Below are 55090 nucleotides of genomic sequence, written 5' to 3'. Positions count from 1 at the left end.
CCAGTACCTCGACGCCCGGCTCGACGCCGACCCGGACGCGGCGATCGTGGTGCTCGGCGACTTCAACGACGGCCCCGGCCGGGACCTGTTCGAGCAGCAGTACCTCGCGCACAACGTCACGGACCTGCTGGTCGGCTCGGTGTACCGGCCGGAGGCCCTGTTCGGGCACGCACTGGCCGACGTCCCCGTGGACCTGAGGGACAGCGCGGTGTTCGACGACTTCGTCACCGCGGAGCCGCAGAACGGATCCTGCTCGACCACGGCGTCGTGTCGCCGGGGATGAGGTCCGGCGGGGCGGGCGTGCGCGTGGCCGCCGGGTCGGGCCGGATCGAGCACGACGCGTGGGCGGGCCGGCGCACCGGTGACGGGGAGCGACGCGACGAGCGCGCCACCGACCACCGGCCCGCCACCGTGGTGGTCGAGACCTGATCCGGGAACTGGGTGTGATCAGATGTGTACCCCTTTCGGGTCAGGACCGATAGCGTGCGCCGACGTGCACCTGCAAACCCTCGGGCCGTCGCCGGCCTCCCCCGACGAGGCCGCGGCACAACAGGAGCGGCTGCGCCCGCTCGTGGACCCCACCGGGCCGGGCCCCACGGACCCGCGCACCGTGGCCGGGATCGACGTGGCCGACTGCGAAGGCACCGACGAGGTGGTGGCCGCCGTCGTCGTGCTGGACGCGCGCACCCTGCGCCCGGTCGAGACCCGCACGGCCTGCGCCCGCGCCGGCCACCCCTACGAGCCCGGCTTCCTCGCCCTGCGCGAACTCCCCGCGGTGACGGCCGCGCTCGAGGCGCTGGAGCACGTCCCGGACCTCATCGTGTGCGACGGCGCCGGCGTCGCACACCCGCGCCGGTTCGGCATGGCCTGCCACGTCGGGCTGCTCACCGACGTGCCGACCATCGGCGTCGCGAAGTCGCCGCCGGGGCCGTACGAGATGCCGAAGCCCGCCCGCGGGTCCTGGACACCGCAGGTCGACGGCGACGACGTCGTGGGGAGGGCGTTGCGCACGCAGCACGGGGTGCGGCCGGTCTTCGTGTCCGTCGGCCACCGCATCGGGCTCGACGCCGCGTGCGACCACGTGCTGCGGCTGGCCCGCCACCGCCTCCCCGAGACCACGCGGCGGGCCGACCGTCTGGCGCGTGACGCGGCCCTGCGGGTGTAGCTCGTCACGGCCTGATCTTTGCCACGGTCTCCGGTGTGGCCACGGCGGGGCTGGGACCACCGGTGGCGCCGCGCATCGTGCGGGGCCGCACCTCACGCCTCAAGGGCGCCTTCGGCGTCGCCGCGCGAGCGCTTCGCGCCCCGGGGTCTGCCCTCTTGGCGCGCGGCACCACCTCCGGCCGGTTCCGCGGCCATGATCAGGGGTTTGGCGCGTTCTCGGGCGAAATCGACACGGGAATGCGCCAACTCTCTGATCATGGGCAAAATTTGCGGCCCGGGGTCGTCGATCAAGGGGAGATGGTCGCTAGATGATCTCTGGGAGCGACCATTTGCCCTTGATCGCCGTGAAACCTCCGGATCCGCCCCTCCGAGGGAGACCGCCACCAGGAGGCCGCTGTGACGCCAAAGGCTGTCCGGGTGGCCTCGCGCACCAGTTGTGGTGCCGGCACATCAATTGCAGTCGGTGTGTGAGCGCTACGTCGTGCGCAGGAACTCCAGCACCGGTTCGGTCTGTGCGGGCAGGAGGTGGCCGACGGCGGGCAGGACGCGGATGTCGGCGGTCGGCACCAGCCGGGAGAGGCGGTCGGCGGAGCGCGGGGAGTGGATGAAGGCGTCCTGCCCACCGAGGATCGCGAGGACCGGCAGGTCGAGCCGGCGCAGTGCGGCGTCCTCGATCACGGGGACGGGTTCGCGCCGGTAGCGGAAGTGCCGCGACACGAGCCGGACGAACTCGGCCGAGCCGGTCTGCCGGCGCACCTCCGGTCCGAGGAACACCTCCAGGGACTTCCGCTCGCCCCACTCACCGAACGGCTTGAGCGCCGCGGCGGCGAGCAGGCCGGCGACCTTGGGGCGGGCGAGGCCGGCAGGGGTCAGCAGCACCAGCCGCTCCACGCGCTCCGGGTGCCGGGTGGCGTGGTCGAGCGTGAGCCACCCGCCGAGGGAGACCCCGACGACGGACGCGCGGGCGAAGCCGAGGCCGTCGAGCACGTCGTCGAACCAGAGCGGGTAGGCGCCGGAGGTGAGCGGGGGTCGCGCGGGCGCGCTGAGCCCCGGCTCGCCGATGAGGTCGACGGCGTGGACCCGGAAGTGCGCGGACCACGCGGCCACGTCCGGCGCCCACATCAGCGCGTTGGACCCCGAGCCGTGCAGGAGCACCAACGCCGGGGCGTCCGGCGGGCCGGAGACCAACACGAACGTCTCGCCCTCCCGGGTGGGCACGCGCCGGTGCTCCGCGGGCACCGGCCAGCCGGCGAGCAGTTCGCGGTAGCGCTCCTGGATCGCCCGCTGTCCGTCGGACGAGGTGTAGACGGCGCTCACGAGCGGTCTCCCACCAGCGCGGCGACGAGCCGGAGCAGCTCGGCGGTGCTCTCCGGCCCGCCGAGCACGATGATCTTCATTCGCGACCTCTCCTGGTCGTAGGCGGTCTCGACCCGCATCCGGCCGTCGTCCTGGGCGGCACCGCCGACGCTGCTCGTGACGAGCGTGCTCACGCGGTCGGCCAGGGCGCGGTCGACGTCGTCGATCTGGATCACGCTCGACACCTCGACCGCGGGCCCGTCGCGCGGTGGTGTGACGGTACGGCCGGTGAACGCCTCCAGGGCGTCGGCGCCGATCCGGTACTGCCGCCCGATCCGGACGGCGTCGAGCCGGCCGTCGCGCACGTAGCCCCGCACGGTCTTCACGTGCAGCCCCAGCAGCGCCGCGACCTCCTCGACCGAGTACAGCTGAGTCATCTCGACTTCCCTCGAGTTCGTCTAATTAGGGAAGAATAGAGCACTCTGGGGTACCTGTCGTGTCCGGCCGTCGTCCGTTCGTCTCGGAGGTGTGGATCCCTCGAACGGAAGGACGGAGATGGACGCGATGCAGCACTACCGGCAGGCTCTGGACGGGGTCGACGCGGTGCTCGCCGACGTGCGGCCCGAACGCTGGGACGGCCCCTCGGCGTGTCCGGAGTGGACGGTGCGCGACGTCGCCGGGCACCTGATCTGGGGGCAGTGGCAGCTGCAGGCCTGGGCCACCGGCGCCCCCGACCCGGACGGGCGCGGCGCACCGGGAGCGCCCCGCCCGGGAGAGCTGGCCGGCCCGGACCCGGTCGCGGTGTGGCGGTCGGCGCGCGCGGAGTCGGTGGCCACGCTGACGCCCGCGGCGCTGGACCGGACCGTGGCGCTCCCGGGTCTGGGTGAGGTCCCGGTCGCGGGGGTCGTCACCCTGCTGATCACCGACCTCGTGGCGCACACGTGGGACGTCGGGCACGCGCTCGGGGTGGACGTCCGCCTCGACCCGGGGCTCGTCGCGCTCGCGCACGACTGGGCGCGGGCACACGTGGTGCGGCGCCCGGGGTTCTTCGGGCCGGAGCTCACGCCGCCCCCGGGCAGCGACGAGCAGACCAGGATGCTGGCGTTCCTCGGGCGCGCGGCGTGGCGGCCCGCGCCGGTCACGTCCAGCTGATGCGTTCGGAGAGCACGGCGCGCTGAGCGGGGTTCGCGGTGAGGTCGAGCGCGCGGCGGTCGGCCTCCCGCGCCTCCTCGGGGCTCCCGAGCGCCCTGAGCAGCTCGGCGCGGGTGGCGTGCAGGAGCGGGTACCGGTCCAGCACCGCGTCGGCCGCGAGGTCGTCGAGCTCGCGCATCGCGGCCTGTGGGCCCGCGAGGTACCGGAGCGCGATCGCCCGGTTCAGGCGTGTCACGGGGGACGGGGCGACGGCGAGCAGCATGTCGTAGAGGACGACGATCTGCGCCCAGTCGGTGTCCTCCCACCGCGGGGACTCCGCGTGGCAGGCGACGATCGCGGCCTGCAGTTGGTAGGGCCCGGGCCGGTGGTGCGTGGCGGCACGGGCGAGCAGCCGGCCGGCCTCGGCGATGGCGTCGTGGTCCCACCGGCTGCGGTCCTGGTGAGGCAGCAGCACGATGTGCCCGTCGGCGTCGAACCGGGCGGCGGCGCGGGCCTGGTGGAGCCGGATGAGCGCGAGCAGCCCGAGCGCCTCCGGTTCGCGGGGCAGCGTCCAGGCGAGCGACGACGCCAGCCACTCGGCGTCCCCGGCCAGCCGCCGCGACCACACCCCGTCGCCGGTGGAGGACAGGTAGCCCTCGTTGTGGAGCAGGTAGACCACGGTGAGCACCTCGGCCAGCCGCTCCGGCAGCTCCGCGTCGGACGGGATGCGGTAGGGGATACCGGCGTCGGTGATCTTGCGTTTGGCGCGGGTGATCCGCTGCGCCACCGTGGTCTCGGGCACGAGGAACGCCGCGGCGATCTGCGCGGTGGTCAGGCCGCAGATCGTGCGCAGGGTGAGCGCGACCTGCGCCTGCCGGGGCAGCGCCGGGTGGCAGCAGGTGAACAGCAGCCGCAGCCGGTCGTCCGGTTCGGCAGGCGACGGCCACTGCAGCTGGGTGAGCTTCTCCCGGTAGCGGGTCTGGCGGCGCAGCACGTCGAGGCCGCGGTTGCGGGCCACGGTGAACAGCCACGCGTCCGGCCGGTCCGGGATGCCCTCGACCGGCCAGCGCCGCAGCGCGGTCTCGATCGCGTCCTGCACGAGGTCCTCCGCGGCGGAGAAGTCGCCGAGCAGGTGCACCAGGGACGCCGTGAGCCGGCCCGCGTGCTCGCGCACCACGCGGGCCAGCTCGTCGTGCGAGCGGTCCACGGGCTCAGGGGCTGACCGGCCGGAGCTCGACGATCGGGCAGGCGGGCCAGGACCGGGCCATCGCGAGCGCCTCGTCCAGATCGGCCACCTCGACCTCCACGAACCCGACGACGATCTCCTTGCCCTCGACGAACGGCCCGTCGGTGACCTCGTGCCCGCCGTCGACCCGGCGCACCGTGGTGGCCGTGTGCGGGCCCTGCAGGTGGGCGTGGTGGATGATCCGGGCCGCGTTGTCGGCGAACCAGCGGCCCACCTCGTCGTAGGCGGCTTGGCGCTGCGCGTCGTCCATCGCGGCCAGGTCCTCGGCGTACTGCGGGGTCTCGGCGAACATCAGCACGTACTTCACGGGTCGTCCCTCCTCGGTGGCGGTGTTCCACCTCCATGACGTCCGGGAGTGCGCTCGTTTCGACAGCCCAGGGCCGTGGCCCGGCGGGCGAGTCCGTCCAGCACCGCGACGCGCGCGGCGGGTACCCGCACGTCCAGCACGGCGCCGTCGGGGGTGCGGGTGATCCGGAAGTCGAAGAACGAGCAGCACGACGACTCGCGCGCCACCAGGTCCTCGATCTCGGCGTCCCGGCGGAACGCCAGTCGCAGCCACCCAGGTTCGGGGCGGGACACCCCGGTCAGCGCGGTGGCGAACAGGGTGTCGAACTCCGCCTCGCGCAGCGGCCGCTCCGCGGTGGGCAGCGTGCACGCGTCGGCGGGTGCCCATGCCGGTTCGCTCATGGCCCCGGCTCCGGTTTCCGCGCGACCACGCGTTCCACGATCCCCCACCGGAAGCGCTCCTGCTGCTCCACGGCGAACCCCTGGTCGCGCACGTGCAGGACCGGCCGTCGGCGGAAGTGCTCCCCGCCGGTGGGGATCGACACGAGCTCCAGCAGCCGCTGCGCCAGCCGTACCGGTGCGGACGTGCTGACGACGTGGTCGGCCAGCCGCAGCTGCCCGCCGGGTCGCAGCACGCGCCACATCTCGGCGACGGCGTGGCGGTCGTCGGGGATCGCGCAGAGCGAGAACGTGCACACCACCGTGTCGAACGACGCGTCGGGGAGGTCGAGCCGGTGTGCGTCACCGACCCGCAGGGAGATCGGGCGGGAGCTCATCGCAGCCCGGCGCCGGGCCTGGGCGAGCATGGCGGGGCTGAGGTCGACGCCGGTGAGGGACACGTTCACGGGGTAGTGGCCGAGGTTGAGTCCGGTGCCGACGCCGACCTCGAGCACCTCGCCGGTCGCGCCGCGGCACACCCACTGCCGGGTGTCGCCGAAGAACTTCCGCTCGAGGAACTCCATCTGCCGGTCGTAGGAAGCAGCGTGGCGGTCCCAGTACCGCCGGAGCCGCTCGCTGTCCGGGCCCTTCACGCCTCGGCTCCCGGGCCGCAGCGGTCGCACCCGTCGTCCTCGTCGCCGGGGCGGACGGGTGGGCAGCAGGTCTCGCCGCGCAGGGCGGCGCGGCCCTCCCGCACCGCGACGACTGCCACGGCGAGCGCGACCACCGGGTCGGCCCACCACCAGCCGAGCACGGCGTTCAGCACCAGGCCGAGCAGCACGGCGGCCGAGAGGTAGGAGCACAGGAGGGTCTGCTTCGAGCCGGCCACCGCGCTGGCCGAGCCCAGCTCCCGCCCGGCGCGCCGCTGCGCCCAGGACAGGAACGGCATCACCACGACGCTGAGCGCGAGCAGCGCGATCCCGACGTCGGAGCGGTCCGCCTCGTGTCCGCCGACCAGGGTGCGCAGCGCCTCGACCGTGACGTAGGCGGCGAGGGCGAAGAACGACCAGGCGATGACGCGCAGCGCGACGCGTTCCCGCCGCTCGGGGTCGGGGGCGGCGAACTGCCAGGCGACCGCGGCGGCCGAGCTGACCTCGATCACCGAGTCCAGCCCGAACCCGATCAGCGCGATCGACGACGCCACCGTGCCCGCGGTGATCGCCACGACCGCCTCGACGACGTTGTAGGCGATCGTGGCCGCGACGAGCAGCCGGATGCGGGCGCACAGCACCGCGCGCCGGTCGAGGTGGAGGGCAGGGCTGCTCATGATGCCGCCTGCGCCACCGCGGGATCCCCGTAGACGGGGCACAGCGCCACCGCGGAGCCGGTGGCGGCCAGCAGCAGCTCGGCGCTGCGCAGCAGGTCCACCAGCTCCGGGTGCGAGAGCGAGTAGAACGACTGGCGGCCCTCCACCCGGTAGTCGACGAGCCCGCAGCCGCGCAGGCACGCGACGTGCTTGGACACCGTGGACTGGGCGAGTCCGAGCGCGCGGGTCAGGTCCACCACCCGCGCCTCTCCCTGCGCCAGTCTGCGCACGATGGCCAGGCGGGCCGGGTCGCCGAGCGAACGGAAGAGGGCGGCCGCGGGCGTGAGATCCGGGGCGCAATCGATCGTCACGCGGCGATGTTATCGCCGGAGCGCGGTGAACGGAACCCTGCAGCCGCGGCCGCGTTCAGCGTGGTCACAGCGAGGCGTGCGGAGACTCGGTACGACTGCCCGTACATCCCGAAGGTCGTCCTCATGTCCCTCGTCCATCCCGAACCGGTCCGTTACCTCGTCACCGGTGCCCGGGGCTTCATCGGCCGTCACGTCCTGCGCCGGCTCGTGGCCCGCGGTGCCGACGTCCACGCGACGACCCGCGCCCAGCCGCGGGAGCAGGACGGTGTGCAGTGGTCCTGCGTCGACCTGGCCGACGCCCGGGCCACGCACCTGCTCGTGCAGCGGGTGCGCCCGGACGTCGTGATCCACCTGGCGAGCCGGGCCGAGGGTGCGCGCAACCTGTCGCTCGTGGTGCCGATGCTGAACGACAACGTCGTCAGCGCGGTGAACGTGATGACCGCCGCCGCCGACGTCCCGGACTGCCGCGTGGTGCTCGCCGGGTCGCTCGAGGAGCACGCCGACCTCGAGCCGGGTTCCGGTGCGCGCTCGCCCTACTCGGCGTCGAAGATCGCGGCGACGACGTACGCCACGCTGTTCCGCGACATCGCGAACCTCCCGGTCACCGTGCTGCGCCTCGGGATGGTCTACGGGCCCGACGACCCGCATGCAACACGGCTCGTGCCGCACGTCGTCGACAGCCTGCTGCGCGGGGTCGCGCCCGCCCTCTCCAGCGGCACGCGGCGCGTCGACTGGGTCTACGTGGACGACGTCGTCGACGCCCTGCTCGCCGCGGCCGTCGAACCGGCCGCGCTGGGGCGTGTCATCGACATCGGCACCGGTGACCCGGTGTCGATCCGCGACGTGGTCTCCCTGATCGCCGACATCACGGGTGCGCGCGTCGCTCCCCGGTTCGGGGTGCTGGCCGACCGCCCGGGCGACCGCGATCTCGTGGCCGATCCCGGTCCGGCGCGCGAGTACCTGGGCTGGCGGGCGCGCACGCCACTGCGCGTGGGCCTGGAACGCACCGTCGACCGGCACGCCCGGAGGTTCTTCGGCGCGGCTGTGAGCGCGTGAACTTCAGGTGCCGACGAGGAGCGAGAGCAGCTGATCGACGCCCAGTGCGAGCTGCTCGCGGCTCTTCCCGGTGCCGTAGCAGAGGTGGATGGCGACCCGGCCGTGCATGGAGCTGAAGACCATCGTGCCGGCGTCGCGGTTGGAGAGGCGCACGTCGAGACCGGCCTCGCGGCAGCGCTCGAAGCCCGCGACGAACAGGTTGACGACCTGGCCGAGCGGGGTGGTCAGCGGGTCCGGCGGCGGGTTCCCGCGGTTCGGCGGCCGGAACAGGATCCGGTAGTGGCCGGGGTTGGCGAGCGCGAAGTCGCAGTAGGCCACGAGTTGGGCGCGTAGCCGCTCGACGGGGTCGGCGTGGTCGGCGCCCGCGCGTTCGAGGAGCGCGAGCAGCCGTTCGCACTCGTACTCGTGCAGGTGGTCGGCGAGGGTGTTCAGGTCCCGGAAGTGCTGGTAGATGCTGCCCGGGGCCACGCCGGTGGCCCGGGCCACCCCACGGATGCTCAGGCCCGCCTCGCCGCCGAGTTCGGACAGCAGGCCGCTGGCCGCCTCCAGGATCTCGGTGCGCAGTCGTTCGCCCTCGCCCCAGGGGTTGCGGGTGCGCCTCACGGGCTCGGCAGCGGGCCTCATGCGCGCGATTGTCCCCGGGGGGTGTGCATTCGCCCACCCGTGGTCCCGCGTGTCACCAGTTGATGTACGTTCGTTCACCAAGTCGGTGAACGAACGTACATCAACTGGGGGGCGACACCGAGGTGACGACTGCGGAGCGGACACGGCCCGGCGCTCGGCACGAGGCGGACCGTCCCGGTGGCTGGCTCGTGCCGCTGATGGTGGTGACCCTCGGCTCGTTCCTGTCGGCCCTGGACACCAGCAGCGTGAACGTCGCCCTGCCCTCGATCGAGCGCGCGTTGAGCGCGAGCGCGGACGACGGGCGCTGGGTGTCCACCGGCTACTCGCTGGCCATGGGGGTGGCGATCCCGCTGAGCAAGTGGCTCGGCGACCGGATCGGCATCAGCCGGCTCTACGTCATCTGCCTGGCCGTCTTCACGGCCGGGTCGACGCTCTGCGGGCTGGCCTGGGACATCGGCAGCATGATCGCGTTCCGCGTCCTGCAGGGGGTGCCCGGCGGTCTGCTGGGCGTGCTCGGCATGACGCTGCTGTTCGCGACGGTGCCGCGGGAGAAGATCGGCATGGCGATGGGCCTCTACGGCCTCGGCATCATCGTCGCGCCGGGTGTCGGTCCCGCGATGGGCGGGTGGTTCGTGGAGAACTCCACCTGGCAGATGATCTTCTTTATCAAGATCCCGATCGGGATCGCTGCCGTGGTGGCGGCGTGGCGGATCCTGCCCCGCACCGGCGCGACGGGCAGGCCCCGCTTCGACCTGTGGGGGTTCGTCACCGTCGCCGCCGGGCTGTCGACCCTGCTCATCGCCACCGCCCAGGGCAACGACTGGGGGTGGACCAGCTATCCGACGGTGATCCTGCTGTTCGCCAGCGCGCTGGCCTTCGCCCTGTTCGTGGTGGTCGAGAACTCGGTGGAGACGCCGCTGCTGGACCTCGGGGTGTTCCGGTCGCGCCCGTACACGATCGGCCTGCTGATCGTGGTGCTGGTGACGGTGGCGATGTTCGGCTCGCTGTTCTACATCCCGCAGCTCCTGCTGGGGGTGATGCAGCTCGACGCGCTCGAGGCCGGGCTCGTGATGATGCCCTCCGCGCTGGTGATGGCGGCCATGGCGCCGGTGGCCGGCCGCCTCTACGACCGCTTCGGGGCCCGCCTGCCCGTGTTCACCGGGCTGTCGATCACCGCCCTCGCCTGCGCGCTGATGGCCCAGGTCACCACGGACGTCTCGGAGATCGACATCATCGGGTGGAGCGTGCTGTTCAACCTCGGCATCGGGGTGTCGATGATGCCGGCGATGAGCGTCGGCATGAACGCCCTGCCGCCGCACCGGATCCCCAGCGGCAGCGCGCTCAACCAGGTGGCGATCCGGTCGGTCTCCGCCCTCGCGGTGGCGGGCCTGGGTGCCGTGCTCACCGTGCTGCAGGCCCAGCTGATGGTCGGCGAGAGCGATCTCATGCCCGTCGGACCGAGGATGCCCCCGATGCTCGCCCACGCCGCCGAGGAGGGCGGCGTGGCCATGCAGGCGCTCTACGGGGCGATGCGGCTGGACGTGGCCGCCACCGCCTTCGCCGACATGTTCCTCGTGCTCGGCGGCTGCGCCGCGATCGGTGCCCTGCTGGGCCTGCTCCTGCCGGGGCCGAAGCCGCGCTGAAGGGCCGGACCGGTGCACCCGGTCCGGCCCCGACCGTTCAGCGGAACCGGCGCAACCGCAGGCTGTTGGCCACCACGAACACCGAGCTGAACGCCATCGCGGCCCCGGCGATCATCGGGTTGAGCAGCCCCGCGGCAGCCAGCGGGAGAGCGGCCACGTTGTAGCCGAACGCCCAGAACAGGTTGCCCTTGATCGTGCCGAGCGTCCGGCGCGAGAGCCGGATCGCGTCGGCGGCGGCGCGCAGGTCGCCGCGCACCAGCGTGATGTCGCTCGCCTCGATCGCGACGTCGGTGCCGGTGCCCATGGCCAGCCCCAGGTCGGCCTGGGCGAGGGCGGCCGCATCGTTGACGCCGTCGCCGACCATCGCGACGACCTTGCCCTCGTCCTGCAGCCGCTTGACCACGTCGACCTTGTCGGCCGGCAGGACCTCCGCGACCACCTCCTGGATCCCCACCTCGGCGGCCACCGCGCGGGCGGCGGCCTCGTTGTCGCCGGTGAGCAGCACCGGGGTGAGCCCCAGCGCCTTCAGCTGGGCGACGGCCTCGGCGGAGGTCGGCTTCACGGTGTCGGCGACGGCCAGCACCGCCCGCGCCGCACCGTCCCACGCCACGGCGATCGCCGTGCGCCCGTCGGCCTGCGCCGCCGCCAGGTGGGCGGCGAGGTCGTCATCGAGCGGCTGGCTCCACTGCTCCAGCAGCGCCGGCCGCCCCACGAGCACGGCGTGGCCGTCGACGATCCCCTGCACCCCGAGACCCTCGACGTTGGTGAAGCTCTCGACGGCGGGGAGGCCCCCGACGCGCTCCCGGGCGCCCCGGGCGATCGCCGCGGCGATCGGGTGCTCGGAGGCGTCCTCCAGGGCGCCCGCGATCCGCAGGACCTCGTCCTCGTCGACCCCTTCCGCGGTGTGCACGGCGACGAGCTCCATCCGGCCGGTGGTGACCGTGCCGGTCTTGTCCAGCACGACCGTGTCGACCCGGCGGGTGGACTCCAGCACCTCGGGGCCCTTGATCAGGATGCCCAGCTGGGCACCCCGGCCGGTGCCGACCAGCAGCGCGGTGGGCGTGGCCAGCCCCAGCGCGCACGGGCAGGCGATGATCAGCACGGCGACCGCGGCCGTGAACGCCGCCGCGGTGCCCGTGCCGGTACCCAGCCAGAACCCGAGCGTGGCCGCGGCGAGCGCGATCACGATCGGCACGAACACCCCTGAGATGCGGTCGGCGAGGCGCTGCACGTCGGCCTTGCCGTTCTGCGCGTCCTCCACCAGCTTCGCCATCTGCGCGAGCTGGGTGTCGGACCCGATCCGGGTGGCGCGCACCACGAGCCGGCCGCCCGCGTTGACGGTGGCCCCGACGACCGCGTCGCCCGGCCCGACCTCCACCGGCACCGATTCACCGGTGAGCATCGAGACGTCCACCGCGGAGCTGCCCTCGTCGACCACGCCGTCGGTGGCGATCTTCTCGCCCGGCCGCACGACGAACCGGTCGCCGACCGACAGCTCCTCGACCGGGATGCGGGTCTCGGCGCCGTCCCGCAGCACGGCGACGTCCTTCGCACCCAGCTCGAGCAGCGCCCGCAGCGCCGCCCCGGCCCTCCGCTTCGACCGGGCCTCGAAGTAGCGCCCGGCCAGGATGAACGTGGTGACGCCCGCCGCCACCTCGAGGTAGATGTTCCCGGCGCCGTCGCTCGGGGCGATCGTGAGCTCGAAGGGGTGCGTCATACCGGGCATCCCCGCCGTGCCGAACAGCAGGGCGTAGAGCGACCACGCGAACGCCGCGATGACGCCCATCGAGATCAGGGTGTCCATCGTGGCGGCGCCGTGGCGCAGGTTCGTCCACGCCGCCCGGTGGAACGGCCACGCCGCCCACGTGACCACCGGGCCGGCGAGCGCCAGGGAGATCCACTGCCAGTACGTGAACTGCAGGGCAGGCACCATCGCCAGCGCGATGACCGGCACCGCGAGGACCACGCTGGTGACCAGCCGGTTCCGCAGCGGGCGGGTAGGGTCCTCCTCAGGTGCCTCCTCCGGCCCGGACCCGGCGGGCCGGGGCAGCTCGGCCGTGTAGCCGGCCGCCTCGACCTGCGCGATCAGGACCGCGGGGTCGACGCCCGCCGGTGCCTCGACCCGCGCCTTCTCCGTGGCGTAGTTGACGCTGGCGGTGACGCCGTCGAGCTTGTTGAGCTTGCGCTCGATCCGGTTGGCGCACGACGCGCAGGTCATGCCGCCGATCGCCAGCTCGACGGACGTGGGGGAAGTGGTGCTCATCGCACGCCCTCGCTGAGGCTCGGGCGGCGCTTCGCGTAGCGCTGTGACATGGATTCGCTCGCACGCTCGCTCATGTGTCGGCTCCTTCCCGCGATCAGTGGCCGTGGCCGTCGTCGGCGTGACCGGGCGACTCGGCGACGGCGTCCGCCACCGCGGCGCCGGTGGGCACCGTGAACTCGGCGGTGCGGACCACGCCGTCGTGCTGGAAGTCGAGGAACAGGCGGTAGCCGCCCGCGCTCGGCACCTCGGCCACGAACTCGATCTGCGGGCCCGCGGGGGTGACCCCGTCGCCCGGTGCCCCGTCCGGGTGCACGTGCAGGTAGGCGAGGTCGCCCTCGCGCAACGCCACCAGGTGGCCGTAGGCGCCGAGGTAGGGCTGCAGGTCGGTGACCGGCTGCCCGTCCCTGCTCACCGTGAGCGTCACCGGGGAGGCCCGGCCGGGCACGAGCTCCCCGCTGAGCTCGACCGTGTACCCGTCCACCTGTGCCGTGCGGCTCGGCGCGTGCTCCACCGGCTCGAACGGGCCGGGCACGGCGAGGTCGACGCCGAGCGTGGTGGCTTCACCCCCGGTGGGGGCGAAGTCGGCGAAGGCCCGGTACGAGCCGCCCTCCGGGAACGACAGCGGGACCGACCAGGTGCCGTCGGGCGCCATCTCGGGGTGCACGTGCTCGAACCCGGTGGTGTCGCGGCGCACCACGATGAGGTGCATCCGCTTGTCGTGCTCCACGTCGAACGCGGTGACCGGCGCCCCGTCGGGGCCGGTGATCCGGAAGGAGAATGTTCCCGCTGTGGGCGTCGGGTCGGTGGGCGTGAGGGTGTAACCGCCCCTGCTCGACGCCAGCCCGGCGGGCTGGTCGACTGCGGCCTCCGCGACGGTGCCGCTGTGGGCGTCCCCGTGTCCGGTGGCCTCAACACCGGACGGTGCCACGTCGGCGCTCGGGGCGGCGACGGAGCGGAGGGGACCGACAGCGGTGCCGACGGCGTACGTACCTGCGACGAGCAGGACGAGCGCCGCACCGTAGGCGGAGAGCTTCGCGAGTGGGTTCATGACAGTTCCTGTCTCCGGCCGGCGCCTAGCCGGCGAGCTCGTACCCGGCTTCCTCGACGGCGGCCCGAACGGCCGCGTCGTCCAGGGGGGTGGTGCTGGTGACCGTGACGGCGCCGGTGGGCAGGTCCACCGCGACGCCGGTGACACCGTCGATCTCGCTGATCTCCTCGGTGACCGAGGCGACGCAGTGCTGGCAGGTCATGCCGGTGACCTTGTAGGTGGTGTCGCTCATCTGCTGCTCCTTCTCTTCGGGGGCGTCGGGAGTGTCAGGACCGGACCAGCCGCGCGATGGCGGCGCTGGCCTCGGCGACCTTCTGATCGGCGACCGGGCCGCCCTCGGCGGCGGCCTGGGTGACGCAGTGGTGCAGGTGCTCGTCGAGCAGGCCGAGCGCCACGGCCTCGAGGGCCTTGGTGGCGGCGGAGACCTGGGTGAGCACGTCGATGCAGTACTGGTCGCCCTCGATCATCTTGGCGATGCCGCGCACCTGGCCCTCGATGCGCCGCATCCGCTTGAGGTAGGCGTCCTTGTCGTGCGTGTAGCCGTTCATGCCGTGCTCCTCTCCGAACACCGCCGACCATACCGTAGGGGGGTATCCCATCAAGACGGGTCCACCGTGACGGTGGTCACCCCTTGCTTACCCGGTACCGGTCGGCAGTATCAGGACTTCACGAGGCGGGCGATCGCCGCGCTGGCCTCCGCGACCTTCTGCTCGGCCACCGGGCCCCCCTCCGCGGCCGCCTGGGCGACACAGTGGCGCAGGTGCTCGTCGAGCAGGCCGAGCGCGACCGCTTCCAGGGCTTTCGTGGCTGCGGAGACCTGGGTGAGCACGTCGATGCAGTACTGGTCGCCCTCGATCATCTTGGCGATGCCGCGCACCTGGCCCTCGATGCGGCGCAGGCGCTTCAGATAGGCGTCCTTGTCCTGGGTGTACCCGTGCATCCGTCCTCCCTCGCGCCGGCGCACATACTATGCCCCCCTATCCCGCCGGGTGACGGACAGCGCGCGCCCGGCCTCCGGGAAGACGGGATTCCGACACCCCGTACGGGTATCTGGTGGCGGGTCGTTCACGGGGAGTAGGGGCCCCGATACACCGGAACAGCGGCCTGCGCAAAGATCGGGGTACCTCGATCGGAGGATGGACGGGCGCTTTGCACACACATCCGATCAGCGGGATCGCTGTTCACGACTGGCCGTGCGACCGGTGCGACGCCGAGGCACGTCAGCCCTGCCGCGCGCTGCGGTCGGGCAGGCCGCGGCGCACGGCCCACCTCGCCCGCTGGACCACGGCGGTGGTGTTCACGCTGGCGACGCGCCGGCTGTCGAGGCTGTCCGCGTGGGACCGGCTGACGCTCGCCACCCGGGCCGTCGCCGACGAGGGCACGGCGCCGGCCGCGTGGAACGACGTCACGGCGCTGATGTGGCAGGCCGAGCAGCTGCAGAAGGCGCTCGTCCGGCGTGTCGTCGACCACGCCGACCCGTTCGTGGACGCCACGGAGTTGCGCCGTCCCGGCCTCCAGCTGGCCGCGGCGATGCGGGAGGCGGGAAACCTGCTGCGCCAGCAGCACCTGCAGGAGGACCCGCGGCGCGCCGAGGTCGACACGATGGTGCTGTCCGACCGCGGCGAGAACTCGGGCGACGACGCGGGCGACGACGCGCCCCGGCTGTCGCTCGCCGAGCTGAGGGCCGCCCGCGACCGCGGTCAGGTGCACGTCATGGCCGCCGACATGACTCGCCGCGCCGCCGCCGTGGCGGAGGCGACCCCGGGGGCCGACTGCTGGGCGGTGCGGTGGGAGATGTCGGGCCGGTTCGAGGCCGAACCGATCGGCGAGCCGGACCGTCCCGCCGTGGAGGGCTGGGCCGCCCACCCCGCGGTGGTGGCCGACGAGCTGGGCCGGTGGAGCACACGGCCGCGGCTCGCCGAGGTCACGTGGCGCGGTGCGCCGCCGCCCTCGCGGGTGCCGCGGCTGTGCGCGTTCACGCCCGCCGCCACCCCGCACGTCACCGAGGAGCAGGCCACCGCGGCGTTCATGGCGCGCCGCGACCTGATCGCCGAGGTCGTGGCCGAGATCGACGTCCTCCGCCGCAGCGTGCCCGCCGACCGGGTGCGGGAGGAGGTCGAGGCCCGCGCGGCCCGGTTGCAGGAGACGGAGCCGCAGCTGCCCGCCCTGCTCGCGCCCGGCGACTCGTGGGCGTGCACCACGGCCGTGGAGTGGGTGCCGACCCGGTCGGTGGTGCGCACTCCCGACGAGGTGTGGGGCCGGTTCGACCGCGACCGCGACCACCCGGAGCGCTCGGCCTCCTGGCTGCCCGACCGCACGGCCGAGCTGCTCGCCGTCGGCTACGCCGACGTGCCGGGGTACCTCGCCCGCCACTTCGGTGCCCACGCCGACTCGGGAGCGGTGCAGCTGCTGCGGATCCCCGGGCCTGCCGGGCCGCTGTACTCGGTGGGCGCGGGGTCGCACCGGGCCCACCTGTGCCGGATCCTCGGGCTGCCGTGGATGTTCGCGGTCACCACGATGCTGTCGCTGCCCAGGCGGATCGAGACCACCGCCGTCACCCCGGCCGAGGAGGGCCCCGAGGCCTGCCGGGAGACGGCCGCGCTGTGGCGGGGGCTCCTCGCGCGCGGTCTCGTGCGCGGCGAGCTGATCCCGCGCCACTCGGACTGGGTGGTCGAGCTCCGGCTCGAGTACGCGCTGGCGCCGTGGCTGCTGCTGCCCGCCGACCGCGCCGCGGCGTACAACCAGCGCTACGAGCTGCTCCACCCCGGCGCGCTGGCCGAGGCCGGGATCCCGGACGAGGCGCTGCGCAGCGCGGGCGCGTGGGAGACGTGGGTGGCCGGCACGTGACCGGTGTCCGGGGGCTGGATCGGGGGCTAGCCAGAATGTGCGGTCGGCGAACCGACCGTAACCTTCCGATCGTCTCCGCAGCGCACGAGGCAGAGGCAACCGACGCCATCACGTGACGGTCACGGGGTGGCGCCCACGGGAGGCACCCGCGATGAACGTCCAGGTCATGGCGCACTGGTTCTGCGGTGCGTGCGATGTGGAGGGGCGTGACCACGCCACCGAGCCGAGCTGCTGGAACTGCGGCGGCACCGTCACGGTCACGGCGCGTCCCACCGTGCCGGCCGAGGCCGCCGCGGCCGACAGTGCCGCCTGACCGACCGGCCGGGCGGCGCCGCCTGGGTGGGTCAGGAGGTCACCGCGCACTGCCCCCGATCCGCGCGAGTCGGCCCGGATGCCGACGGCTTCACGTCGAAGTCGAAGATCGCCGTCGGCAGGTACAGCGAGCAGCACGCGTTCGGGATGTCGACGACCCCGCTGACGCGCCCCTCGATCGGGGCCGAGCCGAGCAGGAGGTAGGCCTGCTCGCCCGAGTAGCCGAACTTCTTGAGGTACTCCACCGCGTTCAGGCACGCACGCCGGTAGGCGACGGTGGCGTCCAGGTAGAAGTTCTCGTCGGTCTCGCGGTCCACCGACACCCCGATGAAGGTCATGAACTCGGAGTAGCGCGGCTCCACGTTGCCCGGCATGAACACCGGGTTCGTCGTGACGCCGTAGGTCTCCATCCCGCCCTTGATCAGGTCGACGTGGAAGTCGATGAAGCCGCCCATCTCGATCGCGCCGCAGAACGTGATCTCGCCGTCGCCCTGGCTGAAGTGCAGGTCGCCGCCGGAGAGCTTGGCATCCTCCACGTGCACCGGGTAGAAGACGCGCGAGCCGCGGGTGAAGTTCTTGATGTCGTGGTTGCCGCCGTTCTCCCGGGCAGGGACGGTGCGCGCGCCGTCGCGGGCGATCGCCTGCGCCACGTCACCCGTCGCCGTGCCGCCGAGCGTGTTCTGCTCGAGCGGTGGCAGCGCGAGCGGTGGCACGCGGTTGGGGTCCTTGTCGATCAGGGCCCGCTCCCGGCGGTTCCACCGGTCGAGCAGCTCGGCCGACGGGGCGGTCCCGAACAGGCCGGGGTGGGTGATGCCGGTGTAGCGGACCCCCGGGATGTGCCGCGACGTCGCCACCTGGCCGGCGAAGTCCCAGATCGCCTTGTAGGCGTCGGGGAAGTAGTCGGTCAGGAAGCCACCGCCGTTGGCCTTCGCGAAGATGCCGGTGTAGCCCCAGCCCTGGCCGGGGGCGTCGCCGTACTCCTGCGGGGCCTGCACCGGGCCCAGGTCGAGGATGTCGACGACGAGCAGGTCGCCCGGCTCCGCGCCTTCCACCCCGATCGGACCGCTCAGCATGTGCGCGTGCGTCAGGTCGACGTCGCGCACGTCGTTAGCCGAGTCGTTGTTGCCGAGCTGGCCGTCGGTCCACTCGCGGCACTCCACCCGGATCTGCTGTCCGGGCCGGACCATCACCGCGACGGGCACGTCCGGGTGCCACCTGTTGTGACCGGGCACCGCCTGATCACGCATCGACTTGGTCTGATCAACGCTGAACACCACATCCGGCATCGCAGCTCTCCTCCGTCGATTCCTCGATGATCAACCGGCCGCGGGCGAGGCGGTCGGCGCGCGGGGGTGGATGCAGGCGGGTCGTCCCGGCTCGCCTTCCCGCGGAGCCGCACCCCTGCGGCCGCCGGGTCCATGGGGCCAGCGAGGGCGCCGATCAACGCCGGGGGCCGGTACTCGAATCGCACCATCGCGCCCCACCGCCCCGGTCGAGAGGGGCCGAAGGTAGACCTGCCTCACCGGCCGGGACAGGCCCTAACGGAGCCCGCGAGCAGCCGTGGGTTGCTGCCGGAGGGTGGAGCCGCGAGCGCGGCGGACGGCGGGGGGCGTTGCACCGCCTGGCCCCCCGGTCCCGTCCACCAGCCGCCCGGAATGCGGAGCTCGGCCGATATCGTCCTTTTCGGCGTGATCGATCACACGCGTACATCCGAATGCACAGCGCGGGTGGACGGGCATGCTGAAGTTGTGCTTTCCGCATACCCGAATTCGATTCCGAGGATCGCGTCGTGACCGGCGCGGCGAGGACGTGGGACGTGCGGACCGGGGTCGGTGCCACGGCCGTCGTCGCGGCGGCGGGCCGCGCCGTCGAGACCCACCGCCAGGACGGTCTGCTCGACGACCCGTACGCCGAGGCCCTGGTACTCGCCGCCGGCCCGCCCGGCAACGTCCCCACCCGCCCCGGCGGCGACGGTGAGCACGGGAACTGGCGTGCGCTGTCGGACCTGGTCGGGATCCGCGGCAAGTTCTTCGACGACGCGGCGCGGCGGGCCGCCGGGTTCGGCGTGCGCCAGGTCGTGCTCCTCGCCTCCGGCCTCGACACCCGCGCGCACCGGCTCGACTGGCCCGCGGGCACCGTCCTGTTCGAGATCGACCAGCCCGCGGTGCTCGAGTTCAAGAACCAGGTCCTGCGCGTGGCCGGGGCGCAGGCCAGGTGCGACCGCCGTCCCGTGCCCGCCGACCTGCGCGAAGGGTGGCCGGACGCCCTGCGGGATGCCGGGTTCGACCCCGGCCGGGCCACGCTCTGGATCGCCGAAGGGCTGCTGTACTACCTCACCCCGGACGGCCAGCGCGGCCTCCTGGAATCGGTGCACGCGCTCTCGGCCCCCGGCTCGCGCTGGGCGATCGAGGACGACCCCCACTTCCTGGAGCGCATGGACGACCCCGAGGCGCGGGCGAGCTCCGAGGCCCTCGGGCTCGACCTGCGCTCGCTGCTCGGGGCCGGAGCGCGGCCGGATCCCGGCGAGTGGCTGCGTACGCACGGCTGGATCGTCGAGTCGCGCACCCTGCGCACCGCGGCGAGCGAGTACGGCCGGACGTTGACCCCCGTCGGCGAGCGCGTGAACGGGCCGTTCGTCCTCGTGAATGCCCGGAAGGCCTGAATCATGGCGTTGTTCGGAATCGGACTCGACACCGGGTTCAACGGGGCGGTCAGCGGAATTCGTGACGCGGGCCACCTGCTCGCGCAGGCCCGCAATGCGGATCGCGACGGGCTCGACGTGGTCACGATGACCGACCACCCGTATTCGCCCGCCCAGTTCGACGCGTACGCCACGCTCGGGTTCGTCCTCGGGGCCACGACGAGCGTCACCGCCGTGTCCACCGTGACCAACCTGCCCTGCCGCCCCGCCCCGATGCTGGCGAAGATGGCGAGCGGGTTGTCCGACCTGTCGGGTGGCCGCTTCGCGCTCGGCGTCGGCGCGGGCGCGTTGTGGGACGAGATCGTGAAGCTCGGCGTCGAGCGCAGGACGCCCGCGGAGGCCGTACGGCTTTTCGACGAGTCGATCACGCTGGTCAAGCTGCTCACCGGTGGCGGTGAGCCGGTGACGTTCGAGGGCGAGTTCCACCGGGTCGAGGACCTGCCGCCCTCGGACGCCCCGACCCCGCCGATCTGGAGCGGGTCGATCGGACCGAGGTCGCTCGGGGTCACGGGCCGGCTCGCCGACGTCTGGGTGCCCGGGGCCGCCCAGGACTGGCGCAGCAGGCTGGTGGCGACCTCGCGGGCCGTGATCGACGAGGCAGCGGCCGGGGCGGGGAGGAACCCGGCGGACATCGCGACCGTCTACAACGTCCTCGGCCGGATCACGGACGCCCCGTTGCCCACGGGCGACCCGACGGCGGGCAGTACCACGGGCAGCTCGCTCGACGAGCTGTTGGAGGCGTCGGTGCGCGATCCGGGCGCTCCCGCCGAGACCACCCGCAGCGCCGACGGCACCTGGGTCGGCGGGTCGGTGGAGCAGTGGGTCGAGGAGCTGACGATCGCGGTGCGCGACCACGGCGCCGGTGGTTTCGTGTTCTTCCCGGTGGCCGACACACCCGAGGATGCGGAGAAGGCACGCGCGAGGTGGGCGCGCGAGATCGTGCCGGCGGTGCGCGAGGCCACGGCCGCCTGAGCGCGACCGCACACACCGGGTAGGTACGGCGCACATGCTGCGCCTCGGCCCGCGCATCGGCATTCGGCTCAGCCCGCTTCCGGACCGCGGCGCGTCCGCCCGAACGGGGTTGGGCCGGGTGGGGTCACCTTCGACAGCTCGGCGCTGACCTTCCCGACAGGCCTTCCACGGCGCACCGGTGGGCTCCATCTTCGTGGGCTCGGTCGGTACGCGACGCGGAGGAGGCGTGTGATGACCGAGTTCGAGAGGGGATCGGTTCGGGCCAACGGGCTGGGCTTCGAGTACCTGGCGATGGGAGACGGGCCGCTCGCGCTGTGCGTGCACGGCTTCCCCGACTCGCCCTACAGCTTCCGGTACCTCCTGCCGGCGCTCGCCGACGCGGGCTACCGGGCGGTGGCGCCGTTCTGCCGGGGCTTCGCGCCCACGGAGCTGCCCGGGGACCGTCACCACGTGCACAGCAGCACGATGGTCGCCGACCAGAACGCGCTGCACGAGGCGCTCGGAGGTGGCGAGGACGCGGTGCTCATCGCGCACGACTGGGGAGCGGTGGGGGCGTGGGGCGCGGCGGGGAAGGCGCCGGACCGGTGGCAGCGCTGCATCGTGATCAACATCCCGCCGTTCGCGATCTTCGGTGAGAACATCCCCACCTACGACCAGATCAAGCGCTCGTTCTACTTCTGGTACTTCCAGATGTTGCACGTGGCCGCCGATGTGATCGCGGCGGACGACTTCGCGTTCATCGATCGGATCTGGGGGGACTGGTCGCCCGGCTACGACGCGAGCGAGGACCTGCCCCACGTCAAGGACTGCATCCGCGACCCCGCCTACTTCCAGGCAGCGCTCGGCTACTACCGCTGCCAGTTCGACCCGACCCGGTTCGGATCGCCGGAGTGGGTGGCCGAGCAGGCGGATGCGTGGGGCGCGAACATCACCCAGCCCACGCTGTACCTGCACGGCACGCAGGACGGCTGTCACGGGATGTCGCAGGCGCAGGTCGACCGCGTGCCGAGCCTGTGCGGCCCCGGCTCCCGGTCCGAGCTGATCGAGGGGGTCGGGCACTTCATGATGGTCGAGCGACCGACCGAGATCAACAAGAGGATCATCGGGTTCCTGGACGGGAAGGACTGAGGCGACGAGCTGTCCGCGGGCGCATGATCGGCAGTTTCGGTTGTCCATTGTTGCGGCGACAGCAATGGACATCCGATACCGGCGGTCGCGCGTGGATGTCGCCATCGCCGTGGGGCCGACCTACACGTCTCAGGAGCAGGCTGCCCGGCATACCCGCCGCACACAGGTCGAGGAAGGCGCCACGGCCGGCGACCGGGTGCTGACGAAGAGCACTCCGGCGACCGCCGGCCGGGTACGACCACACATGTGTTCGTGATGCTCGATCGGTGCGTTTCGCACTACCGGGACCAGCCTCGGTTCGCCACCATGATCCTCAGGCGCTGCCGCCGACGGCTGCTGTCGATCTCGGGCCGGTAGCCGGTCCTCGGAGGATGCGATGAGTTCGATCGAGCCGTGCCGGATAGGCGTGCCGCCGGCGGACCTCGATGACCTGCGGTATCGACTCGATCATGTTCGATGGGCGCAGGGAGTGAACGACGCCGGCTGGGACTACGGCTCGCCGGTCGAGGAGCTGATGGCTCAGGTCGAGTACTGGCGCGACGCCTACGACTGGCGCGCGTGGGAGGCGCGGTTCAACGAGTATCCGCAGTTCACCACCACGACCGACGGTCAGCACATCCACTTCCTGCACATCAGGTCGTCCCGTCCCGGCGCTCTGCCGGTGTTCCTCTCTCGCACGGCTGGCCGGGTTCGATCGCCGAGTTCCTCGACGTCATCGGGCCCCTGACCGATCCGACCGATGCCGGGATCGCCTTCGATCTGGTGATCCCCTCCCTGCCGGGATTCGGCTTCTCCGGGCCCACGCGCTCGCGTGGCTGGGACACCTACCGGATCGCGACGGTGTGGGCCGAGCTGATGCGGCGGCTGGGCTATGCGCGCTACGGCGCGGCCGGCAACGACTGGGGCGCACACATCGCGCCCGAGATCGGTCGAGCGGCGCCGGAAGCCGTCGTCGGGGTACACGTCACCCAGATCTTCTCGGACGTCGACCTGGCCGAGTTCGATCGGACGTCACCCGAGGAACGATCCGCCGTGGAGGAACACGAGTGGTTCCGTCGGCACATGGACGCCTACGGCTACCTGCAGACCCAGCAGCCGCAGTCGCTGGCCCACGCGCTCACCGATTCGCCGGTCGGCTTGCTCGGGTGGCACAACCTCATTTATCGCGGCGCCCTGGATGCGGACTTCGTGCTGACCAACGTGATGATCCACTGGTTGACCGGAACTGTCGCGTCGAGCATGCGGATCTACTACGAGAACGGCCGCAGCCGGCGGCCGAGCGAACCGACGACGGTGCCGCTCGGCCTGGCCCAATTCCGTGACGACATCCATGCGATCCGGCGCTTCGCCGAACGGGACCACGCCAACATCGTCTCGTGGAACGTCTACGACGCCGGCGGACACCTCGCCGCCCACCAGGAGCCCGACCTGCTGGTCGGCGACCTGAGGACGTTCTTCACGGGACTGAAGCAGTAGGCCGGAATCGGTTCACGGCTCGTGCCCTGGACACAGAGGTGCGCGGCCTGGACGAGCACTTCGCCGCGACCGCAGCACGAGGTCCCGCAGGAGCCCGTCGCCGCGCCGGCCGAGCTCCCGTTTGGACGTACGTGCCCCCGGCAGGATTCGAACCTGCGACCTAGAGATTAGAAGTCGCTTGAACTCGCAGGACTAGCGCTCATACCAGCGTGTTTGTTGCACCGGAGTTGCTGGAACGTCGCTCCAGAGACGCGATCGAACGGGTGTTGGCTCCACGTATGGCTCCACATGCCACGCGTCAGGACGCCCACGCTAGTTAATCAGCGCTGACCCTGCCAGGCAGGTGTTCAGACGCTCCCGCTGTCGAACGGACCCGACGGCATCGATCACGACGATTGCCGCTCGGCGCTGCTCGTCCGTAGCTGCCCTATCGCCTGCCATCAGGTGGGCGTAGGCGAGATCGACGCGAAGCGCCGCCTCAGCCCGCGTGAACTCGGCATCGTGGTCGCGGAGCGCACCCGTCAGAACCGGCACGGCCTCGGGATGGCCGATCCTGGAGAGAGCATGTCCGCGCCAACGGGCAAGGTGGACGTCATCCAGACCGACGTACGGTTCCTCGTCGCCGTGCGAGGCACGGAAGCAGGGTGGCGGCATCGCCGCCGATGCTTCGTCGAAGGCGCGCAGGCTGTCCGCGGGCTTCCCCGCTGCGGCCAGCGCCTCACCATGCGCCGCTGCGAGCCACGTCCGCAGCATCGCCGTCCCCGAGTCGCCGAGGGAACGCGCATAACCGCTCATCGCTGCACCGTCAGCCGTCCGGCCGATATCAGCGAGCACAACGGCCTGTTTGGCGAGAGCGTGGGCATGCAGCGCGACTGATTCCGTGATCAACGCCGCGTCGCATGCCCTCCCGTAGTGCCGCCACGCGCTCACGACCTCGCCGCGGTCGAGCGACTGCCATCCGGCCAGGGTGTGTGCATCCACCAGTACTGCGGCCAGGGAACGGCGGATTCCTGATTCGGTCGCGTTCGTCAGCAGTTGCTCGATGTGCTGTGCGTGCAGGCGCAACGCGCCGAGAAGTGTCGAAGCGCCGAAGCGGCGATCGAGTCGCCGTGTGTTCTCGACCTGCGACGCCAAGAGGTCCAACGCCTCTCGATCGACTCGCGCCGACCGTGCGACAAGACGCGCGACCTCGGCGGCCTCCCGCTGCCAGTCCGCCACGACGGATGACGCCTCCTCCGCCTCCACCTGCGAGTTAGCCTCGCCGAGGTCTGCTCGCGGCGGCGGCCCGAGCAACTCCATCGCGGGCGTGGCGAAGATGGCTTCCAAGAGGCGGCGCGTGGCTGGCCGCAAGGATGTCGGCCGATCCCTCGGCGAGATCAGGCGTTGCAGGTGCCGCAGGCTGATCGTGCCGCGCTCGCCGTGGTCACGTGCGAACGCTTCGGCATGCTCGACGAACTCCCCCAGAGTCATGCCGAGTTCGCGGATCTTCAGCTCAAGCAGGGTCGAAGGCTGACGGTCGTGCACGGATGAGTGCCTCCCTTCGCAACCCGCTGTCGTCCGAATGTCGTGTCAACGGCGTGCCCCGCGTCGTTCCGGTCCATCAGCGCTGACGGAAAGCTGATTTCACACAGCTTGCCAGACGACGAGCGCTCTCGGGTGTGCCGATCTCCGGGAGCCGACGCGAACGCGGGAATGCGGGATGACGAGCGACGAACACCACGAGGGGCCGGGCTTGCAACATGCCGGACCCACCGGGACGCCGAGGGACGCTCGCAATGGCGTGCCGCTGCGCTGGAGCGCACCGACCTACCGACGGCACGCGGGCAAGACTCTGGAGGGCCCGCGGCCCGTGCTGCTCGACCGTGCCTGGACCTACGAGCCCGCGTCGTGCATGACGGGGGTCCGCGTGGTCGCGCTGCGCGTCGGGGACGGCGTGTTCGTGTGTCCGCTGTGCGGGCTGAGGACCCGATGAGCAGCACAGATGCCGTCCGTGGCGGCACGATCGCGAGCTGCGCAGGGCCGGTCGGACGGCCCGAGTTGATGGACATGACCTCCGTCGCCGACGGTCAAACTCATGCGATCACGGCCGCCGAGTTCGAGCAGGGCGTGTTGGCAGGTCTGGGTCGGTATCGCGCGGCGTGCGGGGCGGACGTGGTGGTGACGTCGATGGTCGCGCGACCCGGTCCGCGGTGCTCGCGCTGTGCGGAGTACCGCGGGGAGCAGGAGCGCGCTGCGGTACCGCCCCGACTGATCATCCGACTCGCACGCCGCGTGCGTGACTTCCGCCCCAGGCGTCGCTCATGAGGGGCCCGTATTACCAGGCGGACGCCACGGTCCATGTGGTGGCGCCGCCGCGCGGCCGAGCGGTGCTGGCCTGCCGGTGCGGGCGCATGCTCGATCTCGTCGACATGCACCGCCCTCCGCAGCGCGACGTCTCTGGCGGTCGCGCCGGAACGGCCATCGATCCGATCCTGTGCGCGCGCTGCGCCAAGGCGGACCGTTCCTGACGCCGTCGTCAGGCGCCAAGGACGCGCGCACGGCTCATCGGACGTGCCGTTTCAGCTGAGTCAACGGCCTGTGACGATCTTCGGATAGGCCTTCTGAGGCCGGGTTGTGACTCGCCCGCGGGAGCGGCATCCTGCCCCGGTGCTAGCCGCGTCGAGCCTCCCAGCGGCCGGGACTCGCCCAGACGGTGATCAAGCGCTGCCCTCGAAGCGTCCACAACTTCTCTCCGGTCCACTCCATCTACCGGTGGCAGGGGCGAAGTCCACGAGCAGACCAAAGGTCGTGCCTCGCTCCATACGCGGCGCGAGTTCGTCGTCAGCGGCCATCGTTGAGCACGGCAAGGAGCGCCACCCATATCAGGTGCCATGGATCAGCGCCCGCCCGATCTATAACGGGAATCCCGAGCACCTGAACTGGATCGCGGCGGAGACCCAGCCGCCTGACGGATAGCGGCGACGGGCCGGCCACGCTCCAAGCTTTCCAGACAAAGCACAGCGGCAGCGCACCAAGAGTGCAGCCCCATGCGAGTAGACCCCTCGACGCCCTTTAGATCAGCCGCATCTCCCGTAAGAATTGGCTGGGTCCTGCATGATCGATGCTGCGCGACCATTGGACAAAGCCCGAGTAGAAGATGCTGACCGAACTTCGTGCCCGGGTTACTGCTACATACACCTTCCGTCGATCTTCGGCCAGCTTCTGCTCGTCATCAAGCGAGTTGAAGTGCGGCACTTGCTTCTGGTCAAGACCTAGGATACAGACCTTTTCAAACTCTAGACCTTTGCATGAGGACATGGTCAGGCCTTCAATTCGATTCAGTCGACGTCCTCTTTCCGCGAGAACTGCCGAGGAAGCCTGCGCTAACTCTCCGCCTTTGTAGGCGCGCTCCATTCGGAGTATTTCGTCGTGATCCTCACTTGCCGTTGTCGAGGTGTCAGCTTCTCGGAGACCAAGGTCCAATAATCCAGAGATGAACAAGTGCGCCGGATCGTCGGCCCTACCCTCGAAGTCAAATAGCTGCGCTAGAAATTTGACGTCCGCTTCGCGGGTCCATCGCGACCCGAGGCAACCGCGCCATCTACGCAGCAACAGTCCAAGCCGATGCCCACTTGCCTCTCTGCCGAGCAGTGCCCATGCTGCAGCGTCTTCGATCAACGACGTGGACTGTGTTAGTCGGTACGACTCTCCGCGAACCAGAATCGGGATGTTGTGCCTGCGGAACGCCTGCTCGACCTCGCGGCAGTGGGCATTCGTCGGAGCAATAACTCCGACTTCGTGAAGCGGAGTACCTGAACTATGCCAACTGGCAATCTGTGCAGCCGCGACATTGCACTGATCCAGAAGCCCTCCTCGGCACAGCGTAGCTGTCACTACACCACCGGAGCGCGAGGTTGACATTGGACGGCGACCTGCTCTCTTTCGCAGAAGCTCTGCGACTTGGAGTATGCCCGCCCCCGATCGATAGTTTTCCTCCAAAGGGACGGTGGCGACTCCGGGCTTCCTGGTTAGCTCATCAAGTAGCTCAGGCCTACTTCCAGTCCACCCATAGATCGACTGATCGGGGTCGCCAACAGCGAACAGGGTAGTCGAAGATTGATTATCAAAGCAGAGCGCCCTGACTAGCCGGTCAAGGGCAGGCGCAAGGTCCTGATACTCGTCGACATACAGTCGGCGGTACTTTGCGCCAATTACACGTCGCACTGCTGGAACCGTTTCAGCCAAGTGCACCGCCGTCGCAATTATCTCGTCAAAGTCGACAAGGTTATGCTGCTTTAAGTATCGCAAATATGCGTCAGCCACTCGTCTAATTTTGGGCACCCGCGCCCACATCTCGTCCGAAACAAAACGGCGACGATATGTCTCGATTGTTGAGCGTACCGTGTACGATTCCCGTCGTGTGAAGAACTCTTGGGTCATAGCGTACTTGAAGGCCTGCTCCTGCTCGGCCTTCCCTGCAATACGTCGATCTAGGACGTGTGAAAGGTCGGCGACATTCGCGAATGGCCTGAGGATGCTGTTCAGCGTGAAGCTGTGCACGGTCCCGATGAAGACGTTCGCTCTCCCTGGTACGCCGAGGACCGCGACCCTCTCGCGGATCTCGTCGGCAGCTGCGTTCGTGAGAGTTACGCATGCGGCGCCGTGTGGCGGATCGACCTTGGTCAGCATGTCGACTACGAACCGAGTGGTTAGAAGCTTCGTCTTGCCGCTTCCAGGTGGCGCTACGACGACGCAATGGCCCTGCTGTTGGAATGCCCTCCACTGTCCAGGATTCTTCTTGAGCGCCTTTAGTGAATCGTCGAGTGGCGTCACTCGTGGTTCCTAAGATGCTGCAAGGCGCCTGCATAGTAGCTGGGTGCAGAAAGCCGACATGACGCAAGTCTTTGCGCAAACCTACCCTTGCCGCCGGTCCTTTCAATTGCAGTCATGAAAACCTCATATGAAGGCAGGCCGCGCCACTGCTGAACTAGCTGCCGCAGGTTGCTCCCTCCAAGCTGGGTGAGTACCTCAATGCAGTTTTTTAGGTTCTCCTCGGAAGCAGCAGCGAGGTCATACTCGAAGGTGTGGTTGCCCACAAATATGCCCTCTTCTTCCGGAGACTTCTGGCTGCCAAGGTGCTCCAGAAGTCGTAAAGCACGGCGCTTGCCTTGGCTAGTACCGCTTGCATTTAAGTCACCGTCGGTGGCGATTGCCCACGGAATCCGCAACGCAGCGCAGAATTTCATGTACGGGAGGAAGTGAGTTCCGTTAATCGCGCAAACTGTGATTCCCTCTTGGTCGAGATCAAGCTCGCTCGCTTCTGCGATACGCGAGGCAAGCACTGCCTCCGCGTATCCTTCGACTAGTAACACTTTTCGCGCAAATACTATTTCTGCGCGCGTAACGTCGAGATACCGCGAAATGTCGTCCCATGCGCGTTCAGTGAGCTCAGCGTCTCGGGCGCAGGCAGCAACGCTTCGAGTTCCGTCCGAGCGAAGCATGACCAGACTCTTAGGATCCGCCACGCTCGCAATGTGTGGCGATTGCGTTGAGATGAATACGCTTTGCTGCCCGCCCCGGCCATCGAGAATGCGACGGAAGATGAGCCGCTGCAAATGGGGGTGAAGGTGCGCTTCGGGTTCTTCGATAGCGACAACTGCATGGGCGATGTCGGCCGCCTCCAGTCTGCCTTCAAGGCCCAACTCAAGAAGGGCGAAGTACAGGACGTTGAGCGTGCCGAGGCTCGCGGCCGAGAGCGGCCGTTCGGCTTGGCCGTCAATGAATATCCGCATTGTTCGGATCAAGCGGATAGGGTCCTGGGCTGCAACGGCTAACGAAGCATCGAGCGCCTGATGCTCGCCGACCATCTCTTCAGTACGGTTGCTTATCGTCTCGCCAAGCGTTTTTATTCCCTTGATCTCGCGCAGTGATTTGTTGGCGGCAGAGACCGCTTCCTTTGCGATCTTAAGCTCTTCCTCAGTCGCATTTTTGGCTACTGTCTCGAGCATTCGCCGGAGTGGAGAGCGGCGCCAGTTGCGGATGTCATCTTCGACGTTCCGGAGCGCGTGAAGAAATGTGAAATGTAGATACCCGCGGAGATCGTTCGGCACCTGGTTCTCAAGGTCTCCTCCGCCGTAGATCGTCGATCGATATTTCGGAACTCGAGAGGCGCTGTCCAGGCTAGAGGACACTGGGGCATACCTGTAGGTGATGCGAGCACGTAACGGGTTGTCCGCAGTAAGGGCGTCTCCAAGAGCGGCAACGACTGCGAGCTCTTCCTCGAAGTCGACTAGCTCGACGGAAACCTCGATGATGTGGCCGGATTGCATCGGGTCCCAGTCGTCGGTACCGTCAGAAAGGCCGTCCCAGAAGTCATCTCGCCCGAGCTGGCGGTCATTCTGGGACAGGCTTGGATCAAGCACGAGCCGCATCGCGTGGATCAGGTTGCTCTTCCCAGTCCGGTTCTCTCCGACGATCACGGTCGCCGGTGACAACTGTAGGTCGAGCTTATGAAAGTTCCGGAAGTTCTCAATTTGCAGGCGCGCGATTCGCATCGATCGTCTCATGCCCCCGGAATGGAGCCCGCTCCCGGCCCTCGGGAGGGGTGTTGCTGACGTGGTCGCGAAAGGTGGCGGATCTGTTACTCCTCGTGGGCAGGGGCCGTGGTGCGGTGGAGCAGCGGCTTGGGCTCCAGCGGCCCGCCGGGCGAGATATCTCCGGTCGATGCGAGTCCGAGTGACGTCGCCAGTGCGGTCGCCACGGCGAGTGAGGTTCGTCATTCGGCATCGCACCGTCCTGACCTGCGGGAAGTGAGATAGTGAGTCGGGCGCAGACGGGTTCCGGGGACGCCTGACAGGCCCTCGCAAGGGGCTTGGCGCCGACCTGGCCGACATCACTCACCCTCCCGCTGGACGCTTCGCTCGACGAGCCGGGCGCGGATCACGGCAGGGTCGACCGGGTAGCGGCGGCCGGTCGAGGGCACCTTCACTCCGTGCTCGGCGAGGATCGTGCGGAGCTGGACCCCGGACATCGACCGGTAGAGCGGGTGGTCGGGGGCGAGTTTCCGCAACCGCGGCGGAACGTCCGCGACGTTGACCTTGGCGTCGCCGAGTACCGCGGCCACGTCGGCGATGATGTCCCGCTCTGTCTGGGTCTCAGTGTCTGTTACCGCGATAGCGGTTCCTGCGTGTGTGGAACCTGGTTCGAGATAGGTCATCGCGCGTTCGATGACCTCGGCAGCGGCGTCATAGCCGGTGTCGTCGTCGGCCTCGATGTAGAACCACTTGAGGATCTCGAACCGCTCATCGGTCGCCCCGGTCAACAGCGAGGTGCCCACGTCCTTGCCGGGCCGCAGCTCGGTGGCCCGGATCCCGGCCTGGAACGAGCCGTCGCCGAGGAACCCGTCGTTGGACCGCCACGACTTCACCGCGAAGCACGCGTTGACCTTCACCAGCTCAACGATCTTCGGCGGGATCGCGTCCGCCCGCGACGATTGGGTGTCGAACGCGAGCGTGATCGCCGTCTTCCGCCCCCGTCGCATCGTCTGCACAGCCAGGTCCGCGGCCTCCTTGCCGAACTGCTCGTGGCCGAACAGCTCGTGGCATTCGGAGAACAGCGCCGTCAGCGGCCGCAGCTCGGGGTGCTTCTCGGCCAGGGTGCGGGTGACCTTCTTGGCGCCCAGCTCGGCCAACCGGGCCTCGCGCTGCGCAACCTTCTCGTAGAGATCCCGCAGCGCCCGAAGGGCGGCAGCGGCCACGGTGTCGTCGATGCCGCGGTCGTAGCGCGCCAGGCGCGGGCGGTAGGCGTCGAAGTCGCCGTTGTTGGCGAACACGAACACCCACAACTCGCACAGCGGGTCCAGAGCGGCGCCGAGGATCACCACGCGGGCGGCGTTGGACTTACCCTGCCCCATCAGCCCGCCGAACACGAGGTTCCCGCCCGGTAGCACCACAATGATCACGTCGCCGCGCTGCGAGACCCCGAACGGGACGCCGGCGAATACGTCCGCCTTGCCGTCGTGGAGCAGCGGGTACGGCGGGGCCGGCCTCTCCGTCGACCCGGGGTCGGCCACCCACAGGTCGACGTAGCCGGCCCGCTCGGCTGCGGTGGGCCAGACCTCCAGTGGTGCGCGGTTGAGGTTGCGGGCAAGGACATCACGCCGGTCGGCGATCATGTCCGGGGTGATACCCATCGGCAGCGAGAACGCCGCGTGGTAGCCACAGTTGTTCACCCGCACCGGCGGAGTCAGGAACTCGACCTCCCACCCCTTCTTGATCGCCTCGTTGAGTTTGCCGATCCCGAGGTGGGCGAGCGCGGTCGCGACGCCTCCCGGGGTGACGATCACGCCCTCCTGGTCCCGCAGGCGAGTGGACGCTGCCCAGGCCGGGACTGTGCCGTGAGTGCGGCCGAGCTGCCACAACGCCGCCAGCGCCAGCCAAGGCACAGCCAGCAGCAGCGGTAGCCAGACGACGGTGACCAGCCACACCACCCACGCGATCAGATCCACCACCGCATGCAGCGGAGCCAGCACCCACGCGATGTCCCGGTAGCCGACGGCCAGCGTGATCCCCAACGCCAGCAACATCCCCGCAACCGTCATCGCCGCGACCGCGACCGCCTTGGCCAGGGCGAACGGGGCGGCGATACAGTCCATCCGCCGCTTGTGCCGCATCGCCCGCGCCCGCTCGGAGCGCTGCTCCCAGTCGATCAGGCGTTGAATGTCGCCGGCCAACTCGGCCTGGCGCATCATCCGCTCGTAGCGGGACTGGGTGTGCGCCTCCCACACCCGTCGAACCACAACCCAGACTCCGGTGGCGATGTAGACGATGCCGTTGCGGATCGCCCACCGCAGCGTAGCGCGGGTCCGCTCGTGCGTGGCCGCCACCCGCACCCCAGTGACCACGTACACGGTCGCCCGACCCGTCCGGCGGCGCACCGCCGACACAGCCTTGGGCAGCACCGGCGCCACGTCTGGCCGCCGCACCACCGGCGCAGGGCGACGCACCTCCACCGCCGCCTGTTCGCCATCGTGGCTTGCGGTCTGGCGCTGGTGTTGCATGTGGCGGGCCACGTACTCGCTCTCCAGGTCGGAGAGGAGCACACCCTCCACCACCGGCCCGTCCTGGCCGGCCCCATGCTGGCCTGACCAGGGCAGAGCTGGAATGGCGGGCACGTTCGGCAGGGTGGGCGGATCGTCGCTACGCGGGTCGCTGCTGCCGGGGCGATGCTCAGTCATCGGTATCGCCCGCCGTCGCGCCTGCGCTCGGCACGGTCACGGAATTCGTCACGTGACCGGTGGGATCCGCGTGCCTGCGGGACATGGCCAGCAGCGCGAACCCGGACACGACCATCAGCCCGTCCAGCACGAGCGGGCCGACCGCGGCCCCGAGCGGCCCGTAGTCCCACGCGATCAGCACATCGTGCAGGTGGCCGTAGGAGATGATCGCCGACCCCACCGCGACGGTTCCGGCGCCGCCGTAGCGGGCCAACGCCCACCAGAACCCCGGCGCCCAGCGCACCCGGGACAGCACCTCCACCGACAACAGCAGTCCGATCGGCCACACCGCGGACCCGACCTGAGGGGCGAGGCCCGGCGACCAGCCCGCCGGCTGTTCGTCGGCCGGAAGCCAGGCGTGCAGCACGTTCGCCGCCACCGACATTACCGAGCCGAACACGAACCCCAACCAGGCCACGAACCGTGCACCCGCTGGAACCGGTGCCGCTCCTTCCGCTGCGGCGGCCGGGTCGGTGCCGTGTTGCTGCCGCGCGGACTCGCCGACGGCAGCCGCACCGGCGTAGCCGCTGCCGTTGGCATTGCACTGGCCGGTTGGCCGGAGGGTCGGGCGAGTCTCGGCGATCCGATCGCGGCCCCACCGCTCGCTGCGCCCGAACCGTGCGCCGAGCGCCTTGCCGTTCAGCCCGGCACCCGCCGCGACGCTGTCCCGATACGCCTGCCGGGCTTGCTCCCGCAGCTTGGAAGCGATCACGCCCTCGTGCGTGGACTCGGCCCGCCAGCCCGGCGCGGTGGGCGCAGCGTCATCGCCGCGCCCACCCATCGACAGGCCGTCCCGGTTGTCACCGGTGGCGCTCATCGCCGGCCACCTCCGGACCGGGTAGGGCCGACCTGCATCACGGTCAACGCCTTGGTCACCGGGTACGCGGCGAACAGCGCCGGCACCGCGAGCACGACCAGCAGCAACGTCGTGTTGCTCGCCGCGTAGGTGATCACCAGCCACTGCGCTCCTACGATCAAACCCGCGGTGATCAGCACATGCCCGACCAGCGAGACCGGGCTCGTGCCGACTCGAGCGAGTTCCGCAGCGGCCCGAGCCTTCTTGACCCCGGCCCGTGCCTTGACCACCACCGACAGGACAGCCAGGGCGGCGATGCCGCCGAGGAACAGCTCAACCCCGCTCATCACCGTCACCGCCCTCCGAGCTCGCCGCCGGCACACGCCCGGCCGCATCCGTCGCCGTCTCGGTGGTCGATTCGACCGTCTGCCACGCGCGGTGCAGCGCCTGCCTGCCGCGCTCGCCGTAGGCGCCCCACATGCCGACCGCCCGAGCACCGGCAAGGCGCAGCTCCAGCTCGGTGCACTCGTCGCGCACCGGGCACCCCGCGCACAGCCGCAGCGCGAGATCGGGATCGGTGTACTCGTCATGCAGCCACCCCGGCGCCTGTCCGTCCTCCTGCGGCTCCAGGCACGCGGCGGCCCCGCGGATCGCCGCCCCGAGTGCGTCGTCATCCACTTGCCGCAGCCGCCGCAGCCGCGCCACCACGGCCGACTCCTCGTCGTCCCGGGCGCTCACCGCGCACCATCCAGCAGACGCCGAACGTCCGTCTCGCGGACGACGAGCAGACCGTGCTGCCTCGACGCGCGCAGCAGGCCCAGCCGGATCGCCCGATGGAGCACCGACTGCGGCACCCCGAGAGTCCCTGCGGCCTTCCGCACCGTCAGGCACCGTGGCCGTCGACCGTCGTTGACTGCACGCGTTGCCCGCCGGCCGCTCATCGCTGGCCACCCGTGACGCGAGCTACCTCGCGGGCTACCCGTCGCCCGGCGGCGATCGCCGCGACGTCCACGCACCCGCCGAGTTCCGTCGCGTCCGCCGCAAGCCGCTCGACGGCAACCGCCGGGATGACGTAGCGCGAGCGCACCCGGACCGCCGGGAAGGCGTCCTCACGGATGGCCCGGTAGAGCGTCGCTCGGTTCACCCGGAGCAACCGAGCGGCCTCAGTGACTGTGTAGAAGATGGGCCGCATTGCGGCCATGTCGTTGTCTCGATCTTGCGAGTTCATGGCGTTAGTCCCGTCTGCGAAATAATTTCAGCTCTGCTTGCGCTGATATCAGCGCTCAATGGCGTAAAGCGGGCTCGAAACACGCAGACATCGCGCGAATCCGTCCCGAGCAACCGATACGTCCGGCTAACCTCGACGCCCGGGTGGGCCACGACAGAGGGCGAGGAATCGGTGTCGGGATCGGACTGGGCGGCCGTTGCCAAGGCGATGGACCGACGGTTGAACGAACTCGGCATGCGTCAGCGCGACCTCGCCGAGCGCGCGCACGTCTCGCAAGCGATCGTGCGCGAGCTGCAGCACAACACCGCGCAGCGACGCCGCAGCGCACGGACCCTGGAAGCCATCTCCGTCGCGCTCGGCTGGCATCCGCGGCACCTGCACGCCGTGCTGTCCGGCGAGGATCCACCCGACCACGCCAGCCCGGCGTCCCTGCCGGTCGTCGAGCGACTCGCTGCGATCGAGTCGCACCTGCGCTCGATCGAGCAACGCCTGATCGACGTCCAGTCCCGGCTCGACGCTCCGCCGGATCGGAGTGAATGACGTGGCTTCCATGCACCACAGAAAACGCGCCTAGAACCGTTCCCCACAGATGGCAGGAGTTATCACGCGAGGTGATAACTCCTATTAACCATGCAGTTCAGAGGCATGATTGGGGGTAGTCGATGCCGGAGCGGACGAAGTTGCAGGCGGTTCGCAGACAGCTCGGCTACTCGGCCGCCAAGACCATCGCGATGTTGGAACGACAAGCCCGCGCAGACCAGATCACGATCATGACGTCGACCAGCCTCAAGACCAAGTTGTCCCGGTGGGAGAACGGACACGAATCGGTCGGTCTGCCCGAGTATCGGCGCCTGTTCCGTGAGATCTACGGTCGGACGAACGCCGAACTCGGCTTCCCCGACGAGCGCACCGACGGCCCTGCTGTCGAACTGCGGGAGCGGATCGCTGTTGCCCGCACCGTCGATGCCGCCACCGTCGCCGCGTTCCGCGACCAGGTCGAGCAGGCCCGTCTCTTTGACCGCCAGTTCGGTGCAGTCCATCAGCTCGATCAGCTCCGCCACCAGATCGATCACATGCAGGATCTGCTCACCCATCTACCGGCCATCGGCCAGCGGGCTGCACTCGCCAGGGCACTCACAGAGGCGTCGGCGCTCGCAGGTTGGCAGGCTCTCGACCGCGAGGATCACACGCAGGCATGGGCACACCACGAGCGCGCGAAGCACGCCGCGCGCGAAGCTGGATCGCCGTTGCTCCTCGCGCACGCCACCGCACAGCAGTCGGTGATCCTCCTCGCGGTCAACGACACAACTTCCGCAGTCGATCAGGCCGCATATGCCCGCAGCAGCGGCGCTCGCGGCCCCGCTCTCATGCGGTCGTGGCTGGCAGCAGCGCACGGTGAGGCGCTTGCGGCGGCCGGCGACCGGGACGCGGCCATGCGCGCGTTCGACGACGCTCACAGCCTGCTACCGGCCGATCCCGTCGATCCCGCGCTGCCGTACGTGTTCCTCGGCGGAGGACATCTCGACCGGTGGCGGGGGAACGCTCTGGCTCTCGTTGGTGACCCCGAAGCGGTCGACCTACTCACGGCAGCTCTCGCGCGGCTACCAGCGTCGTGGGCGCGCTCCCGGTCCCGGCTTCTGGTCGATCTCGCCTACGCCCATGCCACCGCGGGCGAGCGCGACGCGGCCCTGAGCCGCGCCCGGGAAGCCCGAGCGATCGCCCGGCAGATCAGCTCGGACCGCCAGCTCCGGCGCCTCGATCGTCTGGTCCTGCCGCAGGGTCAGGCAGCGTGATCGAACGTCCTCACGCCGGCCGCGGGTTGCGGGTGGCCAGGTAGTAGAGCAACGGCACCAACGCGCCGCTCCCGAGCAGCTCGCCGCGCTGCGCCAGCTCTGGGACGCGATCGAGCGGCACCCACTCGACGCGGCCCACCTCCTCGGTGTCGGTCGGCTCGCCGACCCGCTCTGCCTGACGCCATAGGTAGACCGACATGTGAGCGGTGGCGTTGCCGGGTAGCGGCTCGAAGCCGATGAGCTCCTCCGGTGGGCCGACCGGGGACCAACCCGACTCCTCGACAGCCTCCCTCGCTGCAGTGGCGGCCGGGTCTTCGCCGTCCTCGACCAGCCCGCCGAGCAGCTCGTACCCCCACTGGTCCGTGGGGAAGCGGTAGCGGTGCAGCATGAGAACGGTGTCGGCATCCTCGTCGACGATCATGGCGACGGCGATCCGGCCGAAGTGGACGACGTGGTAGTCCCACCGCTCGCCGTTCGGCGCCTCGACGTCGACGAGTCCCAGGCGAACCCAAGGGCTGCTCTCGTAGATCGTCTTCTCGCCGAACGTGCGCCACGCTCCATGCTCGTCCGCCACACAGCGCACAGTAGGAGCATGCAGAGTGCACAGCATCGGACGATGGGCCCTGTGTGACGAGGTCAGCGCAAGATCGCCGATATCGGCGCGCGACTACCCCAGGTGCGGCCAGCGGGTCATCGCCGTTGACGCCGTATTGCTACTCGATCCCATGACTACATCTCGTGCGATGTGGGACAGGTGCGCTGGCCCGCAGTGGGAAGGCCGGAACGGCTGGCGTGGACGATCACGTGGTGCGGGGTGACGGCGCGCAGACCGCGGGTCAGGGGAGCCGTGGGCGGCGAGCTAGACGAGTGTCGTGCCGGCGTCTCGAAGGCAGCGGTGGCTCGCTGCTGGTGACCGTCGCGCGGACTGCCGGCGGGTCACAGGCTGCGAGCCTGTGCGGACATCAGCATTGACAGATCTTGGCAATCAAACGATAAAGGCCCGCGCCTGCGGCGCCGCGCGGCGCTGTGTCCGATGCAGCCGCAAGCGCTCGCGCGGGGGCGTGCGGCCTGCCCGGCCGGTCCCCGCGCGGCGCGCGGCTGCCAGACCACGCCGCACGCGACGATCACTGCGATCATGTCAGAAAGCGGTTCCTGAAGCTTGACACGCGATTCTCGATTTGCAGGCCCGCGGATAGCTCGTCACGGTGACCCACCTCCAGTGCGCCTGCGAAATCACACCATATGCATTTCTCGCCGTCAAGTATCGCCCACCACTTCTTCACCCGCCTAGTCTCAGGAACAGGCAGGTCACGACAGAGATAGCGGCCCTCACCATTGGGCTGCCCGTAGGGCTCGCGTAAGAGCGGAGCGGCAGACGACGTGTTTGGAGGATCGGCATCGTCTTCCGTGCGGGCAGTGAAGTCGCCACTGTCGTAACGCGCAAGTATCGATTCAAGTCCGGCATGTGTAAGGCCGCCCCCGGAAATGTTCGGCGCACCCAAGTGTGCGTGCAATACTGCGACATAGAATGTCAGAAGCGAATTCTTCTTGTGTAGCAACCTTTTGAAGGCATCACCCGTCAGCACCGGCTCTCTTGCGGACCTGGAAGACTTGGAGTGAAAGAGGTAGTTACGTTCGGAATCGTACCATTCTGTGTACTGTTGAGCGGCGATCGCCGCTGGCGCCGCGGTACTGCTCGCCACGAGGCCGTTGGCCGCTGCAAGTGCGGCCAATAGCCACTGAGTCTCCGGCTGTCCTGGAACGTGCGGTGCAATCGAGTCAAGGAGCGACTCTAGAGCAAGATAGGCGTGACGATAGGAATCGCCTAGGTCCGTCTCCGTTTGCGACCGGCGGAAATAAGCAAAGCTGGGGTGATGATTCAGCACGCGCGTCCTGCCCTGCACGGCTCCACCAACCGTCAGCGACGCCCTGCCAGTTACATTGATAGGCAGTGTGCCATACCAATGAATGCGTAGATCGCCATCCCTGGGCCAGAAGTAGATTCCTTCCTCCGCCACTTTGGACAGAGCATATGCTGGCCCACCCGTAACGCATAGCAAGTCCAAGCCACGCGAGGCGGCGGCCGGCACCGACGCAAATAGCGGTCGGAAGTCTCTCACATCCGAGCCGCGCACAACGACAAAAGACTCGCCGGACTTCGCCTGCAAGGACCATCCGCCGTCATACGAGAAGTCCAAGTCGCTAACGGCAGGTCTGTCGATCTCGAACACGGCGCCCGCCGACGGCGCGTCGCCAATCAGCGGGATGCCGTTCACCGACGATCTGGACATTAGGACAGCATGACAGAACGCGCCCTCGCCGGCGGGCGGGTCTCCGGGATGGCGGGGCGTGCCATCCCGACGACCTCCCGAAGGGCTACCACACGGCCACCCGCGGGCAGAGCCTGCCGTGATCGGTTGCCGGTCGCGTCGAGGGCTGCCCCCGGGCGACCGCGCGGTCGGGCTGCGCCAGGTCGACGGGATGGCACTGGCAGGAACCGAACGCTGCGGCGAGGCATCAGAAAGGCATCAAGCCCTGATACAGCGAGCCTCGACCCAACACCATCCAGCACGTTGACCAGCCGCGGTGGCCCGTACGCTGCGACCCTGTGGAGAAGCTTTCGGACTGGTCAATGCTGATGCTGGCATGGGCGGAGGAGGTGCGGCGGCTCATCGGTGAGCTGTACGCGGTCCGCAAGGAGCACTGGGACCTGCTGGCGGCTCAGGAACGGTCCGAGGATTGGTCGCCATCAGACGAGGTGATTGCGCGCGCTTTTCGCCGGCATTGGGTGGCGTCACACCAAGTGGTCTGGGCTGCATATCAACTCAATCGCTGGGCGGCACGAGATGCGCGCGACAGTGGCCGGGAGGTGCCAGCGGCAGATGCAGTCTTGAAGAACCTGCGAGATGCGCTCGAACATCTCGATGAGGCCGAATGGCAGGACGATGTGACGCTCGGGCCTCCGCCGGAGGGTACGGGAAGGAACAAATTGACTGGGCGGGCTTTGCGGGAGCTGCCGGGGAATGGGTTGCTGTTCGGGGTCGGGTTTGACGGGAAGGTGCTTGGGCTAGTCGACATCGACGAGCTGGACCGGAGGGCTGCGGGGATCATTGAAGCACTCGACCACGCCGAGTATGAGTCAGTGGAAGCGGAGGTCGAGCACCTGTTAGAAGCGGGCTGGTGGCAAGATGACATCCCGGACAAAGCCGGGAATTCGGATGAAGGCTAGCAATGAGCCGGCGGAATCAGGCGGCAACTGATGATCCATTGTGGCAACGGTACGAACTCTCGGTGCGGGATCTACTTGCGTCAGCCGGCCCAGCGGCCGACGTGCAGCATAACCAACGTATACCTGGGAGACTAAGTGGGATCCTGCGGCAAATTGACGTTTGGGTGACCGGCACTGTGGCGGGTATCGATCTCAGCGTCGCTGTTGAGTGCAAGCGTCACAGTCGTGCTGTTGACGTCGGCGTGGTTGATCAGTTTATAGGCAAGCTGCTCGACGTCGGTGCTGATCGAGGAGTTCTCTACTCCTACTCCGGCTTTACGAGTCCGGCCGTGTCGCGGTGCGAGCGTGCAATGAATCCAAATGTTCTTGCTGTCGCACTGGAGACTCCGGAAGTTGTTGAGAGGCTTCGAGGAGTCCCGGGCTATCCCGCCGATCTGCTGGCGCAAGAGGTGGCTCCACGGTGGGTTGAGGAGCTTGATGAGTTCGCGTTTGCGAAATTTCTCCGCGCTGGCGAATTGTCGAAGTTTTGGAGCTGAATCCTCCATTGTTTGTTGATCACATCCGTCGCCTCCGCGGGAGTGGCACGCCGCGCCCCAGATGCAGACGTGGCGGCATCAGTGGTGGTTGGTCAGGTTGCTGGCTCCGCCCACGCTCAGGCGCGGGTGCTGTCGGTCGATGGGATGTCGAACAGCTCCCGCCGTGGTAGCCGGGACTGGGTTGGGGGCATGCAAGTAAACAGGCGCGCGCTGGTCAACGAGTGCATCCCACCGCACCTCATCCCACTGCACCTCCCCGCGCAGGTCAGGGCCGTTGTCCGGCCGTCACGGCAGACTTCCAAGCTGGGGCTGTCGGCCGGCGCGGTTGAGCGGTGTCAGCGATGAGTGCTCCGAGTGACAGTCTGTGCCGCAGATGGCCTAACCGGCCTGGACTTCCACGGACGCTGTGACCAGGAGGGGAGTGCGGTATCGCCTGCTCCTGGCCATAACGCGAGTGCCTGGGGGCAAGTGCGGCGCCTCGGCAGGGCAGGTGAGCCGGGTCCGCACTCAAACGACGTAGGTGCGGACGGAGTGAAGCATTCCCTCGAATGGGTGTGCTATTTGTCTGATTCTCTGACCTGTGGAGGGCTGACTTCTAGTGTCGAGATGCCAGCCTCCTTCAGGAACGGATTGATGACGCCCGCGGCACCTATGAACATCTCGTCAAATGTTCTCGGAAGCTCGCCATATGGATTCAGTCCAGGCAGGAAGAGGCGTAGCGAAACTTGCTCAATCTGTGCGAGCTTTACTCCGCGGCTCCGTGAGTCATCGATAGCTCCTTCAATGTTGACTCCCAGTTGAACCGTTGGTGATACCTCGACGCCGAAACGGTGCTTATCGGCATTGCTCAGCTCTTGCAACGTTTTCGTCCATTTTACGCCGTTGAACGGTTGCACAGCCTCGATCCAGGCGATGTGCTTCGGAGACATGCTGCCAAGGTCTCTGATCGTCTTTGCAGTGCACCACTTGTTACGATTGCTGAGTATTGGGAACTGTGTCTTCTCTTGCGGTGCCCCTTGGTCAAGCCAACTTGCATTGTAAATTAGATGGTCTAGCGCGCTGCGCAAGTAGTGCAGCGTCTGACTCGCAATGAAACTTGCCTCGCGCTTGTCGTCGGCCGTCACAATCTCCGCGTGCGGCACTTCCCATGTCAACGCGCCAGCACGCGGTTCGTCTGGGACGCCGCGGACCCACGGCCAAGTTTGCGCGTTGATCCGCTGAAGGAGACGCTGTGCGACGGCGTCCATCTGGCTGTACGTGCGGTGCGCCTGCATGAACCGGAGCGCACTCCACCAGTAAGACGGCTTGTCAGTATCGGAGCGCGGCACAAGGGCTAGGTGCAGGCGTGGGGAAGCGCTGTCGGGCACGCACACATGCTTGCAGGCGGGCGAGCGAGTCGCCAGGGACCGGACAGCGCTGAAGCGCGTGATGGGCGCCGATCGACTCTGGCGTACGACCAGATCGATCTGTGATCACGACGCCCGGACATAGCCTGGCCTTAGCGAGACCGCGTGAGACAGTTTGCGGGAGTTCGTCGAGGTGGACGCTCGACTAGTGGCGCTGTGAGGCGACCGGAGATGCTCGACGCTGGCTCATAATCGGGAGGATAAGGCAGCCCACGTTTACCTAACGGAAACGGCCAGGAACATCGCCAGATAGCCCGTAGCCTCCGGAACTGTCCACGCAGCTCAGCGACACTGTCCGACATCACGAGGCAACGTCCCGAGTCACGATCTCGGAATCTCTAGTTGGCAGGTTGCGTCCTTCGTACGGCCGCTCGGCGTCCTCGCGACGCGACGACCTCGCCGCTCTCCGTCAAAGTGCTCACCGCCCGGTGAGCCGTAGCAACGGACACGCCGTAACGGGCTGCGAGCTGCTTCACGGTTGGAAGCGGATCACCGTCGTCCAGCGCCCCGCATCGGATTGCGGCCCGCAAGTCGGCCGCGATGCGCTGGTACGGGTGGTCGGACTCATCAGCGCCGGCAGGCGCCGACGTCGGGCTGTCGGGGTCGACGATGATCTGCGCTGGTAGCTCGGGCATCCGTGTGGCGAGCGAGTTGGCAGCCCGCTGATCAGCCTCAGCCACCCAGGCGCTGTATACGCGCAGGGTCGTCGCTCCACCTCCGCCGTGGCCGAGTCGGCCGGCAACGGTGCGGATGTCGACCCCGGCGGCGATGAGCTCGGTCGCCGAGTAGTGGCGGAGTTGGTGGAGGTGCATGTCCCACCCGAGCCGCGCGCACATGCGCGTATAGCGCTGCGTCGCCGAGTCCGGCTTGGGCCACACGCTCCCGTCCGGCTCGGGTGAGAACACGAAGGCGTCGTCGCGCAGCTCCGCCCCGAGCGCTGCGGCGCGCTCGGCGCAATGCTGCAGGTACGCGCGGAGCAGCGCGAGCGTCTGGGCGTCGAGGACGATCCGCCGGCGCTGGTGGGTCTTGGTGTCCTTCTCCCATGTCCGGCCGCTGGTCTGCGCGATGCTGGACCGGATGTTGAGGACACCGGCGGCGAAGTCGATCCGGTTCCACCGCAGCGCGCACAGCTCGCCGCGTCGGGCGCCGGTGGTCATCGCGAGCCACACGAACATGCCCCAGTCCGGGTCCTTCCACGCCTCAGCCGCGATGCGAGCGGCCTGCGCAGGCGTCGGCGGCTGCGGGTCGGGCGTTGGGAGAGTGGGCGGCTGCGCCTGCTTCATCGGGTTGATGCCGATCCACCGCCACTTCACTGCGCGCGAGAATGCGCCGTTGAGGATGTTGTGGATCTGCCGAAGTGACGCCTCGCCGAGCGGCCGGCACTGGTGCGGCCCGCAGCGGTCGTCGCACTCGTGCTCGACCGCCGTGCGGTGGTCGAAGGACGTGCGGCCGCCACAGCGGGCGCGACAGCTCCGGAGCTGGGCGTAGAACGAGTCCACGGTCTCGCCGTTGACCCGGCCGATCGAGAGCGATCCGAGCACGGGCCGGATGTGCAAGCGGATCAGGCGTTCGTAGCCGTTGCGGGTCGTATCCTCGATCTTCAGCACATCGAGGTGACGGTCGAGGAGTTGGCTGACCGTGGCGTTCGTCCGGGCGCTGCGCTGGTCGTCCACCTCGGACAGCAGGCGCGTCCGCACCTTCTCGGCCTGCTTCGCGGCCTTCGGCCCTGCAGGCACGACCTCGGTGAGGTAGTGCCGCTTCTTCGTGAGCGGGTCGAGGCCCGCGTACACGCGCACTCGGTAGGAGCCGCTGGGCAAGGCCTCGATCTCGCCTCGCACGCGCTTGTGGGGCTTCGCCGCGGAGGTCATGGAGCCACGGTAGGAGCCAGTTCGCTCCACGTATAGCTCCACGCGAGTGGCTCAGAGAGGTTGATCAAGGCTCTGAGCAGGGTGCCCCCGGCAGGACTCGAACCTGCGACCTAGAGATTAGAAGGCTCTTGCTCTATCCAGCTGAGCTACGAGGGCGTCAGGCGGTTCCGCGGAACCGGCACGGCGAGCCTATCGGCCTCGGGGACGCTGCGTCACCGCGGGCGGGGCCTGCTCGGCGGGGATGCTGTCCGCATGCTTGACTCGGGTGATCTCAGGAGCCGCATGACCCTTCCCGCACTCGCGCGCAGCGCCGCCGAGCCCCTCGGCCCGCAGTTCCGCAACCTGCCCGACCACGACGGCACGGTGGGCACGGTCGGGGACGCCGGCTGGCACGTCACCGATCTCCTGCTGCCGACGGTGACGTTGCGCCGCTCGGCGCTGGACCACAACACGGCGTTGTTCGCCCGCTGGTGCGCCGACGCGGGTGTGGACCACGCGCCGCACGGGAAGACGACGATGAGCCCGCAGCTGGTCGCCGACCAGCTCGCGGCGGGGGCGTGGGGCATCACGGCGGCCACGGTGGCGCAGGCCCGGATCATGCAGTCGTGGGGTGTGCCGCGGGTGCTGCTCGCCAACGAGGTGGTCGACGCGCCGGGGCTGCGCTGGCTCGCCGCGGCCGACCCCGGGTTCGACGTGTACGTGCTCGCCGACGGCGTGGCGGGCGTCGACCGGATGGCCGCTGCGCTGCGCGACCGGCCGCGTCCGCTGTCGGTGCTCGTGGAGCTCGGGGTGCCCGGTGGTCGGGCCGGTGCCCGCTCCCGGGACGAGGCGCTCGCGGTGGCCGACCGGGTCGCCGCCGCGCCCGGGCTCGACCTGGCCGGGGTGGAGTGCTTCGAGGGCGTCTACCCGCAGGACCGGGCCGCGGAGTCGGTTGCGGACGTCGACCGGTTCGCCGCCGACCTCGCTGCGCTCGTCGCGGAGCTCGACTGCCGCGCGGGCGACCGTCCCGAGCTCGTGCTGACGGCCGGCGGGTCCGCTTACCCGGACCGGGTGGTCGCCGCGTGGGAGGGGCTCCCGGCGCTGTCGCGGCCGGTGCGCAAGGTCGTGCGCTCCGGCGGGTACCTCACCCACGACCACGGGATGTACGAGCGCGTCTCACCGTTCGCGACGGGCGCGGATCACCCGCTCGGTGCGCTGCGCCCCGCGCTCGAGCTGTGGGCGTACGTGTTGTCGACCCCGGAACCCGGCCTCGCGATCTGCGGGTTCGGGAAGCGCGACGCCTCCTACGACGCCGGGCTGCCGATCCCGCTGCGCCGCCTCGGCTCCGCCGACCCGCTGCACGACGCCACCGTCGTGAAGCTCAACGACCAGCACGCCTTCGTCCGGCACGACGGCGAGCTGGCCGTGGGCGACGTCGTCGTCCTCGGCCTGTCCCACCCCTGCACCGTCTTCGACAAGTGGCCGTTGCTGCCGCTCCTCGACGACGCCGACGCCGTGGTCGGCGCGGTGCGCACCTACTTCTGAACCGGAGGAACGACAAGATCATGGCCAAGCGTGCTGTCAGCACCCCCGACGCTGCGCCTCCCGGAGGGCCCTACTCGCAGGCCGTCGTCGCGGGCGACCACGTCTACCTCGCGGGTGCGGTCCCGACGCTGCCCGACGGCACCCCGGTCCGCGGCTCGTTCGAGGAGCAGGCCCGCCAGACCTTCACCAACCTGCAGAAGACGGCCGAGGCGGCGGGCGCGTCGCTGGGCGACGCCGTGCGCGTGGGCGTGTACCTGCGCGACTTCGGCGACTTCGCGGCGATGAACGAGCTCTTCGCCGAGTTCTTCGGGGGCGAGAACCCGCCGGTGCGCACCACGCTCCCGGTCGCGCTCAGCGGGTTCGACATCGAGGTGGACGCCATCCTCTACACCGGCGACTGACCTTTCGGTTCGACATCTGACCGATCGGTCAGCTACTCTCGGGCCCGTGATCAGCGCCCGCGGGTTGACCAAGCGCTACGGCGCCGTGCTCGCCGTCGACGACCTGTCGTTCGACGTCGAGCCCGGCGCGGTCACCGGCTTCCTCGGCGCGAACGGGGCCGGCAAGTCCACGACGATGCGGATGGTGCTCGGCCTCGACGCGCCGACGGCCGGCACGGCCACCGTGGGCGGCCGCGCCTACCGCGACCTGCCTTCGCCGCTGCGGGAGGTCGGGGCGTTGCTCGATCCGCGGTGCATGCACCCCGGCCGCAGCGCGCGGGCGCACCTGCGGTGGATGGCCGACGCGGCGGGGATCGCCCGGTCGCGCGTGGAGGAGGTGCTGGAGCTCGTCGGGGTCGGCCACGCCGCCGACCGGCGGGTGGGCACCTTCTCGCTCGGCATGCGCCAGCGGGTGGGGCTCGCCGGCGCGTTGCTGGGCGATCCCGGCACGCTCCTGCTCGACGAACCCCTCAACGGACTCGACCCGGAGGGCATCCGCTGGGTCCGCGCGCTGCTGCAGGGCCTCGCCCGCGAGGGGCGCACGGTGTTCGTCTCCAGCCACCTCCTGCACGAGATGGAGCACGTCGCCCAGCGGGTCGTCGTGATCGCGCGGGGCAGGCTCGTCGACGTGCTCGACGTCGGGCAGGCCGCCACCGTGCGCGTCCGGCCGGCGAGCACGCGTCTCGCCGCCGGTCTGCGTGCCGCCGGCGCCACCGTCACCGCGGTCGAGGACGGGCTCGACGTCGAGGGCGTGCCGCCGCAGCGGGTCGGGGAGGTCGCGCTCGAGTACGGGATCGCGCTGCACGAGCTCGTCGAGCGTCGTCACGGCCTCGAGGAGTCGTACCTCGCGCTCACCGGGGTTGCGTCGTGATCCGCGCGGAGTGGACGAAGTTCACCACGGTGCGGTCGCAGCAGTGGCTCGCCGTCGGCGCGGTGGCCGCGTCGCCGCTGGTCGCGTTGCTGCTCGTGGTCAGCCTGCCGGTTACGCAGGGCCGCGGGATCGGCGCGCTCCCGGCCGCCGAGGTGGTGGGCGCCGGCCTGCTGGGCGTGGACGCCGCGGCGATCGTGCTGGTGGTGCTCGGTGCGTCGATCGGGGGTTCGGAGTACGCGGTCGGCCTCGCGCAGCCCACGTTCCTGGTGACGCCGCGCCGCGGCCGGGTGGTGCTCGGGAAGGTGCTGCTCACCGCGGCCGTGGCGGGCGCGGTCGCCGTCCCGGCCGTGGTGCTCGGCCCGCTCGTCGCCCAGCTCGTGCTGGTCGGTGCCGGTTTGCCCGCGGCGCCGGTGGACGGCGCGTTGCTCCGCCTCGCGGCGGGCTCGGCGCTCGGCCCCGTCTTCTACGCCCTGGTGGCGCTGGCCGCCGCGCTCGTCCTGCGCAGCACCGGTGGCGGTGTGGTCGTGGCGCTCGCCCTGCTGGCGCTGCCGACGCTCGCCTCCTGGATCCCCGGTCTCGACGCCCTCGCGGCGGTCTGGCCGGGCGCGGCGCTGCACGGCGTCGCCGGGGTGGACCAGGACGTGGGTGCGGCGGCGGGCGCGCTGTCGCTCCTCGGGTGGACCGCGCTCGTCGTCACCGCGGCGGTGTGGCAGGTTCGGGTGCGCGATGTCTGACCCGTCCGCACCACGCCCGCGCACGTTCACCGAGGAGGCGCGGCGACAGCAGATCATCGACTGCACGATCGAGCTGGTCGCCGAGCGCGGGGCGGCCGCCGCGTCGCTCTCGGCCATCGCCGCCCGCGCGGGGATCTCGAAGGCCGCCGTCCTCTACCACTTCTCGTCCAAGGACGCGGTGCTCGACGCCACCATGAGCCACGTGCTCGGCTCCTACGTCGCGGCGGTGGGGGAGCGGGTCGACGCCGCGGACGGGCCCGAGGGGATGCTCGTCGCGTACCTGCGCGGCACGGTCGAGTACGTGCGCGACCACCCGGCACAGGTGCGGGTGCTGGTGGAGGGGCTCGTGCGCGACCCGGAGGTCGCGGCCGGGCCGGAGCGGTGGCGGTCGGTCGCCGGGATCCTCGAGCAGGGACAGGCGGCCGGCGTCTTCCGCGCATTCGACGCCCGCACGCTGGCACTGATGATCAACGGAGCGCTCGACGCCGTGGTGGCCGACTGGATCGGCGCGCCGGGGGTCGACCTGGACACCGCCGCGGCCGAGCTGGAGACCGCCGTGCTGCTGGCCGTCACGGAGGTACGGACATGACGCTCGCCGAGGACCTCGTCCTCCTGCTGCTCGACCCCGGCCGGGGCCGGGCCGTGGTCGACGGCACGGCCCTCGACCGCGTGATCGGCGGGGCGCTGCTGCTGGACCTCGCCGCCCGGGAGCGGATCGCCGCGGACGGCGGTGGGGCGAAGGCCCGGCTCTCCGTCGCCGACGCGACGCCCACCGGCGACCCGGTGCTCGACGACGCGCTCGCGCGGCTGGACAAGCCGTTGCGTGCGCAGAAGGCGGTCGAACGGCTCGCCCGCGGCGCCCGCACCCCGGTGCTCGAGCGCCTCGCAGCGAGGGGGCTCGTGCGGCGCGAAGGTTTCCGCGTCCTGGGCGTCTTCCCGACCACCACCTGGACGCCGGGGGCCGCGGCGGGCGAGCTGCGTGGGCGCGTCGCGGCGGTGCTGCGCGACGGCGCCCGGCCCGACCAGCGCCTCGCGCTGCTGATCTCGCTCGTGCACGCGGTCAAGGCCGAGCACAAGGTCGTGGAGGGTCCGCGGCGGCAGTTGCGCGCCCGAGCGGCGGAGGTGGCCGAGGGGGAGTGGGCAGGCCAGGCCGTGCGCAAGGCCGTGGAGGCGGTGCAGGCGAGCGTGATGGCCGCGGTCACCGCGTCCACGATCGCCGCGGGCGCGGCGAGCAGTTCCTGAGCGTGGCGCGCTACGCCGTGCGGCCCCACACGCGGGCGTACCGGCGGCCGGGCCCCGGTTCCGGCACGAGGAAGCCGGGCAGCGGTGGGAGGTCGACGGCGAGCGGGGCGAGCCGGTCGTGCAGTACGGCGGCGTCGGTGGGCCGCGCGGCCGGGTCCTTGGCGAGCAGGTCGAGCACCACCCGGGCCAGCGCGTGCGGCGCACCCGGCAGCGGGCCGGGCTCCTCGCGCACCTGGCGTTCGAAGATCGCGTAGGCCGTCGGGCCCGGGAACAGCTGCGCACCGGTGACCAGCTCGTGCAGCACGCAGCCGAGCGCGTAGAGGTCGCTGCGGGCGTCGGCCACGCCGTGCTGCACCTGCTCGGGCGCCATGTAGGACGGCGTGCCGAAGATCTGGCCCACGCGGGTGAAGCGCACCGCGCCCGCCAGCACGGCGAGCCCGAAGTCGAGGACGACCACGCTGCCGTCGGGGCGGAGCATGAGGTTGGACGGGGTGAGGTCGCGGTGCACGATCTCGAGGCCGTGCGCGGCGGCCAGCACGGCCGCGGACTGCGCCCCGATCGCGGCCACCCACGCAGGCGGCAGCGGCCCGTGCTCGGCCACGACGTCGGCCACCGTGACGCCGTCGACGAACTGCATGACCTGGAACATGCGGTGTTCGTGGGTGCCCAGGTCGTACAGGATGGGGGCGCCCGGGTGCTCGAGCCGCGCGAGGATCCGCGCCTCCCGCACGAACCGCCTGCGCTGTTCCTCCGAGCCGCCGGGCAGGTGCAGGAACTTGACGGCGACGCGCCGCCCGAGGTGGGTGTCGAGGCCGTGGTGGACCGCGCCCGCCCCGCCGCTGCCCACGGGGAGGTCGTCGATCTCGTAGCGGTCGGCGATGAGCAACGGTCCCCCTCCCGAGCGCCCGGTCAGCGGTCCGGGCGCAGCCAGCCTTCCACGAGGCCCTCGCCGCCCAGCCTCAGCAGGGTGTCCGCGCGCTCCGCGGCGGCCCGCGCGGCGTCGGCGGCGTCGAGCAGGGCGCGGAACGCCTCGCCGAGCGCCCGCTGCTCGCCGATCGGCAGCAGCGGCACGCGCACCCGGTGCCCGTAGCGGCTGGATCCGCTGCCGGGCGCGGGGGTGGACCGCAGGATGCCGGCGAGGAACTCGGGGTCGAGCTGGTCGGGATCCATGCGGTAGACGGCGAGCGCCGGGCCGAGCACCGCCGGCCGGTCGGCCACGCGGGCCCGGCCCATCGGGGCGCCCACCACGTCGCCCGGCCGCACCCGGATCCGCGCGGCCGTCGCCGCGACGCGTCCGGTGGGGGTGGTGCCGGTGGCCAGGTCCGCCACCGTGAGCACGGCGACGCCGTCGCCCGGCTCCGGCGCGTCGCGCGGGGAGTGCCGCACCGTCAGCACGCCCCGGCGGGCCAGCTCCGCGATGCTCGCCGACGGGCGTTCGCGCACCTCGTCGACGAGACGCAGGGCGGGCAGGCCGTCCCGGTGGCCCGCGAGCAACTCGGCCACGCGGCGGCCCGCCTCGGCGGGCGTCCGGCGCTGCAGGCGGTGCTCCGGCGCGAGGTCGACGTCCTCGTCGAGCAGCTCGACCACCGGGAGGGCGCGACCGGCGTCGCCGACCGGGTGCCCGGACTCGAACGCCTCCCACAGCTCGGCCGTCGCGTCCGGGCTTCCCCGGCCGAACAGGACGTGCGAGGGGACCGGGTCCCCCGGCTCGGGCCTGCGCAGCACCCACAGGTCGGCGGGGCGCGACTCGTCCTCGACGGTGATCACCGCCCGCAGCGCACCCGCGCGCAGGAGGTTGGCCCGGATGCGCCTGCCGGGCCGGCGCGACGCCACCGCGGGCGGCAGCCGCAGCACGACCCGCCCTCCCGGCCGCACGTGGGCCAGCCCGTGCTGCACCCACGCCAGCTCGGGCTCGGTGCGCGGCGGCAGGCCGTGGGCGAACCGCGCGTCGCCCGCCAGCGCCTCGTGCGGCCACGTGCGGTCGAGGGCGGGCGGCGCGGACACGACCGCGTCGAACTCCGCGCCGGCGAAGGCGTCGTGGCGCAGGGCGTCGTCGGCGGCGACGGGGGCCGCACGCGATCCGGCGAGCAGCAGCCGGGTGGCGGCGATGCGCGCCAAGTCGGGGTCGGCCTCCTGCCCGCGTGCCGCCTCCGCACCCGTGACGAGCAGCAGCGCGCCCATGGCGCAGGCCGGGTCGAGCGCGCTCCCGCCGTGCGGCAGGGCGATGCGGGCCATCGCGGCCGCCAGGGCGTCGGCCGGATCACCCGGCCGCCGGTAGCGGCCGCAGAGGTCCTCGTACGCGGCGGCCGGGCCCCGGCGGGCCGCGACGTCGTCGAGCAGGGCGGCGAGCTCGGGATCCGCGAGCGGCGGCGGCGCCTCGCCCGGGACCAGGTCCGCGAGCTCGGGCACATGCCGGTCGAGCAGGTGGGCGCCCGCCGCGGCGAGGCGCTCGGGCACCATGAAGCCCGCCCCGTCCGAGAGCAGGCGTTGCCAGGCGCGATCGGCCGCGGTGAGCCGGTAGCGCTTGCCGTTGCGCCGCAGCCACGCCTCCACCTCGGAGAGGGCGAACCGCGGATTGGAGGCGGTGCCCGACACCGGTGACGGGAAGTCGTCGTGGCGGCGCCGCCAGTTGCTCACCGCAGCCGGGCCGACCCGCCCGAGCCGGGCGATGTCGCCCGTGCTGACGGTCGGGTCCACAGCCATGCGCTGAACGTAGTTCACGCCCCCTGATGTTGTGAAGCGCGTTCACAGCATGAGAGGGTGGCGCCATGCCACCGACGCTGCGCTCCGCGGCGGCCTCCGACGTGGGCCGCCGCAGGGAGAACAACCAGGACTCGGCAGTCACGAGCCCGCGGATGCTCGCCGTGGCCGACGGGATGGGTGGCCACGCCCACGGCGAGGTGGCCAGCGCGGTGGCCGTCGCCGCCCTGCGGGACCTGGACACCCGGTTGCGCGGCACCGACCTCGCCCAGGTCGACCTGCTCGCCGTCCTGCGCGAGGCGATCGAGGAGGCGGCGGCCCGGCTCACCGAGCTCGCCCAGCAGAACCCCGACCTGCGCGGCACCGGCACCACCGTCGTCGCCCTCCTGGTGGACGGCACCCGGATCGGCGTCCTGCACCTCGGCGACTCCCGCGCCTACCTCCTGCGCGACGGCGAGCTGCACCGGCTCACCCGCGACCACACGCTCGTCCAGTCCCTCGTGGACGAGGGACGCATCTCCGAGGAGGAGGCGGCGTCGCACCCGCGGCGGTCGTGGCTGGTCAAGACCCTGCAGGACAGCAGCGCCCCCGAGCCGGACCTCTTCCACCTCGAGGGCAGGCCCGGCGACCGCTACCTCGTCTGCTCCGACGGCGCCACGGCGGTGCTCGACGACCAGCAGCTGCGCGAGGTGCTCGCCACGGTCGCCGACCCCGACGCGGCGGTCGCGCAGATCATCGCCGCCGCCAACGCGGGCGGCGGGCCGGACAACATCACCTGCATCGTCGCCGACCTGCTCGACGACGGCCCCCCGCCCGCCGACGACACCGCGGTCGTGGTGGGCGCCGCCGCCACCGTCGCCCTCTGAACCGGAAGGTCAGCGGCGGGCCACGAGCCGGCGCAACGGGAGCGGGAGCTCCCGGCCCGGACCGGCCCGCCGGGCCAGCGCGGCCGTCACCCGGGCCCGCACCTGCGCAGGGATCTCGGGAGGCCACCAGCCCGCCCGCGGCAGGTCGGCCACGAGCGCCTCGGCCGCGGCGGCGTCCGGCACCGGGAGCGTGAACGTGCGCCGGTCGTCGCCCAGCACCGCGAAGTCGGCCGCCGCGAGAAGCCAGCCGGCCTGGTCGAGCGCGGAGCGGTTCGCCCACCCCGTGCGGTGCACCGGCGCCGTCCGCAACTCCGCGAGCGAGCGCGTGCTCGCCGAGGGCACGACGACCACCAGCGTGCCCGCCGGCCGCAGCACGCGGCGCAGCTCGGCGAAGACCGCGTCGAGCTCGCGCAGGCGGGGGAGTGCCAGCAGCAGGACTGCGCCGTCCACGGCGTTGTCCCGCAACGGCAGCGCCTGCGGTGTGCCGGCCACCACCGGGCCCCGCCCCGGCCGCGGCGCCGGATCAACGCCGACCCACCGTCCGGTGAACTCCGCGGCCAGCAGGCCGAGCCCGCAGCAGACCTCCAGCACCGAGGTCGCGTTGGCGAGCGGGCTCGCCGTCCAGGCGAGCGGCCCCGCGCCGGTGCGGTCGGTGGCGGCGCTCAGCAGCCGCAGCGCCACGTCGTCCTGCGAGGTCTGCACGTGCGCAGTCTCGCAGTGCCGCCCACCCGCACCCGCCCCGCCACGGCATAGCCTGGGCCCATGGCGCACGCTTCCGTCGAGCCCGCCAGGCCACGGCCGCCCGCGCGCCCGACCGCGGAGGTGGCGGGGCTCGTCGGCGTCGGCGGCCTGATCGCCGCTCTGGTCGCGGCCGGCCTCACCGCCCTCTCGGGCGCCCGGCCCGCCGCGGCGCTGGGGCTGCCCGATCCCGGCACGCTCACCCTCATCGGGCTGCCCGCGATGCGGGCGGTCGCCGAGGTGTGCATGGTGCTGACGATCGGGGCCGTGCTGCTCGCGGCGTTCCTCGTGCCCCCGCAGCGGTCGGGCTACCTCGACGTCGCCGGGTACCGGGCCCTGCGGGCGGCGTCGTGGACGGCGGCGGGCTGGACGGTCGCGGCGCTGCTCATGGTGCCGCTGAGCACGGCCGAAGCCCTCGGGCGCCCGGTCGACCAGCTGCTCGACCCGGTGGTGCTGCTCGACCTGGTGCCCCGCCTCGAACCGGCCACGACGTGGGCGATCACCTCGCTCGTGGCGGTGCTCGTCCTCGTGGGCTGCCGCAGCGTGCTGACGTGGGGCTGGACCGTCGTCCTGTTGGGCATCGCCCTGCTCGGGCCGTTGCCCGTGATGTTCACCGGGCACTCCTCCACGGGGGGTGCGCACGACCTCGCCTCCGACAGCCTGGTGCTGCACGTGATCGCGGCGTCCCTGTGGGTGGGCGGGCTGGCCGCCGTGCTGGTGCTGGCCACCGCCCGTGGGCCCGACCGGGCCGAGGCGCTGGCCACCGCCGTGCCGCGGTACTCCCGCCTGGCCCTCGTCTGCTGGCTCGTCGTGGCGGGCACCGGGGTGCTCAACGCGCTGGTGCGGATCCCGTTGGACGCGCTCGTCGGCTCGGCGTACGGCACGCTCGTGCTCGCCAAGGCCGTAGCGCTGCTCGTGCTCGGCGGCCTGGGGGCCCTGCACCGCCGGTCGTCGGTGTCCGCCGCCGCACGCGGGGAACCGGCGGCGTTGCTGCGGCTCGGCGGCATCGAGGTGCTCCTGATGCTCGCGACGATCGGCCTCGCCGTGGGGCTGGGACGCACCGCGCCCCCGGACACCGGCGCGGGCCCGCCCTCGCGCGTCGAGGTGCTGATCGGGTACGACCTCGCCGGACCGCCCACCTTGGCGCGCCTCGCGCTGGACTGGCGGTTCGACCTGATCTTCGGCACCGCCGCGCTGGTCCTCGCGGGGTGCTACCTGCTCGGGGTGCGCAGGATGCACCGGCGCGGCGACCGCTGGGCCACCGGCCGCACCGTCGCGTGGCTCACCGGGTGCGCCGCGCTGCTCCTCGCCACCAGCTCCGGACTGGGCCGGTACGGGCCGGCGATGTTCAGCGTCCACATGGGCCAGCACATGATCCTGGGGATGCTCGTCCCGATCCTGCTGGTGCTCGGGGCACCGGTCACGCTCGCGCTGCGCGCCCTGCCACCGGCCGGGCGCTCCCGGCCGCCGGGACCACGGGAGTGGTTGCTCGCCGCCGTGCACTCGCCGGTCGCGCGCCTGCTCACGCATCCACTCGTGGCGCTGGCGCTGTTCGTGGGCAGCTACTACGCCCTGTACTTCTCGGCGCTCTTCCCGGCCGCGCTGCCCGAGCACTGGGCGCACAAGGTCATGAACCTGCACTTCCTGCTGGTCGGCGCCCTGTTCTTCTGGCCGATCGTCGGGGTCGACCCCGCACCGCGACGGCTGCCGCCCGCAGCGCGCATGGGGCTGGTGTTCGCATCGGTGCCCTTCCACGCGTTCTTCGGGGTGGCCGTCATGGGCGCCAACACCGCGTTCGGCGGGGACTACTACCGCAGCCTCGCCCTGCCCTGGGTGCCCGACGTACTGCGTGACCAGCAGCTCGGCGGCGGTCTCGCCTGGGCCGCAGGCGAGATTCCCCTGCTCATCGTGGTGCTCGCCCTGCTCATCCAATGGTCGCGCCAGGACGAACGGTCGGCGAAGCGCGCTGATCGACAAGCGGATGAGCACGGGGACACCGAACTCGAGGCCTACAACGCGATGCTCCGCCGCCTGGCGACGGGAGGACCACCGCTCGTCGCGCAGAGCGACGAAAACGCGGATGAGCCAGGTCACACGAAAGAGTTCACGACCTCCGCCGGCGGGCCCGAGAGCCCGGCTGTCGATCCCGTTCCGGACCCCGTTTCCGCAGATGGGGGCACGGGTGGCGAGCCCGCCGACCGCCCCGGAGGGGCCCGCGAGGACTGACCGCTCGTCGCGCCCGGCAGGCACGCCGAGTGACGTCTGAGGGCTGGTTTGCGCTGGTCAGTGGGGGTATGAGGGGGGCGATTTGACTGGCCCGGAAGCCCTCGCGTAACTTTCTCTTCGTCAGCGAGACACCGGAAAGAACGAAGGCCTGAGAGCCTCGGTCACAGGGCCCGCTGACCGCCCCCCTCACAGGGACCCCCCGGATCCACCCGGATCGGGGGGTGTACAGTGGGGGAACAGCCCCGGAAGGACGCCTAACGGCGGACGATGGTGTGCGGGTGTCTCTTGAGAACTCAACAGTGTGTCGAGCTTGTTCATGGACTGGTTTTGTGCCAGTTTGAACATTAAGTCGTCGAGGCCCCGTCCTCGGCGCAATTGTAGGGCCAGTTTTTG

General features: G+C 70.6%; 58 protein-coding genes and 1 tRNA gene (1 of these 59 cut by a window edge). 27 read left to right on the top strand and 32 right to left on the bottom strand.

Annotated elements, in window-relative coordinates; all coding sequences use genetic code 11:
• The 3 genes from ACFPL3_RS36185 to ACFPL3_RS36175 form a co-directional block, all read left to right on the top strand.
• Positions 1 to 283: the 3' portion of a hypothetical protein gene (locus tag ACFPL3_RS36185; RefSeq protein ID WP_343945855.1), read on the top strand. The gene continues 11 nt to the left of window position 1, outside the view; 283 of the gene's 294 nt are visible here — the last part of the coding sequence; its start codon lies beyond the left edge, outside the window; the stop codon is at positions 281 to 283.
• Positions 280 to 429: a hypothetical protein gene (locus ACFPL3_RS36180; protein WP_343945854.1), complete on the top strand. Its 150-nt coding sequence runs from the start codon at positions 280 to 282 to the stop codon at positions 427 to 429. Before ACFPL3_RS36185 ends, ACFPL3_RS36180 begins: the two co-directional genes overlap by 4 nt.
• A gap of 64 nt (positions 430 to 493) precedes the next feature.
• Positions 494 to 1165 carry an endonuclease V gene (locus tag ACFPL3_RS36175; RefSeq protein ID WP_343945853.1) on the top strand — a complete coding sequence of 224 codons (672 nt, stop codon included), beginning with the start codon at positions 494 to 496 and terminating at the stop codon, positions 1163 to 1165.
• Between the two features lie 92 nt (positions 1166 to 1257).
• Here the strand turns inward: ACFPL3_RS36175 and ACFPL3_RS36170 are convergent, their stop codons facing one another.
• The 3 genes from ACFPL3_RS36170 to ACFPL3_RS36160 all read right to left on the bottom strand — a co-directional run bounded on the left by ACFPL3_RS36170 (position 1258) and on the right by ACFPL3_RS36160 (position 2897).
• A complete protein-coding gene (locus tag ACFPL3_RS36170; protein WP_343945852.1) occupies positions 1258 to 1455 on the bottom strand; it encodes a hypothetical protein in 198 nt (65 codons plus the stop codon).
• A 183-nt stretch (positions 1456 to 1638) separates the two neighbouring features.
• On the bottom strand, positions 1639 to 2481 hold the full coding sequence (locus ACFPL3_RS36165) for an alpha/beta fold hydrolase (RefSeq protein ID WP_343945851.1): 843 nt from the start codon (positions 2479 to 2481) through the stop codon (positions 1639 to 1641).
• Positions 2478 to 2897 (bottom strand): helix-turn-helix domain-containing protein, encoded by a 420-nt coding sequence (locus ACFPL3_RS36160; protein ID WP_343945850.1) that lies wholly within the window; start codon positions 2895 to 2897, stop codon positions 2478 to 2480. Before ACFPL3_RS36160 ends, ACFPL3_RS36165 begins: the two co-directional genes overlap by 4 nt.
• 118 nt (positions 2898 to 3015) lie before the next feature.
• Here ACFPL3_RS36160 and ACFPL3_RS36155 point away from each other — a divergent pair, with 118 nt between their 5' ends.
• Positions 3016 to 3612: a TIGR03086 family metal-binding protein gene (locus ACFPL3_RS36155; RefSeq protein WP_343945849.1), complete on the top strand. Its 597-nt coding sequence runs from the start codon at positions 3016 to 3018 to the stop codon at positions 3610 to 3612.
• Here ACFPL3_RS36155 and ACFPL3_RS36150 read toward each other — a convergent pair.
• Genes ACFPL3_RS36150 through ACFPL3_RS36125 form a run of 6 tightly spaced genes read right to left on the bottom strand, consistent with a single transcriptional unit; the run spans position 3599 to position 7177 of the window.
• The gene (locus ACFPL3_RS36150) at positions 3599 to 4798 is read right to left on the bottom strand and encodes an RNA polymerase sigma factor (RefSeq protein WP_343945848.1); all 1200 of its coding nucleotides are present in this window, start codon (positions 4796 to 4798) and stop codon (positions 3599 to 3601) included. The two genes, ACFPL3_RS36155 and ACFPL3_RS36150, sit on opposite strands and share 14 nt — an antisense overlap.
• Before the next feature lie 4 nt (positions 4799 to 4802).
• A complete protein-coding gene (locus ACFPL3_RS36145; RefSeq protein WP_343945847.1) occupies positions 4803 to 5144 on the bottom strand; it encodes a YciI family protein in 342 nt (113 codons plus the stop codon).
• The gene (locus ACFPL3_RS36140) at positions 5141 to 5524 is read right to left on the bottom strand and encodes a hypothetical protein (RefSeq protein WP_343945846.1); all 384 of its coding nucleotides are present in this window, start codon (positions 5522 to 5524) and stop codon (positions 5141 to 5143) included. The genes ACFPL3_RS36145 and ACFPL3_RS36140 overlap by 4 nt, the downstream gene beginning before the upstream one ends.
• Positions 5521 to 6153: a class I SAM-dependent methyltransferase gene (locus ACFPL3_RS36135; RefSeq protein ID WP_343945845.1), complete on the bottom strand. Its 633-nt coding sequence runs from the start codon at positions 6151 to 6153 to the stop codon at positions 5521 to 5523. Before ACFPL3_RS36135 ends, ACFPL3_RS36140 begins: the two co-directional genes overlap by 4 nt.
• Positions 6150 to 6827, bottom strand: a complete 678-nt coding sequence (locus ACFPL3_RS36130; RefSeq protein WP_343945844.1) for a cation efflux transmembrane domain-containing protein — start codon at positions 6825 to 6827, stop codon at positions 6150 to 6152. The genes ACFPL3_RS36135 and ACFPL3_RS36130 overlap by 4 nt, the downstream gene beginning before the upstream one ends.
• A complete protein-coding gene (locus ACFPL3_RS36125; protein WP_343945843.1) occupies positions 6824 to 7177 on the bottom strand; it encodes an ArsR/SmtB family transcription factor in 354 nt (117 codons plus the stop codon). Before ACFPL3_RS36125 ends, ACFPL3_RS36130 begins: the two co-directional genes overlap by 4 nt.
• A gap of 123 nt (positions 7178 to 7300) precedes the next feature.
• Between ACFPL3_RS36125 and ACFPL3_RS36120 the strand changes: the two genes are divergently transcribed.
• Entirely contained in the window at positions 7301 to 8233 is a 933-nt protein-coding gene (locus tag ACFPL3_RS36120) for an NAD-dependent epimerase/dehydratase family protein (protein WP_343945842.1), read from the top strand.
• Positions 8234 to 8236: 3 nt separating this feature from the next.
• Here ACFPL3_RS36120 and ACFPL3_RS36115 read toward each other — a convergent pair whose 3' ends face one another.
• On the bottom strand, positions 8237 to 8857 hold the full coding sequence (locus tag ACFPL3_RS36115) for a TetR/AcrR family transcriptional regulator (RefSeq protein WP_343945841.1): 621 nt from the start codon (positions 8855 to 8857) through the stop codon (positions 8237 to 8239).
• 122 nt (positions 8858 to 8979) lie between these two features.
• On the opposite strand from ACFPL3_RS36115, the gene ACFPL3_RS36110 reads away from it, so the two are divergent.
• Positions 8980 to 10500 (top strand): DHA2 family efflux MFS transporter permease subunit, encoded by a 1521-nt coding sequence (locus tag ACFPL3_RS36110; RefSeq protein ID WP_379590413.1) that lies wholly within the window; start codon positions 8980 to 8982, stop codon positions 10498 to 10500.
• Positions 10501 to 10537: 37 nt separating this feature from the next.
• Here ACFPL3_RS36110 and ACFPL3_RS36105 read toward each other — a convergent pair whose 3' ends face one another.
• The 5 genes from ACFPL3_RS36105 to ACFPL3_RS36085 all read right to left on the bottom strand — a co-directional run bounded on the left by ACFPL3_RS36105 (position 10538) and on the right by ACFPL3_RS36085 (position 14751).
• Complete coding sequence (locus ACFPL3_RS36105; protein ID WP_343945839.1) at positions 10538 to 12763, bottom strand: heavy metal translocating P-type ATPase; 2226 nt, start codon at positions 12761 to 12763, stop codon at positions 10538 to 10540.
• A gap of 94 nt (positions 12764 to 12857) precedes the next feature.
• On the bottom strand, positions 12858 to 13811 hold the full coding sequence (locus tag ACFPL3_RS36100; protein ID WP_343945838.1) for a hypothetical protein: 954 nt from the start codon (positions 13809 to 13811) through the stop codon (positions 12858 to 12860).
• Positions 13812 to 13836: 25 nt separating this feature from the next.
• Entirely contained in the window at positions 13837 to 14043 is a 207-nt protein-coding gene (locus ACFPL3_RS36095; protein ID WP_343945837.1) for a heavy-metal-associated domain-containing protein, read from the bottom strand.
• A gap of 34 nt (positions 14044 to 14077) precedes the next feature.
• Complete coding sequence (locus tag ACFPL3_RS36090; RefSeq protein WP_343945836.1) at positions 14078 to 14359, bottom strand: metal-sensitive transcriptional regulator; 282 nt, start codon at positions 14357 to 14359, stop codon at positions 14078 to 14080.
• A 110-nt stretch (positions 14360 to 14469) separates the two neighbouring features.
• Positions 14470 to 14751: a metal-sensitive transcriptional regulator gene (locus tag ACFPL3_RS36085; RefSeq protein WP_343945835.1), complete on the bottom strand. Its 282-nt coding sequence runs from the start codon at positions 14749 to 14751 to the stop codon at positions 14470 to 14472.
• 209 nt (positions 14752 to 14960) lie between these two features.
• On the opposite strand from ACFPL3_RS36085, the gene ACFPL3_RS36080 reads away from it, so the two are divergent.
• A complete protein-coding gene (locus ACFPL3_RS36080) occupies positions 14961 to 16658 on the top strand; it encodes a hypothetical protein (protein ID WP_343945833.1) in 1698 nt (565 codons plus the stop codon).
• Positions 16659 to 16809: 151 nt separating this feature from the next.
• The gene (locus ACFPL3_RS36075) at positions 16810 to 16971 is read left to right on the top strand and encodes a hypothetical protein (protein ID WP_343945832.1); all 162 of its coding nucleotides are present in this window, start codon (positions 16810 to 16812) and stop codon (positions 16969 to 16971) included.
• 31 nt (positions 16972 to 17002) lie between these two features.
• Here ACFPL3_RS36075 and fmdA read toward each other — a convergent pair whose 3' ends face one another.
• The gene (gene fmdA, locus ACFPL3_RS36070; protein ID WP_343945831.1) at positions 17003 to 18256 is read right to left on the bottom strand and encodes a formamidase; all 1254 of its coding nucleotides are present in this window, start codon (positions 18254 to 18256) and stop codon (positions 17003 to 17005) included.
• Between the two features lie 503 nt (positions 18257 to 18759).
• On the opposite strand from fmdA, the gene ACFPL3_RS36065 reads away from it, so the two are divergent.
• The 5 genes from ACFPL3_RS36065 (at position 18760) to ACFPL3_RS36045 (ending at position 23247) form a co-directional block, all read left to right on the top strand.
• Positions 18760 to 19632: an SAM-dependent methyltransferase gene (locus ACFPL3_RS36065; RefSeq protein WP_343945830.1), complete on the top strand. Its 873-nt coding sequence runs from the start codon at positions 18760 to 18762 to the stop codon at positions 19630 to 19632.
• Positions 19633 to 19635: 3 nt separating this feature from the next.
• The gene (locus ACFPL3_RS36060; protein ID WP_343945829.1) at positions 19636 to 20643 is read left to right on the top strand and encodes an LLM class flavin-dependent oxidoreductase; all 1008 of its coding nucleotides are present in this window, start codon (positions 19636 to 19638) and stop codon (positions 20641 to 20643) included.
• Positions 20644 to 20874: 231 nt separating this feature from the next.
• Positions 20875 to 21771 (top strand): alpha/beta fold hydrolase, encoded by an 897-nt coding sequence (locus ACFPL3_RS36055; protein WP_343945828.1) that lies wholly within the window; start codon positions 20875 to 20877, stop codon positions 21769 to 21771.
• Positions 21772 to 22147: 376 nt separating this feature from the next.
• Positions 22148 to 22498 (top strand): epoxide hydrolase N-terminal domain-containing protein, encoded by a 351-nt coding sequence (locus ACFPL3_RS36050; protein ID WP_343945827.1) that lies wholly within the window; start codon positions 22148 to 22150, stop codon positions 22496 to 22498.
• Positions 22465 to 23247 carry an alpha/beta fold hydrolase gene (locus ACFPL3_RS36045; protein WP_343945866.1) on the top strand — a complete coding sequence of 261 codons (783 nt, stop codon included), beginning with the start codon at positions 22465 to 22467 and terminating at the stop codon, positions 23245 to 23247. The genes ACFPL3_RS36050 and ACFPL3_RS36045 overlap by 34 nt, the downstream gene beginning before the upstream one ends.
• A 312-nt stretch (positions 23248 to 23559) precedes the next feature.
• Here the strand turns inward: ACFPL3_RS36045 and ACFPL3_RS36040 are convergent, their stop codons facing one another.
• Positions 23560 to 24771 carry a hypothetical protein gene (locus ACFPL3_RS36040; protein WP_343945826.1) on the bottom strand — a complete coding sequence of 404 codons (1212 nt, stop codon included), beginning with the start codon at positions 24769 to 24771 and terminating at the stop codon, positions 23560 to 23562.
• A gap of 175 nt (positions 24772 to 24946) precedes the next feature.
• Between ACFPL3_RS36040 and ACFPL3_RS36035 the strand changes: the two genes are divergently transcribed.
• Both ACFPL3_RS36035 and cutA read left to right on the top strand, forming a co-directional pair.
• The gene (locus ACFPL3_RS36035) at positions 24947 to 25219 is read left to right on the top strand and encodes a hypothetical protein (RefSeq protein ID WP_343945825.1); all 273 of its coding nucleotides are present in this window, start codon (positions 24947 to 24949) and stop codon (positions 25217 to 25219) included.
• Positions 25220 to 25860: 641 nt separating this feature from the next.
• Positions 25861 to 26202 (top strand): divalent cation tolerance protein CutA, encoded by a 342-nt coding sequence (gene cutA / locus ACFPL3_RS36030; protein WP_379590406.1) that lies wholly within the window; start codon positions 25861 to 25863, stop codon positions 26200 to 26202.
• Between the two features lie 96 nt (positions 26203 to 26298).
• On the opposite strand, the gene ACFPL3_RS36025 is transcribed toward cutA, so the two are convergent.
• From ACFPL3_RS36025 to ACFPL3_RS35995, 7 genes are all read right to left on the bottom strand, one after another.
• A complete protein-coding gene (locus ACFPL3_RS36025) occupies positions 26299 to 28059 on the bottom strand; it encodes an ATP-dependent helicase (protein ID WP_343945824.1) in 1761 nt (586 codons plus the stop codon).
• A complete protein-coding gene (locus ACFPL3_RS36020; RefSeq protein WP_379590404.1) occupies positions 28056 to 29780 on the bottom strand; it encodes an ATP-dependent nuclease in 1725 nt (574 codons plus the stop codon). Before ACFPL3_RS36020 ends, ACFPL3_RS36025 begins: the two co-directional genes overlap by 4 nt.
• A gap of 338 nt (positions 29781 to 30118) precedes the next feature.
• On the bottom strand, positions 30119 to 32461 hold the full coding sequence (locus tag ACFPL3_RS36015) for a cell division protein FtsK (RefSeq protein WP_343945821.1): 2343 nt from the start codon (positions 32459 to 32461) through the stop codon (positions 30119 to 30121).
• Entirely contained in the window at positions 32454 to 33317 is an 864-nt protein-coding gene (locus ACFPL3_RS36010; protein ID WP_343945820.1) for a DUF2637 domain-containing protein, read from the bottom strand. Before ACFPL3_RS36010 ends, ACFPL3_RS36015 begins: the two co-directional genes overlap by 8 nt.
• Positions 33314 to 33643 (bottom strand): hypothetical protein, encoded by a 330-nt coding sequence (locus ACFPL3_RS36005; RefSeq protein WP_343945865.1) that lies wholly within the window; start codon positions 33641 to 33643, stop codon positions 33314 to 33316. Before ACFPL3_RS36005 ends, ACFPL3_RS36010 begins: the two co-directional genes overlap by 4 nt.
• Entirely contained in the window at positions 33630 to 34004 is a 375-nt protein-coding gene (locus ACFPL3_RS36000) for a WhiB family transcriptional regulator (protein WP_343945819.1), read from the bottom strand. Before ACFPL3_RS36000 ends, ACFPL3_RS36005 begins: the two co-directional genes overlap by 14 nt.
• 229 nt (positions 34005 to 34233) lie before the next feature.
• Positions 34234 to 34497: a helix-turn-helix domain-containing protein gene (locus ACFPL3_RS35995; RefSeq protein WP_379590401.1), complete on the bottom strand. Its 264-nt coding sequence runs from the start codon at positions 34495 to 34497 to the stop codon at positions 34234 to 34236.
• Between the two features lie 198 nt (positions 34498 to 34695).
• Here ACFPL3_RS35995 and ACFPL3_RS35990 point away from each other — a divergent pair, with 198 nt between their 5' ends.
• Positions 34696 to 35064, top strand: a complete 369-nt coding sequence (locus tag ACFPL3_RS35990) for a helix-turn-helix domain-containing protein (RefSeq protein WP_343945817.1) — start codon at positions 34696 to 34698, stop codon at positions 35062 to 35064.
• Between the two features lie 122 nt (positions 35065 to 35186).
• On the top strand, positions 35187 to 36317 hold the full coding sequence (locus tag ACFPL3_RS35985) for a tetratricopeptide repeat protein (protein ID WP_343945816.1): 1131 nt from the start codon (positions 35187 to 35189) through the stop codon (positions 36315 to 36317).
• Positions 36318 to 36327: 10 nt separating this feature from the next.
• Here ACFPL3_RS35985 and ACFPL3_RS35980 read toward each other — a convergent pair whose 3' ends face one another.
• Both ACFPL3_RS35980 and ACFPL3_RS35975 read right to left on the bottom strand, forming a co-directional pair.
• Positions 36328 to 36891 (bottom strand): NUDIX hydrolase, encoded by a 564-nt coding sequence (locus tag ACFPL3_RS35980; RefSeq protein WP_343945815.1) that lies wholly within the window; start codon positions 36889 to 36891, stop codon positions 36328 to 36330.
• 559 nt (positions 36892 to 37450) lie between these two features.
• Positions 37451 to 38608: a hypothetical protein gene (locus tag ACFPL3_RS35975; RefSeq protein WP_379590398.1), complete on the bottom strand. Its 1158-nt coding sequence runs from the start codon at positions 38606 to 38608 to the stop codon at positions 37451 to 37453.
• A gap of 317 nt (positions 38609 to 38925) precedes the next feature.
• Here ACFPL3_RS35975 and ACFPL3_RS35970 point away from each other — a divergent pair, with 317 nt between their 5' ends.
• Positions 38926 to 39546 (top strand): hypothetical protein, encoded by a 621-nt coding sequence (locus ACFPL3_RS35970; protein WP_343945812.1) that lies wholly within the window; start codon positions 38926 to 38928, stop codon positions 39544 to 39546.
• 2 nt (positions 39547 to 39548) lie between these two features.
• The gene (locus ACFPL3_RS35965; RefSeq protein ID WP_343945811.1) at positions 39549 to 40082 is read left to right on the top strand and encodes a restriction endonuclease; all 534 of its coding nucleotides are present in this window, start codon (positions 39549 to 39551) and stop codon (positions 40080 to 40082) included.
• A 557-nt stretch (positions 40083 to 40639) separates the two neighbouring features.
• Here the strand turns inward: ACFPL3_RS35965 and ACFPL3_RS35960 are convergent.
• The 3 genes from ACFPL3_RS35960 to ACFPL3_RS35950 all read right to left on the bottom strand — a co-directional run bounded on the left by ACFPL3_RS35960 (position 40640) and on the right by ACFPL3_RS35950 (position 43512).
• Positions 40640 to 41449: a hypothetical protein gene (locus tag ACFPL3_RS35960; RefSeq protein ID WP_379590394.1), complete on the bottom strand. Its 810-nt coding sequence runs from the start codon at positions 41447 to 41449 to the stop codon at positions 40640 to 40642.
• Positions 41450 to 41826: 377 nt separating this feature from the next.
• On the bottom strand, positions 41827 to 43356 hold the full coding sequence (locus tag ACFPL3_RS35955) for a tyrosine-type recombinase/integrase (RefSeq protein ID WP_343945809.1): 1530 nt from the start codon (positions 43354 to 43356) through the stop codon (positions 41827 to 41829).
• 82 nt (positions 43357 to 43438) lie between these two features.
• Positions 43439 to 43512, bottom strand: a tRNA-Arg gene (locus ACFPL3_RS35950).
• A gap of 126 nt (positions 43513 to 43638) precedes the next feature.
• On the opposite strand from ACFPL3_RS35950, the gene ACFPL3_RS35945 reads away from it, so the two are divergent.
• The 6 genes from ACFPL3_RS35945 to ACFPL3_RS35920 are packed head-to-tail and all read left to right on the top strand — an operon-like array spanning position 43639 to position 48167.
• Positions 43639 to 44880: an alanine racemase gene (locus ACFPL3_RS35945; protein ID WP_343945808.1), complete on the top strand. Its 1242-nt coding sequence runs from the start codon at positions 43639 to 43641 to the stop codon at positions 44878 to 44880.
• A gap of 20 nt (positions 44881 to 44900) precedes the next feature.
• Positions 44901 to 45281: a RidA family protein gene (locus ACFPL3_RS35940; RefSeq protein WP_343945807.1), complete on the top strand. Its 381-nt coding sequence runs from the start codon at positions 44901 to 44903 to the stop codon at positions 45279 to 45281.
• A 46-nt stretch (positions 45282 to 45327) separates the two neighbouring features.
• Positions 45328 to 46191, top strand: a complete 864-nt coding sequence (locus tag ACFPL3_RS35935) for an ATP-binding cassette domain-containing protein (RefSeq protein ID WP_343945806.1) — start codon at positions 45328 to 45330, stop codon at positions 46189 to 46191.
• Positions 46188 to 46925 carry a hypothetical protein gene (locus ACFPL3_RS35930; protein ID WP_343945805.1) on the top strand — a complete coding sequence of 246 codons (738 nt, stop codon included), beginning with the start codon at positions 46188 to 46190 and terminating at the stop codon, positions 46923 to 46925. Before ACFPL3_RS35935 ends, ACFPL3_RS35930 begins: the two co-directional genes overlap by 4 nt.
• Complete coding sequence (locus ACFPL3_RS35925; RefSeq protein ID WP_343945804.1) at positions 46918 to 47514, top strand: TetR/AcrR family transcriptional regulator; 597 nt, start codon at positions 46918 to 46920, stop codon at positions 47512 to 47514. The genes ACFPL3_RS35930 and ACFPL3_RS35925 overlap by 8 nt, the downstream gene beginning before the upstream one ends.
• Complete coding sequence (locus ACFPL3_RS35920; protein WP_343945803.1) at positions 47511 to 48167, top strand: GOLPH3/VPS74 family protein; 657 nt, start codon at positions 47511 to 47513, stop codon at positions 48165 to 48167. Before ACFPL3_RS35925 ends, ACFPL3_RS35920 begins: the two co-directional genes overlap by 4 nt.
• 10 nt (positions 48168 to 48177) lie before the next feature.
• Here the strand turns inward: ACFPL3_RS35920 and ACFPL3_RS35915 are convergent, their stop codons facing one another.
• On the bottom strand, positions 48178 to 49053 hold the full coding sequence (locus tag ACFPL3_RS35915) for a serine/threonine-protein kinase (RefSeq protein ID WP_343945802.1): 876 nt from the start codon (positions 49051 to 49053) through the stop codon (positions 48178 to 48180).
• A gap of 23 nt (positions 49054 to 49076) precedes the next feature.
• On the bottom strand, positions 49077 to 50870 hold the full coding sequence (locus tag ACFPL3_RS35910) for an N-6 DNA methylase (protein WP_343945801.1): 1794 nt from the start codon (positions 50868 to 50870) through the stop codon (positions 49077 to 49079).
• A 65-nt stretch (positions 50871 to 50935) separates the two neighbouring features.
• On the opposite strand from ACFPL3_RS35910, the gene ACFPL3_RS35905 reads away from it, so the two are divergent.
• Positions 50936 to 51733: a PP2C family protein-serine/threonine phosphatase gene (locus ACFPL3_RS35905; protein ID WP_343945800.1), complete on the top strand. Its 798-nt coding sequence runs from the start codon at positions 50936 to 50938 to the stop codon at positions 51731 to 51733.
• A gap of 9 nt (positions 51734 to 51742) precedes the next feature.
• On the opposite strand, the gene ACFPL3_RS35900 is transcribed toward ACFPL3_RS35905, so the two are convergent.
• Positions 51743 to 52435 (bottom strand): class I SAM-dependent methyltransferase, encoded by a 693-nt coding sequence (locus ACFPL3_RS35900; protein ID WP_343945799.1) that lies wholly within the window; start codon positions 52433 to 52435, stop codon positions 51743 to 51745.
• Between the two features lie 60 nt (positions 52436 to 52495).
• Here ACFPL3_RS35900 and ACFPL3_RS35895 point away from each other — a divergent pair, with 60 nt between their 5' ends.
• Positions 52496 to 54697: a bifunctional copper resistance protein CopD/cytochrome c oxidase assembly protein gene (locus ACFPL3_RS35895; RefSeq protein ID WP_343945798.1), complete on the top strand. Its 2202-nt coding sequence runs from the start codon at positions 52496 to 52498 to the stop codon at positions 54695 to 54697.
• Positions 54698 to 55090 lie beyond the last annotated feature (393 nt).

The sequence above is a fragment of the Pseudonocardia zijingensis genome, from assembly GCF_042657305.1.
GTDB classification, from domain to species: domain Bacteria; phylum Actinomycetota; class Actinomycetes; order Mycobacteriales; family Pseudonocardiaceae; genus Pseudonocardia; species Pseudonocardia zijingensis.
This window is presented reverse-complemented; position numbering and strand designations above follow the sequence as displayed.

Bases quoted from the DNA above. Each gene is read 5' to 3' on its own strand.
- ACFPL3_RS36180 (WP_343945854.1), top strand. From the start codon at position 280: ATGAGGTCCGGCGGGGCGGGCGTGCGCGTGGCCGCCGGGTCGGGCCGG.
- ACFPL3_RS36160 (WP_343945850.1), bottom strand. From the start codon at position 2,897: ATGACTCAGCTGTACTCGGTCGAGGAGGTCGCGGCGCTGCTGGGGCTG.
- ACFPL3_RS36155 (WP_343945849.1), top strand. From the start codon at position 3,016: ATGGACGCGATGCAGCACTACCGGCAGGCTCTGGACGGGGTCGACGCG.
- ACFPL3_RS36140 (WP_343945846.1), bottom strand. From the start codon at position 5,524: ATGAGCGAACCGGCATGGGCACCCGCCGACGCGTGCACGCTGCCCACC.
- ACFPL3_RS36130 (WP_343945844.1), bottom strand. From the start codon at position 6,827: ATGAGCAGCCCTGCCCTCCACCTCGACCGGCGCGCGGTGCTGTGCGCC.
- ACFPL3_RS36120 (WP_343945842.1), top strand. From the start codon at position 7,301: ATGTCCCTCGTCCATCCCGAACCGGTCCGTTACCTCGTCACCGGTGCC.
- ACFPL3_RS36115 (WP_343945841.1), bottom strand. From the start codon at position 8,857: ATGAGGCCCGCTGCCGAGCCCGTGAGGCGCACCCGCAACCCCTGGGGC.
- ACFPL3_RS36105 (WP_343945839.1), bottom strand. From the start codon at position 12,763: ATGAGCACCACTTCCCCCACGTCCGTCGAGCTGGCGATCGGCGGCATG.
- ACFPL3_RS36100 (WP_343945838.1), bottom strand. From the start codon at position 13,811: ATGAACCCACTCGCGAAGCTCTCCGCCTACGGTGCGGCGCTCGTCCTG.
- ACFPL3_RS36095 (WP_343945837.1), bottom strand. From the start codon at position 14,043: ATGAGCGACACCACCTACAAGGTCACCGGCATGACCTGCCAGCACTGC.
- ACFPL3_RS36090 (WP_343945836.1), bottom strand. From the start codon at position 14,359: ATGAACGGCTACACGCACGACAAGGACGCCTACCTCAAGCGGATGCGG.
- ACFPL3_RS36085 (WP_343945835.1), bottom strand. From the start codon at position 14,751: ATGCACGGGTACACCCAGGACAAGGACGCCTATCTGAAGCGCCTGCGC.
- ACFPL3_RS36075 (WP_343945832.1), top strand. From the start codon at position 16,810: ATGAACGTCCAGGTCATGGCGCACTGGTTCTGCGGTGCGTGCGATGTG.
- fmdA (WP_343945831.1), bottom strand. From the start codon at position 18,256: ATGCCGGATGTGGTGTTCAGCGTTGATCAGACCAAGTCGATGCGTGAT.
- ACFPL3_RS36060 (WP_343945829.1), top strand. From the start codon at position 19,636: ATGGCGTTGTTCGGAATCGGACTCGACACCGGGTTCAACGGGGCGGTC.
- ACFPL3_RS36055 (WP_343945828.1), top strand. From the start codon at position 20,875: ATGACCGAGTTCGAGAGGGGATCGGTTCGGGCCAACGGGCTGGGCTTC.
- ACFPL3_RS36050 (WP_343945827.1), top strand. From the start codon at position 22,148: ATGAGTTCGATCGAGCCGTGCCGGATAGGCGTGCCGCCGGCGGACCTC.
- ACFPL3_RS36035 (WP_343945825.1), top strand. From the start codon at position 24,947: ATGACGAGCGACGAACACCACGAGGGGCCGGGCTTGCAACATGCCGGA.
- ACFPL3_RS36020 (WP_379590404.1), bottom strand. From the start codon at position 29,780: ATGCGAATCGCGCGCCTGCAAATTGAGAACTTCCGGAACTTTCATAAG.
- ACFPL3_RS36015 (WP_343945821.1), bottom strand. From the start codon at position 32,461: ATGACTGAGCATCGCCCCGGCAGCAGCGACCCGCGTAGCGACGATCCG.
- ACFPL3_RS36010 (WP_343945820.1), bottom strand. From the start codon at position 33,317: ATGAGCGCCACCGGTGACAACCGGGACGGCCTGTCGATGGGTGGGCGC.
- ACFPL3_RS36005 (WP_343945865.1), bottom strand. From the start codon at position 33,643: ATGAGCGGGGTTGAGCTGTTCCTCGGCGGCATCGCCGCCCTGGCTGTC.
- ACFPL3_RS35995 (WP_379590401.1), bottom strand. From the start codon at position 34,497: ATGGCCGCAATGCGGCCCATCTTCTACACAGTCACTGAGGCCGCTCGG.
- ACFPL3_RS35985 (WP_343945816.1), top strand. From the start codon at position 35,187: ATGCCGGAGCGGACGAAGTTGCAGGCGGTTCGCAGACAGCTCGGCTAC.
- ACFPL3_RS35975 (WP_379590398.1), bottom strand. From the start codon at position 38,608: ATGTCCAGATCGTCGGTGAACGGCATCCCGCTGATTGGCGACGCGCCG.
- ACFPL3_RS35965 (WP_343945811.1), top strand. From the start codon at position 39,549: ATGAGCCGGCGGAATCAGGCGGCAACTGATGATCCATTGTGGCAACGG.
- ACFPL3_RS35955 (WP_343945809.1), bottom strand. From the start codon at position 43,356: ATGACCTCCGCGGCGAAGCCCCACAAGCGCGTGCGAGGCGAGATCGAG.
- ACFPL3_RS35945 (WP_343945808.1), top strand. From the start codon at position 43,639: ATGACCCTTCCCGCACTCGCGCGCAGCGCCGCCGAGCCCCTCGGCCCG.
- ACFPL3_RS35940 (WP_343945807.1), top strand. From the start codon at position 44,901: ATGGCCAAGCGTGCTGTCAGCACCCCCGACGCTGCGCCTCCCGGAGGG.
- ACFPL3_RS35925 (WP_343945804.1), top strand. From the start codon at position 46,918: ATGTCTGACCCGTCCGCACCACGCCCGCGCACGTTCACCGAGGAGGCG.
- ACFPL3_RS35920 (WP_343945803.1), top strand. From the start codon at position 47,511: ATGACGCTCGCCGAGGACCTCGTCCTCCTGCTGCTCGACCCCGGCCGG.
- ACFPL3_RS35910 (WP_343945801.1), bottom strand. From the start codon at position 50,870: ATGGCTGTGGACCCGACCGTCAGCACGGGCGACATCGCCCGGCTCGGG.
- ACFPL3_RS35905 (WP_343945800.1), top strand. From the start codon at position 50,936: ATGCCACCGACGCTGCGCTCCGCGGCGGCCTCCGACGTGGGCCGCCGC.
- ACFPL3_RS35895 (WP_343945798.1), top strand. From the start codon at position 52,496: ATGGCGCACGCTTCCGTCGAGCCCGCCAGGCCACGGCCGCCCGCGCGC.